Raw genomic sequence first — 57,671 nt, 5'->3', positions numbered from 1 at the left:
CAACAACATCCTGCAAATTCTGGTCTTCTCGATCTTCGCCGGGGTGGCCCTGTCGGCCATTGGCGAGCGCGGGAAAGCGCTGGTCACGGGGGCGGATGCGCTGGCCGAGATGATGCTGCAAGTCACCGGCTATGTGATGCGATATGCGCCGGTCGCGGTCTTCGGCGCGCTCGCCAACGTGGTCGCGGCGAGCGGGCTGGCGATCCTCGGCACCTATCTGACCCTGCTGGTCGAGTTCTATTTCTCGCTGGTGCTCTTGTGGGTGATCCTGCTCGGTGCGGGAGCAGTGTTCCTCGGTCGGCGAATCTGGGCGCTGATCCGCTACATCCGCCAGCCGCTGTTGATCGCTTTTTCGACGGCGTCATCCGAAGCTGCGCTGCCCAAGCTGTTCGAACAGCTCGACCGTTTCGGCGTGCCGCGCCGGATCTCGGGCTTCATGCTGCCACTGGGCTACTCGTTCAATCTCGATGGCTCGATGATGTACATGAGCTTTGCGACGCTGTTCATCGCGCAGGCTTACGGCATCGATCTCAGCATCGGCACGCAGATCATGATCCTGCTGACGCTGATGATCTCGTCCAAGGGCATCGCGGCTGTCCCGCGCGCGTCGCTGGTGGTGATCACCGGCACGCTGGCGATGTTCGGCCTGCCGGTTGAAGGCGTCGCGATTATCCTGGCGATTGACCAGTTCCTCGATATGGGCCGCACCGCCACCAACGTGGTCGGCAACGCGGTCGCGACGGCGGTGATCACCAAGTGGGAAGGAATGCTGGAGGTGGAGGAGCCGGACTACGTCGACCACCCCCACGCGCCCGCCCACACCGCTGCCGATGGCCGCGCAGGGCTGGAACTGGACGAGAGCAATTTTGAAGAGGGCAAACGCTGAAGCGGCGCCCGCGCCCTCAGTCCTTGCTTGTCTTCACATACTCGACCGGCACGAACTCGCCCAGCGAGCACCCCGCGCCGCGTTGCGGCACGCCGCCGATGTTGGTGAGGCTATAGACGATCTGCTGGGTGCACAGCTGATCGACCGAGGTCTCGTAAGTAATCGCGCGGTCCCAGCCGAGGCCGGGGCAGCGGTTCTTCAGGGTGCTGCGATAGACCTTGCCGCCGTTCATCTCGAAATCGATCACCTGATCCGTGCGCACCACGGTGGCGCGCACCTGCGAGCGGTTGATGCAGTTCTGCCCGGCGCCCAGCACCTTCACCGCAGGCGTGCGCGCCGCATCGGCATCGGCGCGGGCAGCAGGATCGGTCGGCGCGCAGGCGGCGAGGATCAGGGGGAGCGGAGCAAGCGCGAGACAGCGTGACAGCATGGCAGATTTCTCCAATGAGCGAGGGCATTGTCGCCCCCGTGCTTGAACCGTGGCTTAATCCGCGCGACTTTATCGAACCCGTGTCTCTCCGTCTCCGCTACACCATCCTCCACGCCATCCGCCCAGATAGTCGCGTGCGCCGCCTTCGGCTTGCATCCAGTCGGCAAGACGGCTCACGCGCTTGTCGGCTTCAATCCGCTTCACGATGCGCAGTTCACGTCCCCAACGATCGGCCGGCTCATCGATCCGCGCCGTCATTTCGAAAGGGCCGCGGTTCAGCCAGGATTGCAAGGCAGCGGTGGACATTTCCGCCTGCTCTGCCTCGGCAGGGCACCCCGCTTCGACCTCTGCCGTATCGATCCCGACCACTCTGATGCTGCGTTTGCCGATGCGGAACGTGTCGCCATCAATCACGCAGTAATATCCTCTGCCCTTGCCGCATCGCGTGAATGTGCCGGAGATCAGCTCGGGTTCCGATTGCAGGAAGGCGGGCGGCTCATAGGCGCCCGGTAACGCAGTGATGTAGGAAATCGTCGCCAGGGCAATAATGAGGAGAAAGGGGCGCGTCTCGTTCAGGGCTCGCCGCCACGACATTGGTGGCTTTGGCTGCCCGGGCCGTCGGGGTGGGCGCTGGTTGGAGCCGCGCGGCTGGGACATCCGACGCGGTCTGCGGAATACCACCAGATTGTCACGCTTATGGCCCATTGGATCAGCCTAGATCATCGCGCATTGCGGTTCCACAATGCCAAGCGTCACCTCTATTTCTTCTCCATCACCTTCTTCTTGAAGCTGCACAGATCGGCGACTTTGCAGCGCCAGCATTCCGGTTGCCGCGCCTTGCAAACATAGCGGCCGTGCAGGATCATCCAATGGTGCGAATCCCGGCGGAAGGGCTGGGGCACGCGCTTTTCGAGCTTCGCTTCGACATGATCGGGGGTCTTGCCCTTGGCCATGCCGGTGCGGTTGCCGAGGCGGAAGATGTGGGTGTCGACCGCGAAGGTCTCCTGCCCGAACCAGCAATTGAGCACCACATTAGCCGTTTTCCGCCCCACGCCGGGGAGCTTCACCAGCGCCTCGCGCGTATCGGGCACCTCGCCGCCATGTTCATCGACGAGGATCTGCGAAAGCGCGATGACGTTCTTGGCCTTGGAGTTGAACAGGCCGATGGTCTTGATGTGCTCCTTCAGCCCGTCCTCGCCCAGATCGAGCATCTGCTGCGGCGTTTCGACCTTGGCGAACAGCGCGCGGGTCGCCTTGTTCACCCCGACATCGGTCGCCTGCGCGCTCAATGCCACGGCGACGAGCAGCTGATAGGCATTGCCATATTCCAGCTCGGTCTGGGGCGAGGGGTTATCCTCGGCCAGACGGCGGAAGAATTCGAAGATCTGGTCTTTGGTCATTCACCGGCCTTGGGATGTGCTGCCTTCCACTCCATCGCCATAAGAGCGCGCTTCTCGACCGAGGGGTGGGTGTAGAACAGCATCTCTTCCAGCGCGCTCGGGCGTGGGTAGCGATATTCGGCGGTCTTCACCAAGGCGGTGGCGAGGGCGTCCGGCTCGTTCACGGTCATCAGCGAATATTGGTCCGACTCGGTCTCGCCCACGCGGGTGAGCGTGTTGGTGAGCGGGGTGACCAGCAGCCCCAGCACCGAACCCACCACCGCAAACACCGGCAGACCGCGCGGTTCGTCCAGCCGGGCGTCACTCCCGAGCCATCGGGCGGCGGGAGCGAACAGGCGGCCCAGCAGGAAGAAGAACGCCATCGCCAGCAGCGGGAAGATCACCGCATAGCGCCACACATGGCCCAGCTTGTAATGCCCGGCCTCGTGCCCGGTCACGGCGCGCACTTCGGCAATCGAGGCCTGTTTGAGCGCAACGTCCGAAATCGCGATCCGGGCCGAGGGGCCGATGCCGGAGACATTGGCGGTGAAGCGATCGGACTGGCGCGAGCCATCATACATGAAGATGCGATCATGCGGGATGCCGACATCATCCGCGATTGCCTCCAGCGCAGTGCGCACCTCGCCCGGCGGCACGGGCTTGTATTCGTTGAACAGCGGCTCGATCAGGGGCGGCCCGGCGAGCAGCGCCAGCAGCGTCACCACGCCCGCGAGCCCGCCGCTCCACAGCCACCAGCGCTGGCCGGTGCGGCGGATCAGGGCATAGACCCCGACAAGGAACAGCCCGCCCAGCACCGTCCCGATCAGTTCCCCGATCGCCATCTGACCGAGGAAGTCGCCGAGCGGCTGGCTGGACAGACCATAGGACCGCTCCCGGTACCAATCGGTGTAGATGGTCCAGGGCAGGGCGATGAGCGTCGAAATCAGTAGGAACGCGGCGCTGACGGTGAAGGTCGAAAGCGACAGGCGCCGCCCCTCCATCCGCGCGGCGATCCGGTCGAGCAGTTTGAGCCGCACCATGATGACAGCGACCAGCAGCGATACGCCGACATTCAGCAGCAGCAGCCAGTGGTTGCCGGTGGTGTAGGCCTGCGCCTGTGCGAGCGCATCGGGCCCAAGGCTATCGACCAGCCGCGCGGCCTGTTGCGCGGGGGTGAGGGTGGTGGACATGAAGTTAATCGCTCCCCTGTGGATCTGCGTGTCTTATTCCGGCAAATCGCCGTGCGCCATGACCGTCAAGGCTCAGAGCCCGAGCACGTCGTTCATGGTGTAGCGCCCCGCGCTCTGCCCGGTGAGCCATGCGCCCGCGCGCACTGCCCCGCGCGCGAAGATCATGCGGTTTTCGGCCGAGTGGGAGAGGGTCAGGCGTTCTTCGCTGCCCGCAAAGATCACCGAATGCTCGCCCGCCACCGTGCCGCCGCGCAAGGTGGCGAAGCCGATTGCGCCCTCGGCCCGCGCGCCCGTCATCCCGTGGCGGCCGCTTTCCATGTTGTCGCTGAGCACGATCCCGCGCCCCGCCGCCGCCGCTTCGCCCAGCAGCTTGGCGGTGCCGGACGGTGCATCGACCTTCATGCGGTGGTGCATCTCCAGCACCTCGATATCCCAGTCCGGCCCGAGTCGCGCAGCTGCCTCCCGCACCAGATGCGCCATCAGCGTCACGCCCAAGGAGAAGTTGCCTGATTGCAGCACCGGCACGGCCTGTGCGGCCTCGGCAAGCATGACGAAATGTTGTTCTTCAAGCCCGGTGGTGCCCACCACAATCGGCTTGCCCGCCACCCGCGCCGCGCCAAGATTCGCCGCCAGCGCCTCGGGCGCAGAGAAATCGACCAGCACGTCGCATTGGCTCGCATAGGGCCCAATGCTGCCCCCTGCATCCACACCCACGCACAGCACGTGGCCCGCGTCGGCAATCGCCGCTTCGAGCGCGTGCCCCATGCGGCCCTTGTGCCCGATCACCCCGAATTGCAGCATCTCTTACCCCTACTTCGTCATGCTGAACTTGTTTCAGCATCCATCCCGCGTCTAGGTGGAAGCTGAGCTCGTTGAGCGATGGACCCTGAAACAAGTTCAGGGTGACGACAAGGGAAAGACATGGCGGCAACCCGCAGCATCGTCATCCTCACCGGCGCAGGGATTTCTGCCGAGAGCGGGATCGACACCTTCCGCTCGGCCGGAGGGCTGTGGGAACAGCACCGGGTCGAAGACGTCGCCACCCCCGAAGGCTTTGCCCGCAACCCCGATCTGGTGCTGAACTTCTACGACATGCGCCGCGCGGCCTTGGCGGTGGTTGAGCCGAACCCGGCGCACGCGGCGCTCGCGCGGCTGGAGCGGGAATTTGCCGGCCAGCTGCTGCTGATCACCCAGAACGTCGATGACTTGCACGAACGTGGCGGTTCGGCGCGGGTGCTGCACATGCACGGAGAATTGAAGAGCGCACTGTGCCAGTCCTGCGAGACCCGCTCGCCGTGGCATGGCACCATGATCGAGCGCCCGCCATGTCCCGTCTGCCGCGCGCCGACCCTGCGCCCCGATGTCGTGTGGTTCGGCGAGATGCCCTATCAGATGGGCCGGATCTATCAGGCGATCGAGACCTGTGATCTGTTCGTGAGCATCGGCACATCAGGCGCGGTCTATCCCGCGGCGGGCTTCGTGCAGGAAGCGCGAGCGGCCGGGGCGCGCACGCTGGAACTCAATCTCGAGCCGAGCGAGGGCTCGCGGATGTTCCACGAAACGCGCCTCGGCCCGGCGAGCGTGGTGGTGCCAGCGTGGGTCGAGGAGGTTTTGCAATGACCGCGCACGAGGGCACATGCCACTGCGGCGCGATCTCTTTGCAGCTGCGCGATCAGCCCACCGATGTGAGCGAATGCAACTGCTCGATCTGTCGCCGGATAGCCGGCCTCTGGCATTATTGCTCGCCTGACGTTGTAACGATCACAGGAGAAGCGATCGGCTATTCCCATGGAGATCGCACGCTCACGACTTGGCATTGCGGTGTCTGTGGATGCACCACACACTGGACTGCAATCGATCCGGAATATCGCAGAATGGGCGTCAATCTAAGGATGTTCGATCCCGCGCTGTGGCAGGGCCTGCCCCGGACGTTGGTCGACGGGGCCAGCTTTTAGCCGCAGCCCTTGCAGGTCGCGTCTTTTGCGATCCGGATTGTGCGCATACCCGGCTCAAGCCCGTCGAGGATGTGCAGCTTGCCCCAGCCCGGGTCGCCCAACCCACTCACGCCCGCCAGCAGCACCTTGACCGCTTGGAGTGCCGCAAAGGTGCCCACCCAGCCTGCCATTGCGCCGAGCATCCCGTCATCCGCGCAGGTGTCGCAATCCTCAGCATCGAAGGCATCGCCGACGAAGCAGCGGTAGCAGGCCGCGCCGGGCAAGTGGCCTGCGAAGGCGGCGACCTGACCCTGAAACCGGCCCACGGCGGCGGACAGCAGGGGGATACCTGCCGCGACGCAGGCGTCCGATACGGCGAGGCGCGTTGCGAAGTTATCGGTGCCATCCAGCACCACATCGGCGCCTGCGATCAGGCTGGCGGCGTTGTCAGCCGTGATCCGCGCGTCGGACACGTCGACGCTTAGCGAATCGTCGAAATTGGCGAGCCAGCGCCGGGCCGAGACTGCCTTGCCGTAACCGACATCGCGGGTGGTGAAGATCGTCTGGCGCTGGAGGTTCGAGACATCTACCACGTCATTGTCGACCAGCGCGAGTCGCCCAATCCCGCTCGCCGCGAGATATTGCAGCGCCGGGCTTCCGATCCCGCCGAGCCCGATCACCGCGACCTGCGCGCCCGCGAGCCGCACCTGTCCCGCACCGCCGACTTCGGGCAGCACGATATGCCGGGCAAAACGGTCAAGCCGGGCGGATGACAGGCTCATGACTTGTCATCCACTGCGCGACGCTCGGCCTTGAATGCGCCAATGCCGTGCCACCACAGAAAGCCAATCACGCCGCCCTTGGTCGGCTGGAGCGTGACAAGCAGCAGGACGATCGCCACCGGCAGAATGATCGCCAAGGTCAGCCATGCGCTCATCCCGAAGGTCCCGATCATCGCGATCACCACCGGCGCGAGCAGGTGGCCGACCACGAAGATGCCGATATAGGCGGGAAAGTCGTCGGCCTGCTGGACGGACCAGTCCTGCCGACAATGCGGACAGCGGTCGACCGGCTTGAGCCATTTGCGGAACAGCGCCGCTTCTCCGCAGCGCGGGCACTTGCCGCGCAGCCCTCGCACCAGTGCGGAAACCCAGCCCTTGGGCAGGTCGATCAGGTCGGGAGAAAGGCGCTGAGACGGCATGGACAGGCTGTTTACAACCTGTGCACCGCCTGTCGACAGGTCTGTGGACAGGCCTGTCGAAAGTGCAGTGCAAAGGCTGGGCAGATTGTGGGCGAACTGACTCTAGTTGCCTCAGCTTTCAAGCTGACGCAGCAGGCTCCTCACATCGCCATCCATATCGGCGTCGCGCTGGCGCAGGTCTTCGATCAGGCGCACCGCGTGGATCACGGTGGAATGATCGCGCCCGCCGAACTTGCGTCCGATTTCGGGGTAGCTGCGCGGGGTGAGCACCTTGGAGAGATACATCGCCACCTGCCGCGGGCGCACCACGGCGCGGGCGCGGCGCTTGCTGCTCATTTCCGAACGGTCAATGCGGTAGAACTGGCAGACGGTGCGCTGGATTTCGTCGATGGTGATCCGGCGGCGGTTGGCGGAAAGGATATCGGTCAACTGCTCTTCGGCGAGCTGCAACGACACATCCTGCCCGGTCAGCTGGGCATAGGCGATCAGCTTGTTGAGGCCGCCGACCAGCTCGCGAATGTTGCGGGTGATGGTGCGGGCGAGAAAATCGACCACATCTTCGGGCACATTCAGCGGGGCAAAGCGGGTCAGCTTGGAGACGAGGATCTTCTTGCGCAGTTCGATATCGGCGGGCTGAATGTCAGCCACCAGCCCCATCGACAGGCGTGAGAGCAGTCGCGGCTCGACCCCGTCCAGCGCCTGCGGAGCGCGGTCGGCGGCGAAGACCAGCCGCTTCCCTTCGGCCAGCAGCGCGTCGATCGTGTAGAGCAGTTCTTCCTGCGCGCTCGCCTTGCCGATGATGAACTGGATGTCGTCGACCAGCAGCAGGTCAAAGCTGCGCAGCCGAGCCTTGAACTCAATCGTCTGGCTGGACTTCAGCGCCTGGACGAATTCGACCATGAACCGCTCGGCTGAGCAATAGAAGATGCGCGCCCGCGGGTGGGTCTGCAAATAGGCGTGGCCGATCGCGTGGAGCAGGTGGGTCTTGCCCTGTCCGGTCGCCGCCTTGAGGTACAGGGGCGAGAATTGCGGCTGCTCCACTGCGGCCATGCGCTGCGCTGCGTTGCAAGCGAGGATATTGGCCTCACCAGTGACGAAGGCGGCGAAGGTCAGTGACGGATCGAGCCCGACCGAAGAGGTGAAGTTCGCATCACCCATCGCGCCCGCGGCCAAGGCAATCGCGCTCGCGCCATCATTGGCGGGGCGGCGGCCATCGTCGAGGCGCAGGTCGGGCAGCTGGCGGCGGCCGGGGTGGACCACAATATTGACCTTGCGCACTTCGCTGCGCGCAATGCTCCAGGCGAGCTGAAGCCGGTCATGGAAGCGGTCCCGCACCCAGTTGGCCGAAAATTCGGTCGGAAGGTAAAGATCGAGCGCGCCGGTCTCGCGGTTCAGTGCGCCAAGCTGGATCGGCTTGATCCACTGGCTGTGCAGCTGATGGCCCAGATCCTTGCGCAAGCCCTGACTGATATCGGACCAATCTGCGGCGAGATTTACAGCTTCGGAGTCTTCCATCAGATGTTCATCGGCCTGGCGGCCACCCGTCCGCGCCTTGTCAGTCCTGTGCACAAGCTCTTCCCCAATTCAAACTTAGCCTGCCGAGCCGTGCGGCTCACAGACCTTTTCTTCCCGATGCGACAGGCTTAACCTTCCCAGCCCCGGAATCGCGGATTCCGGAGTTCCCCCCTGTCGGCCAAGTTGTAAAAGCACCCGGGCTGTCCCGCGCCGGGTGGAACTGATCTAAAGAACTCTGCGGCCTTTTGCGCAAGCGAGGACTTTTAAAAAAAGTGAAATAATCCTGTTGACTCACCGCTGACCCGCAGACTTGCGTTGAAGTGCCTGTTTTTCCTACGAAATCCCGAGCCTCAACCCGCGAATCGTGGTGAATCCTGACATTTCTGTCATCGGGACGGTTGCGTTTGTCGCAAACGAAACGGGCCGCGCTCGTTGAGCGCGGCCCGATCGGTTTGCGAGGCCCCGGCATCCCGTCTTTCATGCCGCAGCATGAAAGGCGAAAGCGCGACGAATCGAATCAGAGAGTGGCGACTCGGCGCGTCAGGCGCGAGAGCTTGCGGGCCACGGTGTTCTTGTGCAGCACGCCGCGAGCAACGCCGCGGGCCATTTCCGGCTGAGCCGCCTTGAGCGCAACCGCAGCTGCTTCCTTGTCACCGGCTTCACAGGCCGATTCGACCTTCTTGATGAAGCTGCGGATGCGGCTGATGCGCGCACCGTTGATTTCGGCGCGGGCGGTGTTGCGACGGATGCGCTTCTTGGCTTGCGGCGTGTTTGCCATAATTCGTGTCTGTCTCGCGTTTGGTTCAGGCCGCTTGAGGCAGCCGAGAAATTGGTGACGGTTTGCTCGAAAACGGGCGAGCGGACGCAGGGCCCAACCGCCGGAAAGCAGCGCGCATAGTCAGAACTGCTCCGAAGGTCAACGATTCTCCCTTACTTCTGGCACACTGGGCAGAACCAGGTGCTGCGTCCGCCCTGCGCAATGCGCGCGATCACTCCGCCATCATCGCGGCGGCATGGCTGGCCGTCGCGCCCATAAACGTCAAAACTGCTGGCGAAATAGCCCAGCTCGCCGCTCGGCGCGGCATAGTCACGCAAGGTCGAGCCGCCGTCGCGGATCGAGGCTTCGAGCACCGCCACGATGGCGGGCACCAGCCGCGCCAACTGGGCCTGCGTCACCTTGCCCGCCTGTTTGGTGGGATGAATGCCGGAGCGCCACAGCGCCTCGCAGACGTAGATATTGCCGAGCCCGGCCACGATCCGCTGATCGAGCAGGCACAGCTTGATCGACTGGGTCTTGCCTTGCAGGGCCGCCTTCAGATGACTGACACTCAGCCCCGGGCCCAGTGGCTCCGGCCCGAGCGCGGCGAATTGCGGCCAGAGGTCGAGCGCGCCGGTCTCCACCAGATCGACCGAGCCGAATCGGCGCGGATCGCACAGGGCGAAACGGTGATGCGCGGTCTCCAGCAGCAGGTGATCATGCGTCTCGGGCGTTTCCGGGTCGATCCGCCACCGCCCGCTCATGCCGAGGTGGAAGATCATCGTCGCCCCGCGATCAAGATGCATCAGCCCGTATTTGGCGCGGCGCGAGAGCGTGCTGACCGTTGCGCCGGTCATCACCTGGACCAGATCTGCGGGGAAGGGGCGGCGCAGATCGGCGCGGTTCAAGACGACGCGGGTGATCCGTTCGCCCTCAAGGAACTTTGCAAGGCCGCGGACGGTTGTTTCGACTTCAGGGAGCTCAGGCATTGGGCCTCCCTCTAACACCCTTTGCGCGGGCGGCAATTGTCTCTAGGGAGCCGGGCATGACACAGAGCACTGACGACACCGTCTCCTTCGGCTACACCCAGGTCACTCCGGAAGAAAAGACCCGCAAGGTCGGCGAGGTCTTCTCCAGCGTCGCGCGCAAATACGACATCATGAATGATGCGATGTCGGGCGGGATGCACCGGCTGTGGAAGGACCGCTTCGTGAAGCGCGTGAAGCCGCAGCCGGGCGAACAGATTCTCGACATGGCGGGCGGCACTGGCGACATCGCTTTCCGCATGGCGGCGCGCGGGGCGCACATCACGGTGGCTGATATCAATCAGGACATGCTCGACGTGGGGGCCGAGCGTGCGCTGGAACGCGGGTTTGACGAAGAGGACGGCAGCCTCGTCTTCACTTGCCAGAACGCCGAACAGGTGAGCTTCGCGTCGAACACCTTCGATGCCTACACCATCGCCTTCGGCATCCGGAACGTGACCCATATCGACCGCGCGCTGGCCGAAGCGCTGCGCGTGCTGCGCCCTGGCGGGCGGTTCTTCTGTCTTGAGTTCTCGACCGTCGAATGGTCGGGGCTGAAGGAGGCCTACGATATCTACTCCGAACATCTGCTGCCGCGCATGGGGCAGGCGATTGCCGGAGACGCGGATTCCTACCGCTATCTCGCCGAATCGATCCGCAAGTTCCCGCCGATGCCCGCGTTCGAACAGATGATCCGCAGCGCGGGCTTTGCGAACACCAAGGTCGAACCGATCATGGGCGGGCTGGTGGCGATCCATTCGGGGTGGAAGATCTAGGGACGTGACCACCTCTGCCGTCCACCTGATCCGCCTCGCCCGCTGGGGCGTGACGCTGGCCCGCCGCCGCGCGCTGGTGGGGATCGAGAATGATCCCAATGCGCCCGTCGCCCTGCGCCAGTTAGTGCGGCTCGCGCGGTTGGCGACGCTGACGGGCAAGAACGGCCCGCGCGATTATGCGGGGGCGTTCCGCGCCATCGGGCCGGCGGCGATCAAGCTGGGGCAATCGCTGGCCACGCGCCCCGATCTGGTGGGTGAGGAAGCGGCGAACAATCTCCTCAGCTTGCAGGACTCCCTGCCGCCGGTGCCGTTTGCGCAGATCAAGGCGGCGATCGAATCGAGCTTCGGACAGCCGATCGAGAAGCTGTTCAGCGAAATCGACCCGGAACCTGTCGGCGCGGCGTCGATTGCGCAGGTCCACAAGGCCGTCACCACCGAGGGCCGGAAGGTCGCGGTCAAGGTGCTGCGCCCGGGCATCCGCGAGAAATTCGCCCGCGACATCACCACCTATGAATGGGCCGCGGCCCATGTCGAGGCGATGGGCGGGGAGTTCTCGCGCCTGCGTCCGCGTCTCACCATCGCCAATTTCAAGCGCTGGACCAATTCCGAACTCGACCTCAGGCGTGAGGCGGCTTCGGCCTCCGAACTCGCCGAGCAGATGGCGGGCGTCTCCGGCTACCGCATCCCCGGCATCGACTGGGATCGCACCAACGGCCGGGTGATGACCATCGAATGGATCGACGGTATCAAAATCAGCCGCGTCGACGAGTTGCGGACGCGCGGGCATGATTTCGCCGCACTGTCGGAAAAGCTGGTGATCAGCTTCCTCACCCAAGCGATCAGCGCCGGGTTCTTCCATGCCGACATGCACCAGGGCAACCTGTTCGTGGAGGATGACGGCACCATCGTCGCCATCGATTTCGGCATCATGGGCCGGATCGACCGGCGCGCGCGGCAGTGGCTGGCGGAGATTCTCTACGGGCTGACCACGGGCAATTACCAGCGCGTCGCCGAAATCCATTTCGAAGCGCAATATGTGCCGAGTTACCACTCGGTCGGCGAATTCGCGACCGCGCTGCGCGCCGTGGGTGAGCCGATGCGCGGCAAGCCGGTGAAGGAGCTGAGCGTCGGGCAGATGCTCGACGGGCTGTTTGCGATCACCCGCGATTTCGACATGCAGACCCAGCCGCACCTGCTGCTGCTGCAAAAGACCATGGTGATGGTCGAAGGCATCGCTACCCAGCTCAATCCCGACATCAATATGTGGGACACCGCCGCGCCCTATGTGCGCAGCTGGATTCGCGACGAGCTCGGCCCGGAAGCCGCGCTGGCGGATCGGCTCAAGACCGATACCGAGACTCTGCTGCGCCTTCCCGGCCTGATCCGGCGGCTGGAGGAGAAGTACCCGCCCAAGGGCGGCGCGCCCGAAGCGCCGCCGCTGCCGCATATCCCGCTCATTACCGACAAGCGTGAGGGCCGTGGCTGGCTTGGCTACGTCCTTTCGGGCCTTGCTGGCGCGGGCGCTCTGTGGGGGGCAATGGCGCTCGGCTGGATCGGATGAGGCTGGACGCCTGCCCATCGCTCACGCAGCGGTGGGACGCGCTTGGCCGTCCGTTCGCGCATCTGCCGCGCTGGGCGGCGGGGCTGGTGTTGGCGCTGCTGGCTGGCGCGATGGGGTGGAGCGTATTGGCGACCGCGCCGGGTGATCAGCCTGAGCGCGCGCCTGTCACCGCCGCGCCTGCCACAAGCCCAAATCCGCTAGACCGGGCCAAGGGTGACATGGCGCTCTACGCCCGCATCGCTGCGCGCGTGACGGCGGGCGAGGGCTATTACGCGGCCGCCATGGATGAACAGCGCGCCAGCAATTACCCGACCCGCCCCTTTGTCGCGGTGCGCCTGCCGACGCTGGCGCTGCTGCAAGCGCTGATTGGGGTGGATGGCGTGCGCTATGCGCAGCTGGCCTTGGTGCTGGCGTGTCTGTGGGCGCTCAATCGCCGGGAGACGCCGCTCGCCGCGTGGCCCGAGCGGCTGGGAGCGAGCGTGCTGCTGGCGCTGGGCGGGGCTGCGGCGCTGAACCCGGTCGCAGGGCTGGACCAAGATTTTTCCGCGGGTCTGTGCCTGACACTGGCGCTGCTGCTCTATCGCCGCGCGCGCTGGTGGCCTGCCTTGCTGGCGGCGGCGCTGGCGTTGGCCGTGCGCGAACTGGCAGCGCCCTTCGTGCTGCTATGGCTGGCCTTCGCGCTGGCGGAGCAACGATGGCGCGAGGCTGGCGCCGTGGCGGCGCTGCTGGCGTTGTTCGCAGGCGGGATGGCGCTGCATTTCGCGGCGGTCGAAGCTGGACGATTGCCGGGTGATCTGGCCTCGCAGGGGTGGAGCGCGCTGGCAGGCTATCGCCTCCCCCTGTCCGCGCTGGCGCACCTCACCGGACTGCGGCTCTTGCCGGTCGCACTTGCGGCACCCCTGGCGATCCTGCCGCTGATCGGCTGGGCGGCCATTCGCGGGCGGATCGGGGTGTTTGCGCTGCTGTGGTTTGCTGGCCTGTTCACCATGATGGCGCTGTTTGCCCGGCCGGAGAATTTCTACTGGGTACAATTGGCGTTACCGGCCTATGGCATCGGTCTCGCTTTTGCCCCGCGCGGGCTATTTGAACTTTTCCAAGGCGCGGCGGGGCGGGCATCAAGGCAAACTTAACCAAGCTTTGCGAAGGGTGTTGCGTGCATTATGGCTGGCACCCTACAGCGAGGCGCGAGAGGCAAGAGGCAAGATGAGCACACAGGAGGCGAAAGCGGGCAAACACCCTCGCATCCTGCTGGTCGTGGGCGGCGGGATCGCGGCCTACAAGGCCTGCGAATTGGTGCGTCTGATCCGCAAGGGCGGCGGCGATGTCACCTGCGTCGTCACCAAGGGCGGGCAGCAATTCGTCACCCCCATGTCGCTCGCCGCATTGTCGGAGAATCAGGTCTATACCAGCCTGTTCGACCTCAAGAACGAGGCCGAGATGGGCCATATCCAGCTTTCGCGGGAGGCCGATCTGGTCGTCGTCTGCCCGGCGACCGCCGATCTGCTCGCCAAGATGGCGACCGGCATCGCTGATGATCTGGCAACCACCCTGATCCTCGCCACCGACAAGCCGGTGATGGCTGTGCCCGCCATGAATGTGCGGATGTGGGAGCACGATGCGACCCAGCGCAACATTGCCTTGCTCAAGGCGGCAGGTGTCAATGTGCTGCACCCCGACGAAGGCCCGATGGCCTGCGGCGAATTCGGCTATGGCCGCCTGCCCGAGCCTGAGGCGATCTGGCGCGCGATTGCTACGCATTTCGGCATAGACGTGCCCGAACCGCAATTGCTCGAACCGCCCGCCCGCCGCCTCGCGCCGCCGACGTTCGAAGTCGAAGCGCTGGAACCTGAGGAAGAGGACGATGGCAGCGCCGCCATGCCCGCAGGCGGGCTCGGCGGGTTCTTCTCGCGCATCATCCCGCGCTCGACGGCGAAGCGCAGCCATGACGAGATCGAAGCCGAATACGAGGACCTGCCAGAGCTTGAGGGAGAAGAACTCCTCCCGCCTGAAGAGGAGCCCACGCCCGAATTCGCGCCGGACTTTGGCGGGCCGCTGCTGGCGCGCAAGGGCAAGGCCAATGCCGCTCCGCCCGTCGATTTCGGGGCGATCAATCATGAAGTCGATGAGCGCAAGGCTCCGCCCGAATCTGAATTCCTGGCGCCTGAAGTGCCCGAAGAGGTCGAAGCCGATCTTGGCGAGGTGGCCGAAGGGGCCGATTTCGGGATAGCCGCATCGCATCGTCCGCTTGTCGGGCGGCATGTGCTGGTCACCGCCGGGCCGACATGGGAAGCGATCGATCCGGTGCGCTATATCGCCAACCGTTCGAGCGGGAAGCAGGGCTTTGCCATTGCCGCCGCCGCCGCTGCGCTGGGCGCGCGGGTGACGTTGGTGGCTGGGCCGGTGGCGCTCAAGACGCCTGCCGGTGTCCGCCGCATCGATGTCGAAAGCGCCCGCGACATGGCCGAAGCGGTCAGGCGGTCGCTGCCTGCGGACGTGGCGGTGATGGTCGCTGCGGTGGCGGACTGGCGGCCCAAGGAATATCGCGGTGAGAAGATCAAGAAGCGCGGCGATGCGCCGCCTGCGCTGATGCTGACGGAAAACCCCGACATCCTCACCAATGTCGCAGGCGGCACTCGGCGCCCTGCGCTGGTGATCGGTTTTGCGGCCGAGACCGAAAACGTGCTCGAAAACGCCAAGGCCAAGCGCAAGCGCAAGAGCGCCGACTGGATCGTCGCCAATGACGTGAGCGGCGATGTGATGGGCGGGGACCGTAACCGCGTCACGATCGTCAGCGGTGACGGGATCGAGGTGCTCGACGAAATGCCCAAGAGTGCCGTGGCGATGGCTCTGGCTGAACGCATCGCGGCGGTGTTCCGGGTGGAAGCGGCCGAATGACATCGCCCATCACGGTTGAAGTGAAGCGCCTGCCGCATGGCGCAGGCCTGCCGCTGCCGGCCTATGCCACCACCGGCGCGGCGGGGATGGATGTGGTCAGCGCCGAGGATGTTACCATCGCTCCGGGCGCGCGCCATGCGGTGGCGACCGGCCTCTCGCTGGCGATCCCCGAAGGCTACGAGATTCAGGTGCGGCCCCGGTCTGGGCTTGCGCTCAAGCACGGCATCACCGTCCCCAACACCCCCGGCACGATCGACAGCGATTATCGCGGCGAGCTGAAGGTGATCCTGATCAACCTCGGACCTGAGCCTTTCGCTATCGCCCGCGGTGACCGGGTGGCGCAACTGGTGCTCGCGCCGGTGGTGCAGGCGGCGTGGAGCGAGGTTGCGGAACTCGACGCGACCGATCGGGGCGAGGGCGGCTTCGGCTCGACCGGCGGCCACGCCGCGCTCTGAGACTTGACGCTGCGCGCCGCGCGCAGCACACTGTGCGCCTTCCTTCCTGTTGGAACCACCATGTCCGAGAATGTGATCCGCTGACGAGCCATTGCGCGGTCTGACCCGCGCAACCGGCTGATCGTGTCGCCGCCGCGAGCAAGGCTCGCCCCGGCGCGTGTCAGCATTTCTTCTCAGGACACTTCCATTGAACATCTCGAAACACGAGCAGCGCGTGCTGCACGTGCTCGCGCAGGGCGGCATGATCCGGTACCTGCGCGATGCACATGGCAAGGTGATCGAAGTCGACTGCTACAACCGTGATGGCTTTCGCCTGACCGATTGCAGCCTGTCGATCTTCAACCGGTTGCGCCGCCGGGGGTTGATCCGGAGCATGGCCGGACAGCCTTATCGCATCACCCGTGAAGGGCTGGCAGCGGTCCGGGCGCAGTTGGACAATCGCTAGGCCAGCAGGCCTAGGCCAAACGTGGGCGGCATCATGCCCGTGGTGCCGCCCTGGCGTTTCAGACCGTCTTGGCGCGGCCATAAGGATCGTCGGGAAAATCCCACCATTCGCCGCCAGCCACTTGTCAATCGAATTGGTTGAGTTATTTTGGTCAGCGTCGGACCATACCAATGGACGGTCGTTTACGCCCCCCTTCACAGGAGCAGAAAATGGCCCATCAACTTGAACTCGACGCTGACCGGCTGCGTGATGATCCGCTGATCCTCATTATTCCGGGCCTCAACAACAGCAATGAACATCACTGGCAGTCCCGGTGGGAAGCAACCATTCCCGATTGCGAGCGGGTGGACCTCGGCATGTGGGACGATCCACATCGCAACACCTGGGTCAACAAGATCAACCTCGCGGTTCACCGGGCGCAGCGGCCGGTGATTCTGGTGGCGCACAGCCTCGGCTGCCTCGCGGTGGCGTGGTGGGCGGAGTATGAGCAGCCGTCGCACGGCAATCCGGTGGTCGGCGCGTTGCTGGTCGCGCCGCCCGATGTGGAGCGCGAGGGTGTCGATCCGCGCCTCGCCCGCTTCTCCCCGGCGCCGCGCCGGGCGCTGCCGTTCCCCGCTTTCCTCGCTGCCAGCGAGAATGATCACTACTGCCAGCTGCGCGTGGCGCGCGGGCTGGCCGCCGATTGGGGCGCGTGCTTTGCCTATGCGGGGTCGGTCGGCCACATCAATGCCGAAAGCCAGATCGGCGAATGGGAATTCGGCCAGCTTCTGCTTGCCCAGCTGATCCGGGAGCATCGCAACCGGACGCAAGGCAACGCGGCCATCGGCACAGGCCGGGAGCGGCGGGTCAGCCCGCGCTTTACCCGCCTGCCCTGGGTGCACACCGGGATCGGCCAGCCGCAGACCACTGAGTGGTAGAGCGCCGAAAGCAGGCACAAAAAAAGGCGGCGCGATCCCCTGCGCCGCCTTCTCTTTTCCCGTCCAAGGGTCTCTTGCGCGTAGCCTTACACCATCAATCCGTAGGGCGCACGGTCTTTTCGTCATCGCGGATGGTGATCCGCAGGGTTTCACCCGAATTGCCGGGGAAACCGGTGAAGATCGCGTCCACCAGATTGGGCACGAGGCGCGGCAGGCGGTTTGAACGCGACACCGCTTCGGCCTTGCCTTCGAACAGGCGCTGGCCATCAGCGGCGCGATCAATCTTCAGATCAATGCCGCTGGTGTAGATGGTGTAGCTGCGTACGTCCGGGCCGCCGAAGAACGGATCGTTGAAGCCGAGGCCCCAGCCGCCGCCGCCCCAGCCGCCCCACCGGCCCCACGGACCAAAGCCAGCGGCGCCGACGCCGTTGAAATCGGTGCGCACCCGTTCACGCCCGCCATCGACGCGGTAGTCGAAGCGCACCAGCAGGTCCGCGCTTTCAGGCGTGGCGGCGCGGGTGTAGCCCAGCTCCTGCATTTCGGCCGCAACCGAGTTGGCATAGGTGGCAAATTCGAGCCCGCCCGCCAGCTTGGGGTCTTCCGGCACAACCGCGAAGGTCTGGCCCTGCGGTGCAGGCAGCGGCGCGGCGAAGCGCGACACGTCAGCCTTGAACGGGGTGGCACAGGCCGACAGTCCGATCGCAAGAGCGACCGGAAGGGCGAAGCGGGTCAGAGATTTGATCGAAGACATAGGAGACAACATGACACAACCCTTGTCTGGTTTCCATTGCAATGAGAGCAATGGTGTTAGCGTGTGATATCATATTGCATGGGCATGAACGGTGATTGAACATTCGCCGTGACTGCGCCTCGGCTCATCGCAAATCACCCGTAAAATCAGTGCCGCACCAGCCCCAGCGCACGGTAGGCCGCATCGAGTGTCGGCTTGCCGCGTTCGCGCGCCTTGGCAGCGCCGCGTGCGAGGATCGCGTCGAGCGCTTCGCTGTCGTCCTTCAGCTCGACGAAGCGGTCACGGATCGGGCCGAGCTTGGCGACCAGCAGGTCAGCCAGCGCCGGCTTGAACGCGCCGAACCCCTGCCCGCCAAACTGCGCCAGCACCTCAGCTGCCGATTGACCCGCGAGCGCGCCATAGATGCCGACAAGGTTCTTCGCCTCGGGCCGGTTAGCCAACCCGGCTTCCTCTGACGGCAGCGGTTCGGGATCGGTCTTCGCCTTCTTGACCTTCTGCGCCATCATGTCGGCATCGTCCGAGAGGTTGATGCGGCTCATGTCGCTGGGATCGGACTTCGACATCTTGGCCGAACCGTCGCGCAGGGACATGATCCGCGCCGCTTCTTTCGGGATGATCGGATCGGGCAGGGTGAAGATCGGCGCGTCTTCGGTGCCGAAGTCGTTGTTGAACTTCTGCGCGATGTCGCGGGCCAGCTCCAGATGCTGCTTCTGATCCTCGCCCACGGGCACATGGGTCGCCTGATAGAGCAGCACGTCGGCGGCTTGCAGCACCGGGTAGGTGAACAGCGCGACCGATTGGCCTTCGCGGTTCTTGCCCGCCTTATCCTTCCACTGCGTCATGCGGTTCAGCCAGCCCATCCGGGCGGTGCCGTTGAGTAGCCATTGCATCTCGGGATGCAGCGGAACCTGCGCCTGGTTGAACAGGATCGCCTTGTCGGGATCGAGCCCGCAGGCCACCAGCGTCGCCACCAGCTCAAGGGTCGAGGACCGCAGTTCGGCCGGATCATGCGCCATCGATAGCGCATGGAGATCGGCGATGAAGATCAGGCATTCGCCGCCCGCAGCATGGGCATCATCCTGCAAGGCTACGTAGTTGCGGATCGCCCCCAGATAATTGCCGAGATGGGGCTTGCCCGTGGGCTGGATGCCGGAAACGACGCGCATGTCACTCAACCTCTAGTATCTTGTCATCGGCCTTGGTGCGGGCCGGTTTCCTGCGCCGTAGCTGCGCGAGCAGGTCCTTGTCGAGCGCGCCGAACACAAACGCAGCGGCAAAGAACACCGCACCGCCTGCGGCCACCAGCACACCCAGCGACCAGACGCGCTCGATCAGGCTGGCGCCATAACGTTCCGCCATCAGCGGCATCAGGTACCACAACACCGCGGTCATCGCGCCCGTCGCCAGCAATTGCCGCGCCACCCGGCTGACCAGCTTGGGGGTGAAGTGGAACCACCCGCGGCGGTGGAGGATGATGTAAAGCAGCACGCAATTGAGGCTGGCCGAGGCGGCGGTTGCCGCTGCCAGCCCCACGATCCCGAAGCGGTTCACCACATACAAATTGATCGCGACATTGAAGATCAGCGAAACGAGTGCCGTCCACACCGGGGTGCGGGTATCCTCACGGGCGAAGAAGCCGGGGTTCAGCACCTTGACGATGACATACGCGGGAAGGCCCGCAACCAGCGCGACCACGATCTGCGCCATCAATGCGCCGTCGGTGGCGGTGAACTTGCCGCCGACAAAGAAGGCCGTGCAGAACGCCGGTGCGCACACTGCCAAGGCGGCTGCGGCGGGCAGGGTCAGCAGGGTCGCGATTTCAAAGGCATTGCCCTGCAACCGCTGCGCCTCGGCCTTGTCACCGGTGTGAATGTGGCGGCTCAGCATCGGCAGGATCGCCGTGCCCAGCGCGATCCCGACGATCCCGAGCGGCATCTGGTTCAGGCGGTCGGCCAGCTTCAGCAAGGTCAGCGAACCCTGCGGCAGGGACGTCGCAAAGAAGGTGTCGACCAGCTGGCTGATCTGGTAAATTCCCGCGCCGAACGTCGCCGGCAGGATCAGCAGGCCGAGCCGCTTCACCTCGGGCGTGAAGCGCGGCAGCTGCACTTTCAGCTTTACGCCCGCGCGGCGGGTCTCCCACGCCAGATAGAGCAGCTGCGCAAAGCCGGATAAGGAGACGGTGGCGGCCAACACTTGAACCACCACCACATCATCGCCGCTCGTTCCGCGCCAATGGTCGCCGAGCAGGATGCCGGTGATCAGGAAGATGTTGAGCAGCACCGGCGCCACCGCTCCGGGGCCAAAGCGTGACCGCGCGTTGAGCAGGCCCGACAGCATGGCGACCAAGCTGATGAAGAACAGATACGGGAAGGTCACCCGGCTGAGGAAGACCGAAAGCTCGAACTTGCCCGGAACGTCGCCATATTCGCTAGCCAGCGCCCAGACGATCGCAGGCATGAACACCATGCAGATCCCGCTGAAGGCGAGCAGCACCCACACGAATACGCTCAGCACATCATCGGCGAACTTGGTCGCTGCCTCCTCGCTGCCCGGCTCGCCATCGCGGCCATGCAGCGCGCGGCTGTAGAGCGGGACGAAAGCGACGCTGAACGCGCCCTCCGCGAACAGTCGGCGGAAGGTGTTGGGCAGGGTGAAAGCCAGCTGGAATGCGTCAGCCGCCATCCCCGCGCCCAGCACGCGGGCGAGAAGAATGTCGCGGGCAAAGCCGAACACCCGGCTTACCGCAGTCAGCCCGCCAATCGTGCCGACGTTTCTAAGCAGGCTCATGGCTGGCCGCGACCGCTGTGATCAGAGGATCAGGCGTTGCCCGTCACCGGGGAAATCGGCTTGCCCCCGGCGGCCTCTTCAGCCCGGCGCGCGGCCAGCTGCTGCGCGTAGAGCCCGTTGAAGTCGACCGGATCGACCATCAGCGGCGGGAAACCGGCATCGCGCACGGCATCGGCAACGACGCGGCGGGCGAAGGGGAACAGCAGGCGCGGCGCTTCGGCATAGAGGAAGGCGTGACCCTGCTCCTCGGGCACATTGCGCATACCGACGAGGCCCGAATAGGCGAGATCGACGATGTACATCGTCCCGCGCTGCGAGGCGGCGGTCAGTGTCAGCTTCAGCGTCACTTCATGCACGTCGGTGCCGATCAGCTCGGCGCCGATGTTGAACTGCACGTCGATCTGCGGCGGTTCGGCCCACTGGAACACATCCGGCGCGCTGGGGTTTTCGACCGAGAGGTCCTTCACATATTGCGTGATGATCCCGACCGCGGGCAGCGTGTCTTCGCCATTGGGCTGCGGCCCACCGGCGTTCATGGTGTCGAGATTGGTGAGGACGCCTTCTTCGTCGGACATGGTGTCACTGGTCTTTCAAAATGGGTAACAGGACGTGCGCCTGACGCACGCATGGCATGCGAAGGTCGCTTGGGCGTGCGCCTAGCAGGGGCGCGGCTTGCCCGCAACCGCAGGCACGCGCGGTGGGCCAGGGCGAAAGATTCAACCCGGACAGCAACCGATTGGGCGTTGGCGAATTGTAATCGATACCCATTTAAGGCAGTGTAGGCGTCCTTGGGGCAAGCTGCGCCGTAGCTGAGCTATCGCCCTGTACGAAGATCGGAATTGTTGCTGTGCTCGAAATCGTTCTCCTCGCCATGGTCGCCGCGTTTCTCGGCCTGCGCCTCTATTCGGTGCTCGGACGCCGGGCAGAGCAGGAAGAAGAGCCTGCGGTGCAGCGCTTCGAATCGGATGACAAGCCCGCCGGGATCCGTCCTGCAGCGATGCCGACGGCCGTGGCCCCGCCGCGCCCGGTGGAGCTTGAAGGCGTGATGCCGGCGGTTGAGCGCGGGCTGCGCGAGATCGCGGCGGCTGACAGCAAGTTTAACCTCGCCCAGTTCCTCGAAGGCGCACGCGGTGCCTATCGCATGACGCTCGAAGCCTTCTGGAAGGGTGACCGGGAAACCCTGCGCGAATTGTGCGACGATGACGTCTATGCCGGTTTCGTCGCAGCTATCGATGCGCGCGAGGCGGCGGGCGAAACGATGGACAACACGCTGATCCGGGTTGAGGAAGTGCGCATCCATTCGGCCTCGCTCGATGGCAAGATGGCACGGATCGCGCTGCTCTTCGTCGCCGATATCGCGGCCGTCACCCGCGACAAGGATGGCAATGTCATCGCCGGGTCGCTGGATGATGCGGTCGAAAGCCGCGACGTCTGGACCTTCTCGCGCAATATCACGGCGCGCGATCCCAACTGGCTGCTCGACGAAACCGACGAAGGCTGACCCCGGGGGCCTGATGCCCCGTCGCGAGGAATCTGAAATGCGGCTGCTGCTTGGCCTTGCGATGCTGTTGGCACTGGCGGGGTGTGGGCGGGTTATCCCGCAAGGCAGCGTGCCGCCCCCTGTGGTCAGCGCGCCGGCCGCTCCCGTCGCCTCTGCGGCTGCCAATGCGGTGCTGGCGGGCGTGGCGCTCGGGCCCGCTCTGGCAGCGCTGTCGGTCAATGATGCCGATGCACGGGGTGCGTTGACGAGCTTCATCGAATCCTGCCCGCGTCTGCTCACCCGCGAGGATGCGAGTGGCCTGACCCGGCGCGATGATTGGCGCGGGGTCTGCGATGCAGCGCGCGGGATCGCGCCTGAACGGGCGCGCAGCTTCTTCGCCGAACAGTTCACCGCCGTGCAGATCGGCGATGGCAAGGCCTTTGCCACCGGCTATTTCGAGCCCGAGATTGCCGGCAGCCGCACCCGGCGCGCAGGCTTTGAAGTCCCCGTCTACGCCATGCCGTCCGATCTGGTGCGTGGCTGGCCCGACGATGTGCCTGCCTCCGAACGCACCGGTCGCCCGCCCCTGGGCCGCTATGACGAACAGGGCCGCTTCGTGCTCTATCATGACCGCGCGGCGATCGAGGACGGGGCCTTGGCGGGCAAGGCGCCGATCATCGCCTGGGCGGCCGATCCGGTCGAGTTCTTCTTCCTCCAGATTCAGGGTTCGGGCCGCCTGCGCACGCCTGAGGGTGAGGTCATTCGCATCGGCTATGCCGGGCAGAACGGGCGCGAATATGTCGGCATCGGCGGCGTGATGCGGGAACGCGGGTTACTGGGCGAAGGGCCGGGCAAGTACTCCGGATCGATGCAGGGGATCATGGCCTATATCCGCCAGAACCCGCGCGAGGGGCGTGATCTGATGCGGCTCAACAAGAGCTGGATCTTCTTTGCCGAATTGAAGGGCGATGGCCCCATGGGCGCTTTGGGCGTGCCGGTGCGACGCGAATCTTCGGTGGCGGCGGACCCGGCCTACGTCCCGCTCGGCGCGCCGGTGTGGCTGGGGCTCGACCGGGCCGAGGCGAACGGCTTGTGGATCGCGCAGGACACCGGCGGGGCCATCAAGGGGGCGAACCGCTTCGACACCTTCTGGGGCGCGGGCGAGGATGCGCGCCGCATTGCCGGCGGGATGAGCGGGCGCGGGCGCGCCTACGTGCTGCTGCCGCGCGCGGCGGCGGCGCGGCTTGGCGCGCGATGAGAGCGCCGCGGGGGCTGACCACCGGCGAGCAGGCAGCATGGGCGCATCTGGCTTCGAGCGTGAAGCCCCTGCCGGGAAAAAAGCGACCTGATCCCCCCGCACTGCCCAAGGCGGCGACACCGATCCCGGCCAAGATTGCCTCACCAATCAAACCGGTCAAACCACTGCCCAAGCCGCGCGCACCCCTCCGCCAGCCCCTGGCTGCGCCGCCGCCCCGGTCTGCGGGAGAGAACCCGACGGGACTCGATTCGCACTGGGACCGGCGGATGAAGGCGGGGCGGCTCGACCCTGACCTGACGCTCGACCTCCACGGCTACACGCTCGACACCGCCTATGACCGGATCATGGGCGGCATCGATCAGGCGCGGCTGATGGGCGCGCGGGTGGTGCTGGTGGTGGCGGGGCGCGAGCGTCCGGTCGATCCGGCGGATCGCATGGCCAAACGCGGGGCAATCCGCGCCAAGCTGCTCGACTGGCTCGCTGCGAGCCGCCATGCCGACACGATCACCGCCGTGCGCCGCGCCCATATCCGCCACGGCGGCGAGGGTGCGCTCTACCTGATCCTCAAGCGCCGCTGAGCGCCTGCTGGACGATGCCGGGATTTGCTCTTAATCCGGCCGCGACAGGATCGGGCGTGAGGGAACGGGTGTGACCAAACCGGACAATGATGCAAGCGCACGCCTGACACGCCGCGCGCTGATTGCAGGCGCAGGCGGGGCGGCGCTGGCCGCGCCGCTGCTGGCGCAGGAGTTGGGGCCGATGATCGATCTCGGCCTGCCCGGCGGGCCGAGCTCGCGGCCACTTGCGCCGACCTTCCCCGGCAAGGGCGAGATGATCGTCCAGCGCATCCGGCCGCCTTTGCTCGAAACGCCGATGGCGGCTTTCAGCGAAGGGACGATCACGCCCAATGACCGGATGTTCGTGCGCTGGAACTGGGACATGCCCACGTCGATCAACGCTACCGCGCACCGGGTGGCAGTGGGCGGGGCGGTCAAGGCTCCGGTGTCGCTCACCCTCGACGACATCACCAACGCGGGCGAGCATGTCGAGGTTGTCGCGATCAACCAATGCGCGGGCAACGGCCGCGGGCTGTCGGAGCCGCGCGTCACCGGCACCCAGTGGGGCAATGGCGCGATGGGCTGCGCGAAGTGGACCGGCGTCAGGCTGAAGGACGTGCTCGCCAAAGCAGGCGTGGCCGCCGGGGCGACCCGCGTGCGCTTTGCCGGCCTCGACGTGCCGCTGACCGATGGCGCGCCGCAATTCATCAAGTCGATCCCGCTGGATATCGCGATGCGCGACGACGTGCTGGTCGCCTGGGGCATGAACGGTGAGCCGCTGCCGCTGCTTCACGGCTATCCTTTGCGGATCGTGGTGCCCGGGTGGTTCTCGACCTATTGGGTCAAGATGCTGAGCACGATCGAAGTGCTGACCGGGGAGGATGACAGCTACTATGTCGCCAAGTCCTACCGGATGCCCGCGCAGCCGATTACGCCCGACGACAAGGATTTCCCGACGGTGTCCATCACCACCATGCCGCCGCGCGCCTTCATCACCAGCCATGCCGATGGCGCGGCGGTGACACGGGGCAAGCCGCTGACGCTCGAAGGCATTGCGATGGGCGGGGATGCCGCCTTGGCGCGGGTCGATCTGGTCGGGCCGGGGCTGAAACTGCCGTGCGCGCTCGGCCCGGATGAAGGCCCCTATGCCTTCCGCCGCTGGTCGGTGACGCTGCCTTCGGTCACACAAGACCTCGCCGGGATTGGCGTGCGGGCTGCCAATGCCAATGGCATGGTGCAGCCCGATACCCTCGTCTGGAACCCCTCCGGCTATGCCCGCAATGTGATCGAACGCATCACCCTGAGGGCGCAATGAGAGGTCTGGCGATCATCGCCGCCGCGCTGGCGCTGGCAGGCTGCGAGAGCGAGCCCGAGGTGACCTTCACCGACGTTGCGATCACGCTGCCGGACGATCCGCTCGCTCTGCCTGAAGGCCCCGGACGCGAGGCTGTGCTGGAAAACTGCACCGCCTGCCATTCGCCGTCGACCATGCTGCAACAACCCAAGGTCAGCGCCGAAAAGTGGCAATCAATCGCCAAGAAGATGATCGAGGTCTACAAGGCGCCGGTCGATCCCAAGGCGATCCCGCAGATCGCCGCTTACATGGTCGCCGTCCAAGCTGCCGGGGCCGAACAGCAAGGTGCCACGCCAGCGCCCTGAACGTGGGCCTGTATCTGGGGCTGTCGCAACCGACCTGACCGAACGGTGCCACCATCCTCGAAGGCCATGTCCGCAAACAACCGGGCGAAGTCTGGTTGACGAGGACCCAGCTGCGCCGGAACCGCCTTGGCAGAGAATACGATCCTGGCCCCAATATTTGTGCGCCCCTGCCTTGCATGCCGGTTCGGCTCTCAGGTGCTGTCTTTCATCATCAGAAATTGCTCAAATCGACCTTGATCGTGCGCCGCACCTCGGCCGAAGCTGGTCCGAGGGCGGCGGGTTGGCGGACGCCCGGAAGAATGGCGACATCATAGAGCTCGGTCACGATCCCTTCGAAATTGATCGTGTGCATGACGGCGCCGGTGGTCAGGTCGATGAAGTAGAGCCCTGCGCGCGGGTTCATCTTGCGCTGTTCGAGTGCCTCATCGAGCGCCAGACCGCTGAAGGTCTTGTTGTCACGTGGCAGCGACATGCCAACCACCGCGACATTGTCCATGAACGCCAGCCCGCGAAGGTAGCCCGGACAGAAGGTAATCGGCTCAAACGCGCCCGTCGCAAAGTCGACATAGCCAAATTCGCCGGTGCCGCTGTTGTGCACGTAGAGCTTGCCCTCGTGCCAGCGCGGCGAATGGGGCATCGAGAGGCCTGAGCAGATGATCTCGTTGGTCGAGACGTCCATGACGAGCCCCTGATCGCGGCGACCATCGCGCCAGCCATCGAAGGTATCAGACCGGCTCACCATCGTGACATAGGCAGGCTTGCCGTCACGCATGGCCAGCCCGTTCAAATGGCACCGGTCCTCAGGCACCAGCCGCGAGATGAACGGCGGCTTCCAGACTGGCTGAAAGCTGTGGTCGGGGTCCGGCCGGGCAAGGCAATTGAACAGCGTGTTGACGAAAATTGGCGCGCCCTCGTGGTCCACCGCCAGATCATGGATATCCAGATCGCCAGTAAAGTAGCTGATGCGGGGCGCATACAGCGCGTCGGCTTGCCGAGGCCCAACGCCGCCGGGATCGAGGACATCGCTCATACGGTAGAGCTGGACGTCGCTTGAGACCCATAGATCCCGGGCCCGTCCGGTCGGCGGGTCGAGCCGCACGCCGAGCCCGAGGCAGCGGCCGATATTGCGGTTGTAGCTCCAGAACTTGCCGCTGCCATCTAGGCCAAAGAAGATCAGCTTGCCGACCTGATAGGTCGTGACGGCAAGGCTGGCATTCTGTCCGGCCAGCCAGGCTTCAAACCCGCGCGACAGGTTGACCGAGAATTGCGGGCTTTGGGGTGCCTTGCTGCTGGCAGAAGGTGGCGCCGCGTCAGTCATACTCTGGTCGCTCTCATGGTCGTGGTGGCTGCCATCGCGGCTGAAAGTTTGGGACCAGAATAGAAGGAGTGGGCCGGCACTGTAGTGTTGGCCGGCGCGACGAGTCTGGCCGGCATTGCTTCAAACGAAATGGGGATGCTCTTACGACCGCGGAGGAAACACGCCCTGGAGCGCGATGATGAAATACATCGTCAGATAAGGCATCATGTTATTGTGGGGCATATCGCCGCCTGCGGGAGCGAGGGCCTCCGGCGCCATGACCGCCGCGGGGCCGCCGGTTGGCGCATGGGCCGCGCCGCCAACGCTGCGTGCTATCGCTGCGCCGGCGCTGGCAAGCGAGGCGTTTGCCGGAAAACTCGTGGCCTGCATCGTATGCGCGTGTCCGGGCATCTCGATCGGGAGCAGTGTCACTGTTTGAGAGCCGCCCTGTTCGCCGAGAAAGCGATCGCTGAGCCCCGGACCTTGGCCAGGCCCCATGACTGCCGACGCCTGCAGGTTCGGAAGGGCAAAGTTCGATTCGCCATTACCGCCGTAAGTCGTTCCGAGCAGCGAAAACAGCGCGGTGTTCTGCGACAGCGGCAAGATTTGTCCGTCGCACCACGCCCAACCCCTCGGCGCAAAATTGAAGGGGACGACCCGAATTTCGGCGACAAATGGATCAGCCATTGCAAGCGGTCCTTATCAGGTGGGGGACGGGAAGATCCCGAAGAGTGAGATGATGTAGTTGACGCAGACGTATGGCTGCATGTTTTCATGCGGCTGACTGCCACCGATCGGCCCAATCGTCTGCGGTGCGAGCGCTGCAGTTGGTGCGCCGGTACGATAGATCGAAATGCTCGAACCCGAGGCCAGGACATTGCCCGTAGCCCCGTTCTGCGTTCCGGTCAGGGTGGATGCAAGCATGGGATGCGTATGCGCCGGGATCTGTTGTGTCGTGAGCGTCACCGATTCCACGCCGCCGGTCTGACCGAGGACGTAGCCATTGCCCTGATGCATCGGGAGCCGCCCGCGCAGGTCAGGCACCGCATAGGTTGACTCACCATCACCGCCATAGGTCGTGCCGATCAGCTGGAACAGTGTTTCATACTCGGAGATCGGCAGCAGCGTCCCGTCGCAGAAGGCCCACCCCGCCGGAGCGAAGTTGCCTGCAAAGATCCTGATTTCGCCGACATAGGGCTGGGCCATCGATGCTTCCTCAGGTTGCCGAAGGAAAAATGCCCTGAAGGGCGATGATATAGCTTACGACGAGAAAGGGTGACCTGTTCTCGTGCGCTTGGCCGCCGCCGACATTGGTAACCGTCGCCGGCGCGAGCGCCACGAGGTTGGAAGGCGCACCGTAAGCATTGTTGAAAGAGCCGAGCTGGTTACCAGTCGGGACCACCACATTCCCATCCGTAGCTGTCATTGTGACAGGATGATTGTGTCCTGGCAGTTCCGCCACCGTCAGGGTGTGCGCCTCCGCACCGCCTCGCTCACCGAGAGTGAACCCGCTACCCACGTGGATCGGCACCCGCCCGCGCATATCGGGCAGGGCAAAGTTCACGCGCCCATCGCCGCCAAATGTCGTTCCCAGCAGCGAAAACAGCGCCTGGTTCTGATTGATCGGAAGCAATTGGCCATTGCACAGGGCCCAGCCTTTCGGCGGGAACACGAAGCTAGCGAGCCGGACTTCGGCAAGAAACGGTTCAGCCATGCAATCCCCCCTTTTGCTGAATAATAGGCGACAAGATTGCAGGCTTCCAGCAAAATCGCGGGCGCTACGTTGCCCTGATGCGAGCACGCCGAATCTTGAGGCGTCGCACACAAAAATGCTGGAAGGTCTTGCGGGAATGCGCGAGATATGCGCTTCCTTTGCATGGGCCGCAGTAATTGGGGGGAGACAGCGAACATGTCGGTTTCGCGTAGAACGATTGTTGTCGGCCTTGGCGGTGCGGCAGTTGCCACGGGCAGCGTGACGACCTCGATCTTTTCCTTCTTGAGCGTTGGGGACATCCGCAACAAGCTCAACCCCACGGTGCGAGGACGCCGGAATGTGGCGCTCGGCCGCGCGCTGTTTGAGGACTGGTCGATCCAGAAGGGCAGCTTCTTCACGCTGGATTCGGGTCAGGTGGTCGAGCTGGTCGATGTGAAGCTTTTCCCCAACAAAGAAGGCCGCACCTCCGACCTGCGCCCCGCCGCTTTTGTGACGACATTTGAGGTCCGGCGCGGCGCTCCGCTGGCCGAAGAGCGGATCTATGCACTCGCCCACAGTGAAGGCGGCGAGTTTCCGCTCCTGCTCAACATCGACAAGGGCGGCGCGGGCAAGCGGATCTCGGCCGTCCTCGGCTGACTCCATGCATTTCGCGCTCGAGGCCGCAGCGCTCTCTGGGATTACGTTGCGTCCCGCGACGGACGATGACCTGCCGTTCCTCGAGGCGCTCTATGCCTCGACCCGCGCGGAAGAATTGGCCGGGGTAGGTTGGTCGCCCGAAATGCAGCAGGCCTTTCTGCGACAGCAGCACACCGCGCAGCACGCGCATTACAGGACACACTTTCCTCACGCGTCCTGGTGCATCGTCGAACGCGACGGTGAGGCGATCGGGCGGCTCTACTTGCGCGAGACCGAAGCGGACCTCCACATCATCGATATCTCGCTGGTTCCCCGCAGTCGCGGCACCGGGCTTGGTGAAGCCTTGCTGCGCGACATGGCTGCGCACGCGGCGCAGGACGGGCGCGGGCTGACGATCTTCGTTGAAAAGAACAACCCGGCCCGCTCGCTTTATCAGCGGCTCGGGTTCGAGCCGGTCGAGGACCACGGTGTATACGACTTCATGCGCCGTCCGCCGCAACCCGCTCTCAGTTAAAGATCGCCTCGTAAACCGTGCCCGCATCCTCCTGCGCGATGGGGACGAGGAAAATCTCTACCGCCAGTTCCGAGCTTTCAAGCAGATAGGTGCCTTGCGGATAGAGCGGTTCGCGCGGGCCGCGAAACACCAGCCGGAACGAGCTACCAGGCCGCGCTGACAGCCTGAGCGGTTCGACCTTTTCAAGCACCAACTCGAGGCCCCCGCCTTCCAGCTGCATGGAAAAGCGGGCCCCCTGAAAATCGGCAAAGTCGGCGAGCGTCAAAGCCGCGGGTGTCTCCATCGTCATGAGCTCCGCCGGGTGCGGTTACGATCAGAGCACAGGGACATCGACGACCAGCTGGATCTGAATCTGATCGATCGGGTGCAGCATACCGAGGTCAGCCCAAGTTGAGCTCGAAACCCTCTCGGCCACCGAGGTTGCCGCATCGCTAGCCGCGCCGACCCCTTGGAGGAGCCTATCGATATCGAAGCCGCCGATCACGAGTTGTTCGGCATAGGAGCCGGTGTAGCCCGCCAGCATCCCCTCACCGCCGCCGCTACTGCCGCCGCCAACCGCCAGCTCAGTGATCGCTTCGGGCAGGTTGCGTTCGCCAAGGGCGAGGAAGCCGTCCATCACGCCTTCGGCCTTGCCGTAGAGATCATCCAGACCCGCGACGTGACCAAGCTCGTGCGCGATGGCGGTGAGCAGGTCGATGCCCTGCGCCGCTTCGCTTCCGGCCAGCGCGGTCAGGCCACCGGCGCTCAGGCTGAACTCCTCGTTCGCCAGCGGGGTTGCATCAATGAACCACCCGTAACCGGCCGCATCGCTATCGATGACGATCCCGTCTGCCGTGGTCTGGCCGAGGAATCCGCCGTAAAGGTCCGCCACGCGCAGCTTGACCGCGCGCATCGCCGCGATCTGCGCCTCGCTCGCACCTGCATCGAACCATAGTTGCACCGCCGCGTCGCGAAGCGCCTCGACCGCCGAGAGCGTCGCTTCGACGCCATTGCCTCCAGGCGACAAGCCGGCCTCAACCATCAGCGGTACAGGCAGCACAAAATTGATACCCAACACCGATGGCCCAGCAGTGGCCGGGGCGAAGCCGACGGTTTCGACCGGTGAGGGCACGATGATCGTGTTGTTTTGGGGGGCGGCGGTAAGAAAAGTTGCCAACTCCGCCTCTGTGAAAGTCCCCGTATAGCCTGGAAGATAGAACTGCGCGGCGCTCGCGGCCTCGTCGTCGAAGACGAAGGCTGCGAAAGCGGTCGATGCGCCGGTCATGTTGACAGTGTTGCCTCTTACATTCAGCCCAAGCAGGCCATCGCTCCCGGGAGCGCCCCCCAATTGAGCAAAGATGCCAGAAAATGCATTCGGTCCCAGTTCAGCGATCGTGTTGTTAACGACAGTTGCTTCGAGCCTGGCAGTGCCTGAGGCGTCGTCTGCACCGTTGCTGCGCAGGAAAATGGCCGCGGTGCCATCGACATCGCTTATGGTGTTCCCCTCGATCCGGACCGCATGGGTTAGATCGCTCGGGCCAGACGATTTTTCCACCCGCGCTTCGATGCCGTTGCCGAAACCGTTAGTACCAGTGGTTGCCTGCGCGCTGTTGTAGCCTCCGCCTGGTGTTCCGATCACGTTGTTGAGGATCGTGCCTGACATCGTGCCTACCGGCCCCAATGCCTGCGTCAGGATTACCGTGCCCTCTGCACCGGTGAAGGTGTTGCCCTCGATGTTGTAGGTCACGCCGGGACCCGCGCCGGTCCCGCCCGAGAGGCCGACGGTCACACCGCCACCGCCCGAAACGATGTCGGGGTGCAGATTGGCGAAGGTGTTGTTGCGGATCGTGATGTTCTGGGTCGCGCTGCCGTTCGCCTCGGTCTGGATCAGGTCGCCGCGGCTACCGGTGAACTGCACCCCGTCAACCAGCACGGTGATGTTGGAGGTGCCTGAACCGTTGACGATGATCCCGTCATTGCCGCTTGTTGTGCCGTTGCGGCCAATCACGGCCTGATCAGAGGTGCTGTCGCGGACAGTCAGATTGAGGGTGCCCGAGCTATTGTCGATCCGCAGCACATCCTCGTGTCCGTCGGAGATATTGTTGCCCTCGAACAGCGCGGTGCCGGTAAGGCCGGTGAAACGGATCACGCCTTCATCGTCGGCTGAACTGTTCCCGAACCCGCCATCATCACTGTCAGCAGCGTTGAAGGTCGAATCCCGCAGCGTGAAATTGTTCACGGTGACGCCGCGGATGCCGAAATCGCCGAAATCGCCGGTGAAGCTGAGGTTCGAAAGCGAGATGTTGCTGGTGTTCTCGATGTAGATCCCGACGCCGTCTTCCACCGTGCTGTTGGTGCCACCGTCAATCGAGTTGATCGTGCCGCCTGATCCAGCAGTGCTGGCGGTACCCGTGATGGTGAAGCCGCCGGTGCCCGCGTTGCGCAGGAAGATGCCGGTGGTCGCGATGCCGTCGGTGATCGTGACCGACTGGAAATTGACCCCGCCAGTGCCGATCGTCACGCCATCAATCTCGACCGCGCGGCCCGAGGTGGTGGTCACGGTGTTGCCGGTGCCCGAGAGGGTCACCGTGCCGCCACCGCCATCGACGATGAAGCCGTTGCCGGTGGTCGTTGTGATGTCGAGCCCGGTGCCGGTCGGTGTGAAGGCCATCGTAGCGCTATTGTTGGTCAGTGAGATCGCGGTGGACGCACCGCTGCTGATCGTGATTTGGCCGCCGAAATTGATCGTGCCGGCGTTGCCATCGGCGACGATCCCTGGGCCGCCATTATCACTGATATTGCCCGAGAAGGTCACGACACCACCGGTGCGGTCTTGGATTTCGATCCCCGCCGTGGTGCCAGTGCCGTTATTGATAAAGCTGCCGCCGTAAGTGATCGTTGCATTGCCGCCCGAACTCGCCGTTCCGCCGCCGGCTGCGCCGATCAGGAAGCCCTGATTGGTCGCCGACTGGATTGTCCCGGTGGTTGCCACGAAGCTGCCGGTTACGCCTTGCAGGTGGACGCCCTCGGAACTCGAGCTGGCTGAACTGAGGCTATCAAGGCTGACGGCAAGATTGCCGCCCTGATCAATGTCGATGGCTTTGCCCGATCCGCCAATCGAAACACCGGCGATCGTCAGATTGCCGACCGTGTTGTCTCCGTCCTGAATGCCGACGGCGCTGTTTGCTGTGCCGTTGATCGTGAGACCGCGGACCTCATTATTGGTGCTGAGGGTGATCCCGGAGGTGCTGTGATTGATCGTCGAATTGGTGGTGACGCCCCCGCCAATCTGGATTCCGTTGACGGTAAACTCGTGCCCGTCCCCAAACAGCTTCTGCCCTTCTTCCAGCGTGATGCCGCCGGTGTAGGCGGTACCGGTGTTGGCAAGGAAGATGGTCTGGCCGGTGCCGTCGACGTCGTCGTCCGTGGTACCGTCACCGGTGACACCATTGAGCGCGGTCAACTGCGTGAAGGGACGAAGGTAAGATCCGTCCGCGGTGCCATTGGCACCGGCGTAACTGTTGTCGACATACCACACGAGGCCGTCGACGGTGATGTTGACCGTCCCCGTCGCCGTCGCGCCGTCGGCATCCTGGATTGTGTAGGTGAAGCTCGCCGGGCCGGTGTAGCCGGTGTTGGGCGTGAAGGTGATCGAGCCGGCATCAAGGGATACGGTGCCATTGGTCGCGCCGCCTACCCCCGTGAGGGTGATGGCGGTGGTGGGCGTTCCGTCAGGGTCGCTGTCATTGGTGAGCAGGCTCGCCGCGGTGATCGTGATCGGGGTGTTGCCGGTCATCGAGAGGGTATCATTCCCTGCGATGGGCACCTCGTTGCGCCCGGCGATGGTGACCGAGATCGTCGCGGTGTCGGTCAGCGATCCGTCGCTGACCGTGAAGGTGAAGCTATCATTGCCGTTCTCTCCCGGCCGCAGCGCCTCGAACTGGCCGTTGGGGTTGTAGACATAGGCTCCGCTGCTCTGCACCGTCAGCAGCGCACCCGATGCGAGCGTGATCGGCGTGCCGAAGGTGAATGCCTGGCCGTCGATCTGGGTGACCGCCAGCGAAGGCCCGTCGGGGTCAGCGACCCCCGTAAGCAACCCGCTGCCTACAAGAACCGTGACCGCCGTGTCCTCGTCGGTCGAGGCTGAGCCGTTGGGCGCATCAGGCCCATCGTTGACAGGCGTTATGGTCAAACTGAACACGTCGTTCGCCGAGAGCGCGCCATCGCTCGCGATCACCCGGATATCGAACACACCGTTGACGTTGAGCGGCGGCGTGCCGGAGAATGCGCGGGTCGCCGGATTGAAACTCAGCCACGATGGCAGGGCCGCACCGCTCGACAGCTCTGCGCTGTAGGTGAGGGTGGCATTGTCGACATCGGCGAAGGCATTGGCCGGAACCGTGAAGCTCACCGCCGTGTCCTCGTCAAACGCCTGATTGGCGATCGGATTTGCCACCGTCGGGGCATCGTTGACGCCGTTGATGGTGATTGAGACCGTCGCTGTGTCGCTCAGGCTGCCATCGGAGATGGTATAGGTGAAGCTATCGGAGGCGGTCGCACCGGAAGCCAGATTTTCGAACTGGCCATTGGGATTGTAGGTGTAAGAACCGTTGGCGTTGACCGTCAGCAATGCGCCCGACGTAAGCGTGATCTGCGTCCCGACGCTGGCGGCAACGCCGTTGACTGCGGTGATCAACAGCGGATCGGTGTCAAGATCAGTGTCATTCGTCAGCAGCCCTGAAGCGCCAATGGTGGTCGACAAGGCAGTCACAACCAGCGCGCTATTTTCACTGGCGGTTCCGCTGTCATCATTGGCAACCGGCCGGTTGTTGACGCCGGTTACAGTCACGCCTTGCGCGACCAGCAGGTTGGCGTTGCCCTTCTCGAACAGGTTGTAGGTGACGCCGCCGACGATCTGCGTGCCACTGACAATGAAGTCCTGCGCATCGACGCTGTCGCCAGCGTTGCCGTTGACGATCAGCGTGGCCTCGCCGCCTGAGCGCTCTTCGGTGATGCGGTAGATCGCCAGCTCACTGACCTTGAGGCTATTGTTGCCGGTGCCGGTGAGATCGATCACCTCGATCGAGTCCAGCCTTGGCCGCGGTGTGGTAGTGAGATCAAGGCTCAGGCCGGTCCCGGCCAGCGCCAGCGTATCGGTGCCGAGCCCGCCACGGATGTCGGCAAAGGTGGTGGCGGTGATGGCAATGCTGTCATCCCCCGCCCCGCCGCGCACGACATCGTTTGCGGCGATCCCGGTGAAGGTGTCATCGCCCGCATTGCCGGTGAAGTTGTCGACCGCTGCGGTGCCGCTGCGGTTGACCGGGGTGGTGTCCTCGGTGCCGGTGGCGCCGCCGAAGATGACATAGGCCTCGCCCGCAGCGTTGCCGCCATCATCGCCGCCACCTGCTCCGACGATGAGGTCATCAAACCCGTCACCATTGACATCGCCCGCCGCAGACACCGAGATGCCTGTCAAGTCAATCGCCGTATCGCCCTGGATGATGAACCCCTGTGCCGCGCTGAGGCTGGTCAGGTCGATCACCTGTCGCCCACTTGCATCGGCAACTCCGAAGCCGCTCGCGCTACCGAACACCACATAGGCCTCGCCTGCAGCGTTGCCGCCATCATCGCCGCTACGTGCCCCGACAATCAGGTCAGCGAACCCGTCGCCATTGACGTCGCCTGCCACCGATACCGAGAAGCCTGCTTGGTCACCAGTGACATCGCCCTGGATGATGAAACCTTGCACCGCTGTCAGCGTGGTCAGATCGATCACCCGGCGACCTGCTCCATCGGCGTTGCCAAACCCGCTCGCTGATCCAAACACCACATAGGCCTCGCCGGCGGAATAGCCGCCATCATCGCCACCGGCAGCCCCGACGATCAGGTCATCAAACCCGTCGCCATTGATATCACCCGCGCTCGACACGGAACGCCCGGCTCCGTCATCAGCCGTATCGCCCTGAATGATGAATCCTTGGGCGGCCGTAAGGCTGGCGAGGTCAATGACCTGGCGTCCTGCACCATCGGCCGTGCCAAACCCATTCGACCCGCCGAACACCACATAGGCCTCGCCCGCAAGGCTGCCGCCATCACCGCCGAAGGGCGCGCCAACAATCAGATCGTCAAACCCGTCGCCATTGACATCGCCCGCCGCCGATACGGAGCGGCCTGCCGAGTCATACGCCGCATCGCCCTGGATGATGAAGCCCTGCGCCGCGCTCAGGCTGGTTAGGTCGATCACCCGGCGTCCTGCACCATCGGCCGTGCCAAACCCATTCGACCCGCCGAACACCACATAGGCCTCGCCCGCAAGGCTGCCGCCATCACTGCCGAAGGGCGCGCCTACGATCAGATCGTCAAACCCGTCGCCATTGACATCGCCCGCCGCCGATACGGAGCGGCCTGCCGAGTCAAATGCCGCATCGCCCTGGATGATGAAGCCCTGCACCGCGCTGAGGCTGGTGAGATCTATTACCTGGCGCCCGCCGACAGCGGTGCCAAAGCCGCTCGCTTTGCCAAACACCACATAGGCCTCGCCGGCGTTGCTGCCGCCATCATCGCCATCAAATGCCCCGACGATCAGGTCAGCGAACCCATCGCCATTAACATCGCCCGCCGAGGACACCGAGTATCCGACTCGGTCAAACGCTGCATCGCCCTGGACGACAAAACCCTCCGTCGCGGTGAGCGTGGCCAGGTCGATCACCTGGCGGGTTACGCCATCAATGGTCACCGGACTGCCAAACCCGCTGGCCTTGCCGAACACCACATAGGCCTCGCCAGCTGAGGTTCCGCCTACGCCGCCAATAGCCCCGACAATTAGGTCCGCAAACCCGTCGCCATTGACATCGCCCGCCGAGGACACCGAGTATGCGGCTCGGCCAATAGCTATATCGCCCTGAATGATGAAGCCCTGCGCTACTGTGAGCGTGGTCAGGTCGATAATTAGCTGTTCCTGCACATCGGCGACGGTGACGGTGACCGCCTGATCGTCGAACAGCGCCGGGTTGCCATTGTCGGTTGCCCGAACGGTGATGTCGTACTGGTTGTTGGCGCCAGCATCGGCCGGTGCCTCGAAGTTGGGCGCAACCTTGAACGTCACCACGCCGGTGGCGCTGTCGATGTTGAACAGTTCGCGATCGGTGCCCGACAGGCTGTAGGTCAGCGTCGTGCTTGCGTCGGGGTCCGTCGCAGTGGTGGTGTAGGCGGCGGTCTGGTTCTCATCGACCGTGGCCGTCGCAGCCGAGGTCACGGTCGGCGCCTCGTTCACATCGGTGACCGTGAGCGTGTAGCTGGCCGTGACCGGTGTGGAGCCAGGAATCGTCGTATCCGCCACGTTGACCGTAACACTGTAGGTGGACTTCGCTTCGAAGTTCAGCGCGGTCCCGGCCTTCAGCCGCAGCTCTGTCCCGACCACCTCGAAGAAGCCCGCATCCGCGCCGGTCAGCGTTACCGTTTCGGTCCCCAGCGCATCATCGGTGATCGCGATGTCCGCAACCTTGACTGCCGCCACTGACGGGCTGTTCTCCGCTCGCGTCGTGACCTGATTGTTCAACGCTACCGCCGTGGGGGCTTCGTTCACATCGGTGACCGTGAGCGTGTAGTTTGTAGCGACTGCAGGCGCACCGAGGCTATTGTCCGCGACGTTGACCGTCACGTTGTAACTCGACTTCGCCTCGAAGTTCAGGGCGACGCCGGCCTTCAGCCGCAACTCTGTCCCGACCACCTCGAACGACGCCGCATCTGCGCCGGTCAGAGTGATCGTGTTGGTCCCCAGCGCATCGTCGGTGATTGCGATGTCCGCAACCTTCACCGCCGCCACTGACGGACTGTTCTCCGCCCGCGTCGTGACCTGGTTGTTCAAGGCAACCGCCGTGGGGGCCTCGTTGACGTTTGCAACCGTGATCGCAACCGCCTGGTCGTCGCTCAGGCCGCCCACATCAGTGGCCGTGACGATGAAGTTGTACTGGTTGTTGGCCCCCGCATCAGCCGGCGCCTCGAAGTTGGGCGCAGCCTTGAACGTCACAACGCCGGCTGCGCTAATCTCGAACAGCGCCGCATCCGCACCCAACAGGCTGTAGGTGAGTGTCGTGCCTGCATCGGGATCCGTGGCGGTTGCAGTATAAGCAGCGGTCTGGTTCTCGTTGACGGTCGCGGTCGCACCCGAGGTCACTGTCGGTGCCTCGTTCACATTGGCGACGCTGATGGTGACCGCTTGGACTGAGCTGTCCTCGCCGTCGGTGGCGGTCACGACGATCTGGTACTGGTTGTCGCCATTGCTATCAGTCGGCGCTTCAAAGTTGGGCGCCGTCTTGAACGAGACGACACCTGTGGCGCTGTCGAGGTTGAACAGCGCTGCATCGGTGCCCGACAGGCTGAAGGTGACGGCGTCGCCTTCGGGATCTGTGGCCACTGCGACGTAAGCGGATGTCTGGTTCTCAAGGGCCGTTGCAGTCGCACCCGACACGATCACAGGCGGGTTGTTGACCGTTACCGCAACGCCGACCTCGGCCAGAAGCCGGGCATTGCCTTGCTCGAACACATTATAGGCGACACCATCAATGACCTCACTGCCCGCGAGTACGAAGTCGATGGCGTCGATCTCGTCCCCTTCAGTGCCCATGACGATGAGGGTCGTCTTGCCATCGCTGCGTGCATCGCTGAGCCGGGCAATGCTCTGCGCGTCCACGATCAGACGGTTATTGCCGGTGCCGGTCAGATCAATCGCTTCGATCGAGTCCAGCTTGGGGCCAGGCCTGGTTGTGAGATCAAGCGTCAGGCCAGCGCCGTCGAGGCCGAGCGTATCGAAGCCATGGCCGCCGCGGATATCGGCAAAGCTGGTTGCCTTGACACCGATCCGGTCATCGCCTGCTCCGCCGCGCACCACATCGCCTGCGCCGATTTTGGTGAAACTGTCGCTCCCGGCCTTGCCTGTGAAAAGATCGGTGCCGACAGTGCCAGCCTTGCGAACCGAGGCCGTAACTTCGGTTCCGGTATTGCCGCCGAAGATCACATAGCTCTGTCCGGCATCCGCGGTGCTTCCGACATCGGCGAACGGCGCACCGATGATCAGATCATCGAACCCGTCGCCGTCGAGGTCGCCTGCGGAGGCGACATCAAAGCCCGCCTGATCACGCAGAGCAATGCCATCGATCCGGAACCCATTGCTGCCGTCAAGCCCGGCAAGGTCAAGGTTCGTGCCGAACCCACCAGCCTTGCCGAGCACCACATAGGCCTCGCCTGCATTGGTGACGGCAGGATCGCCATAGCGCGCGCCGACGACCAGATCGTCAAACCCGTCGCCATTCAGGTCCCCGGCGGAGGAGACCGCAAAACCGGCCTGGTCGCCGGTATCAACGCCGCCAATCCGGAAACCATTGGTGCCATTGAGGCTGGCCAGATCAATGCTCGGCGCAAATCCGGCGCCTGAACCGAACACCACATAGCTTGCGCCAGCAGTGCCATCGGCAAAGATCGCGCCGACGACGAGATCATCGAAGCCGTCGCCATTGAGATCGCCCACCGAAGAGACGGCAAAGCCGGCATTATCGCCTGCAGCGATCCCGGTGAGGGCAAAGCCATTGGTGCCATTGAGGCTGGCAAGGTCGATGCTGGAACCAAACCCAGTGGTCAGGCCGAACAGAACATAGGCAGCGCCTGCGCCGCTGCTCGCCTCTGGCGCACCGATGACGAGGTCATCAAGGCCATCGCCGTTGACATCGCCCGCCGCCGATACCGAAAATCCGCTCTGATCGCCTGCATTGATCCCGTCGACCCGGAATCCGTTGGCGCCATTGAGGTTGGCAAGATCAAGGCTTGCTCCAAAGCCGCTCGCCTTACCGAAGACGACATAGCTCTCGCCCGCGACAAGCTTGCCATCGGCATCCGCGCGGTAGGCGCCGATCAGGAGATCATCAAACCCATCGCCATTGACATCACCCGCCGCAGAGACGGCAAAGCCGCTCTCATCGCCGTTGCCTGTCCCTTCGATCCGGAACCCGGTAGCGCCATTGAGGCTGGCAAGATCAAGACTTGCCCCAAAGCCGCCAGTTCGGCCGAAAACCACATAGCTCTCGCCAGAGGCCGAGCCACTGGGATCACCGCCGGGTGCACCAATGATCAGATCAGCCAAGCCATCGCCATTGAGGTCGCCGGCTGATGCTACAGAGAAGCCGCTATTGTCGAACGCATCGATCCCGGGAAGCGCAAAGCCATTGCTGCCATCCAGGCTGGCAAGGTCAAAGCGCGTGCCAAAGCCGCCAGCCTTGCCGAACACGACATAGCTGGTGCCCGCAAAGCTCTTGCCGTCAGGGTCAGCGCCGTAGGCGCCGATAATCAGGTCATCGAACCCATCGCCGTTGATATCGCCGCCCGAGGACACGGAGCGGCCAGCAAGGTCGTCCGCCTCGAGCCCGGGGATGACAAAGCCATTGCTGCCATCCAGATCGGCCAGGTCGATGACCGGGTTGGTGTCAGACGCGCCCAACTGCTGGGGCGTGTTGGTGATTACAAAGTCACCAAGCACGATCTGGCCCGTATCGGTATCGAGGCGGAGCAGGCGTTGGTCGCTACCGAACAGCAGGTTCACGCCGCCCGGGCTGATCGGGATGCTGACGCGGGTATCACCGCCTTCGATGATGACAATGCTGCCGACCCGGACCGCCGTGTAGGCACTCGCCGGCTGATCGAACCCGATGGTGTCATTGCCGCCGGTAAAGCCGCCGCGGATCGCAACGTCCCCGCCTTTAATGGTAAGGGTCTCGGCATCGAAGCTGGTGCCGAACACATCGACGTTGCCATCGACGATGACCGGCGAGCCTTCGGCGACGATCAGCCGCCCGCGCGCATCGGTATCCGCAAGGTCAGGCAACGGTCCCGCTTCGGCCGGGGCCGTGATCGCCGCGGCAGTGTTGGTCGCCACTTGACCGCCGATCCGCACCTCGTTGCCTGCGATTACGAGCGTGCGCGGCCCATCGGCAAACACGACGTTGATGCCGGTGGGGCTCACCGGAATGCTGACCCGCGTATCTCCATCGGCAATCTCGACGCGCGAGCCGACACGGGTGATGGTGTAGCCGCTCGCCTCGCCTGCAAAGCGGATGATATCATCCCCGCCCGGCGCGCCGCTCAGCGTAACTGTGCCCGGCGCATCGATGATCGTGATGTCCTGAAAACCCGAGGTCAGGAACACCGCGGTGGTCCCGCCAACCCCGCCCGCAAAGCCATCGGGCGCAATCAGTCTGGCTGCAACGCCGCGGTCAGCCACGCTCACGTTCAGGGTCTGGCTATCGGTGAAGCTGCCATCGCTGGCGCTGACGATCACCTCGTAGAGATTATCACCATCACTGTCGTCTGGCGTCTCGAAGTCCGGAGCCGCCACGAAGCTCAGCTGACCGGTCACAGGGTTGATCGCGAATCGGCCTGCATCAGCTCCGCCGGTGATCGCATAGGTGATGGTGACGCCGGGGGTGCCGCTCGCCGCCACTTGCGTGACCAACGATTGGCCTTCGGAAATGCTCACCGCGCCAAAAGCGCCCCCGCCATTCGATGTGATCATATTCCCCCCAAAAAACCTATCGTAGCCGCTGCCTTCGCCAAGCACTCAGAACCACTCGTCGACAATGAGTCAGCCAAACGCATTCCTACCGACGTTTCCAGCAAAATCTAAGGTTTTATTACTCAATGAGGCACGTTCAGCCTTGAGATGCGATCGCGCGATGTCGATGGTTTGAATCATGCGCGATGTCCTTGTCTGGCTTGCTCCGCTACGTGGGCGTCAGCATCATCCGCGCGCGTCTGCGGCATGCGAACATGGCATGGCTCAGAACCGCCAAGTGGCCTCCGCGGCAAGCATGAGAATGGTGTCTCCCCGCCCGGTGTCCCGCAGGAACCGTCCGGCTGTGAAAGTGCCGAGCGACGCGCCGAGTGACACGCCGGAACCAAGCTCATAGGCAAGGCTGGCCTCGATCAGATTGCCGATGTGCCGTGCTCCGCTTGTCCCGCCACGGCGCAACGCGCGCCCGGCCAGATCATAGATCCCGTCAACTCGCGATTCGCGCCAGAAGGCGGCAAAATTGATCTCCGCCTGCATTCCGGGCGCAGGGCTGAGGACGATGCCGGGATTGACGTTGATGATGTTGCGCGGGCCAAGCGGAGTGAGTTCGCCAAAGTAGCGGCCCCTCGGGAACAAGGCGTTGAAGGACTCCAGCCGCTCGCCTGTTCCGGCGCGGTCACCGCTGGCGATATTGGCGCGAAGCCGCAGCTGCGGCGCCAAGGCCGCATCAGGAAAGGCAACCAGGGTCTCGGTCGCCTGTGACCATGCGCGGATGCTGCGGCCAGCCAAGTGGCCGCGCTGGAGCATTGTCTCCCAGTTCCACGACACCCGCCCGCGCGCACCGAACAAGCGCAGGCCGAAGGTATCGCGGGCCTCCGCCCCAAACCCCTCGACCAACCTCGCGGCAGGGTCATGAAAGCCGATCCAGTAGAGATCGAAGCCGATCTCCTGCGCCGCCTCAGCAGTGAAATACACGCTGCGCAGGCGGCGTTCCCCGCCTGCGCGATCGTCGAAATTGCCTGGCCCGATGGCGACCGCACGCGCGTCGACCAAGTCAACGCGCGCTGCGCCGCGCGTCGCGTGCAGTGTGACGCCGTCAAAGGGTTGCGGGATGTTGGGGCCGTAACGGGTGCTGACCAGCCGCTGCGATCCCAGGGCGAGCAGCATGCGTCCAGCGCGCGCCGCAATGCGAGTGTCCCGGTCCAGCGCGTGGCTGAACTCGGCATAGCCTTGCAGCAGGTCGATCCCGGTGCGATCAACCGGGCCGGGGCCGCCAGCCACCCCAACGGCATAGCCGAGGATCGGCTGAATGACGACTTGCGCCGCCTCGCTCTCAAACTTGGCCAAGGGCATCAGCCGTAGCCAGAGATAGCCATCATCGGGCGCCTCGCCCCACTCGGTGCCTGTATAGCCCTCATACCGCACCCGCGCCTCACCTCTGACACTTGCCGATGGGGCAGCGCGGGGCTGCGCAGAGAGAGGTTCGCTTATCTGCGCCGCGGCGGGCCCCAGCGGCCAGCCCAGAGCCAGAACTGCACCAAGCCAACCGGTCGGCCGCGCGCGCAGCCGGCGCGGTCTCATCCCTTTTCGAGCTCGGCCATCTGCGGGTGCCGGGCAAAGACCAGCGTGGCCATGAGCACGATCGCTCCGGAAAGAAGCAGTGCCGGGCCGAGACCGCACACAAGAACAAGTGCCGCGCCTACGGCAGCGCCTGCGAAGATCATCCCTACTGCCGCGACCCGGGTGCGTTGATTCGTCCCGTCTCCCCCGGCAAGGCGCGAATCCGATGCGAGCCCGGTGATCGTCAGCGTCAGCACCGTGGTAGTGAGGTCGGGCACCTTCAACTGTCGTACCACGGCATTGCGAAAGCCCATCGCGCCCGCCGTCAGCGCGATCAGCAAAGTCAGGCCCGCTGTCGTGACGCCCCCGGCGCGGTCGAACAGAATCGCAAGGCTCCCCGCGATCACCAGCATTGTGCTCTCGACCGTGGCCGCGATCACCAGCCAGCGGCTGAGCCGTCCCGTCCCGCTCAAGCGCCAGATGCGACCGGCGATCAGCGCACCGGACATGAACGCCCCGAGGGCAGCGATGTAATAGGTCGCATGAAAGCCCTCGGCTCCGACGGCGGCGAAAGCGGCGAACACGACATTGCCGGTCATGTTGGCGGTAAACACCTTCTCCATGCCGAGGATGCTGGCCGCATCGACCATCCCGGTTGTGGCCGAGAGCACCAGCAGGAGCCGGACGAGAGGGGTCGGCGTCTTGAGCGGCATGTCAGGCATCGCTCAGACCGCCCAGCACCCGCACCCGAGCGCGCCCCAGAAGCCCTGCACATCGCCCGCCGGGATGTCCGCACCAAGCGCCGCAGCGTGATCGTGGCCATGCACGCCGCAAGCCGAGGCGCAGCCACAGGCAGTGGCGAGAGCAGCGGCATGGGACTGCTCACGGTAATGACCGCCGAACACCCGGACAGGAGACCAATCCGGCATCGCCGGGGGCAGATCGGGTGCGAGCGGCGCGAAGTCACCCTCGCCATGCACCACCGCCCCTCCCAGCAGCGTCAGGACCGAACGGATCTGCGCGATCTCAGCCTCGGGAACCGTAAAAAAGTCGTCGGACAGCAGCGCGCAATCCGCCAACTGCCCGGTCCTGATCTGGCCCTTTTTGCCGACCTCGCTCGAAAACCATGTGTTTTCGTGCGTCCACATCCTGAGGGCCTTCTCCCGGCTGACGCGATTGCTCCCGGGATAAAGCGACAGGCCGCCGACGGTCTGGCCGGTCACCAGCCACGCCAGCGAAACCCAGGGGTTGTAACTCGCCACCCGCGTCGCATCGGTGCCAGCGCCCACCGGCAGGCCCGCTGCAATCATCCGCGCAATCGGGGGGGTGCGCTCAGCGGCGCGGGCGCCGTAACGTTCGACGAAATATTCACCCTGAAAGGCCATGCGGTGCTGCACCGCGATCCCGCCGCCGAGAGCAGCGATACGATCAATGTTGCGGTCGCTGATGGTCTCGGCGTGGTCGAAGAACCAGTTGATGCCGCTGAGCGGAATGTCGCGGTCGACCGTCTCGAACACGTCGAGCGCACGGGTGATCGTCTCGTCATAGGTCGCGTGCATCCGCCACGGCCAGCGGTGTTCGGCGAGCAGGCGGATCACTGGTTCCAGATCGCCCTCCATGCTTGGTGGCATATCGGGCCGCGCGACGCGGAAATCCTCGAAATCGGCGGCGGAGTAGACCAACATTTCGCCCGCACCATTGTGGCGGTAGGTGTCGTCTCCCTGCCCGGGAGTGACCTGCCTGGCCCATCCGGCAAAGTCGGCCAGCTCCTCTTTCGGCTTCTGGGTGAACAGGTTGTAGCTGATGCGGACGGTAAGCTGGCCGTCGCTGTGCAGCTTTTCGATCACTCGGTAATCGTCGGGATAGTTCTGGAAACCCCCGCCTGCATCGATCACGCTGGTGACCCCAAGCGCGTTCACTTCGCGCATGAAGTGGCAGGTGGAGTTGATCTGGTACTCTTCGGGCAGTTTGGGCCCCTTGGCGAGGGTGGAATAGAGGATCGTCGCGTTGGGATGGGCGAGCAGCAGCCCGGTGGGGTTGCCTGCACCGTCGCGCATGATCTGGCCGCCGGGCGGATCGGGCGTGTCCTTGCCATAGCCCACCACCCGCAACGCTGCCGCGTTGAGCAGCGCGCGGTCATAAAGGTGGAGGATGAAAACCGGCGTGTCAGGCGCAATCGCGTTGATCTCGGCGAGGGTCGGGAGGCGCTTTTCTGCAAACTGGTGCTCGGTAAATCCGCCGACCACGCGCACCCATTGCGGGGCCGGAGTGCGGTCCACCTGGCGCTTCAGCATCGCCATGGCATCGGCGAGCGTCGGGACCCCGTCCCAGCGCAGTTCCATGTTGAAGTTCAAGCCGCCACGGATGATGTGCATGTGACTGTCGATGAGGCCGGGGATCAGGCGGCGCCCGCCAGCATCGATCACAGTCGCCTCGGGTGCGGCTGCGCGCACCTCCGCTTCGGAGCCGACCGCGAGGAAGCAGCCATCGCGGATCGCTACTGCCTCTGCCACCGGGTTCTCCCGGTCGAGCGTGGTAATGCGCGCATTCACGATGATGATGTCGCAGTGCATGGGTAGGCCTGCCTTGGTTCGGGCCAGCAACGCGCCGGGGAGCAGCGAAGCCGCCGATGCGCCGAGAGCGGCGGCGATTGCTTCGCGGCGCGAGGCGGTCATGGCGTATCGTCTTCGGGACGGGGCAATCCCGTGACCCGCTCGGCGCATTCGGTCTTCCAGAACAAAGCGACCTCCTGCCCACGCAGCACCCGCTTCGCCAGCGGAACGGCCTGTTCGCCCAGCAACATGCCGAGCAGTCCCAGCAGTGCGATCGCGGGGGGAGCTGGCGATCGTGTGCCGAGCAGGCTGTAGATGGCGCCGACCATGAGACCGATGGCCATCGCGAAGAGATAGGGCTTCATGGGCAGGAGGCTCCAGGACGGGGCTGGGGATTGGGGCGATCAGTGCCCCGCCGGATGCGGTGCCTCATGCGCAAAACCGCCGCGTTGTGGGGCCTTGTGGACCATGGTGTAGGCGTAATCGACGCCCATGCCGTAAGCCCCGCAGTGCTCGCGCACGATGTCCATGAGGCCATCGTAGGTCGCGCGGTTCGCCCAGTCGCGTTGCAGTTCGAGGATTGCGGTGATCATGGTCAGCGATTGCCCGCCGGCCTGTTCCATGCGCCGGATCGCCGCTTCGTGCGCTTCGAGCGAAGTGCCGCCCGACGCATCGGTCACCATGTAGACCTCGAACCCTTCTTCCAGCGCGCTCAGCGCCGGGAACAGCAGGCAGGCCTCGGTCCAGAGCGCGGCGATGACGAGCTTTTTGCGACCGCTGGCCTTAACAGCTGTGACCAGCTCGGCCGAATCCCACGAATTCATCGACGTCCGTTCGATCGGCTTCTGCTGCACAACATCGAGCAATTCGGGCCAAATGTAGCCCGAGAAGGACTCAGTTTCGACCGCGGTGAGGATGATCGGCACGCCAAACAGCTTGGCCGCCTTGGCGAGCGCGACGGTGTTGTTCTTCAGCGTCTGGCGATCAATGCTGGTCACCCCGAAGGCCATTTGCGGCTGGTGATCAATGAAGATGAACAGCGTATCGTCGGGATTGATCAGCTTTGCGGCACGGAAGGTCATCGAGTTGCTCCTGTGGGGTAAGGTCAGTGAACCTGAAGGTGCGCTTCGAGCAGCCAGAGCTGCTTGTCGGTCTCGCGCGAAACTTGGGTGAACAGGTCGGCGGTGTCGGCGTCGCCAATGGCGTTGGCCGCATCAATCGCTGCGCGCGCGGCCTTGCCGAACACCGCCAGACTGCCCGCCAGAGCCTTCAAATGCGCTTCGCCGCCTGCCGCTTCGAGCGGATAGCCATAGAGCGTCGTCGCCTGAGCGGTGGTGCTCACGCGCCCGTCGGCGATGTGGCCGAGCGTGGTGATGCGTTCGGCCAGCAGGTCGACAAACTGCTCGACCGTATCATGCACAGCGTCGAACAATTGGTGCAGTTGCAGGAAATGCGGCCCCTTGACGTTCCAATGCGCCTGCTTGGCCTGCGCCTCCAGGTCGAGCGCGTCTGACAGGCGCGCTTGCAGCAGGACGCTGGCGTGCTTGCGGACATGCTCGGACAGGTCGATGCGGCTGGTGAAGGTCATCGCCTCAGCTCCGGATGAAGGCGAGGATATCGGGGTTGATGATCTCGGGATGGGTCGAGGCCATGCCGTGCGGCAGGCCGGGATAGACCTTGAGCGTGCCCTTGCTTAAAAGCTTGATTGCAAGCTCGGCGGCGTGGGCAATCGGCACGATCTGGTCATCGTCGCCATGCTGGATCAACACGGGCACGGTGATCGCCCTCAGATCCTCGGTGAAGTCGGTCTCGGAAAAGGCCTTGATGCAGTCGTAATGCGCCTTGGTTCCGCCCATCATCCCCTGTCGGAACCAGTTGTCGATCAACCCCTGGCTGACCTTCGCGCCGGGGCGGTTGAAGCCGTAAAACGGGCCTTCGGGAATGTCGCGGAAGAACTGCGCTCGGTTCGCGACATGCGCCGCGCGGAAGCCGTCGAAGACCTCCATCGGCAGGCCGCCGGGATAGGTCGGGGTGTTTAGCATGATCGGCGGCACGGCGCCGATCAGCACCGCTTTGCTGACGCGCCCCGGCTTGGCGCGCGCGACATAGCGCGTCACCTCGCCCCCGCCGGTCGAATGGCCGATATGGACCGCGCCTTTCAGGTCGAGGTGATCGGTCAGTGCGGCAACATCGGCGGCATAGGTGTCCATCTCGTTGCCGGTATCGGTCTGGCTGGACCGGCCATGCCCGCGGCGGTCGTGGGCGATCACCCGGAAGCCTTCCATCAGGAAGAACATCATCTGGTTGTCCCAGTCGTCGGCGCTGAGCGGCCAGCCATGGTGGAAGACGATCGGCTGCGCGTCCTTGGGTCCCCAGTCCTTGAAGAAGATTACGGTGCCGTCCTTGGTGGTGATCGTACCCATCCTGCGTTCTCCTGATGCCGAGTTTGGTGGTGCGGCGGCGAGCGGTGGTATCGCTGCGAAAGCGACTGCAGATGTCCCCGCAGCAATGAACTGGCGGCGATCAAGACCATCCGTTTCAGCGTTCATGCTCGCGTCCTCCTTGCGTCATGAGAATGGCGCTCGAAGTCGCGGGGGGATACACCCGGACGGGGGGACGCCCGCGCCCGCTTTCGGGTATCTCGCATCCCCCGCAAACGTGATATCCGATCCGTATGGCGGCGTAATTCCAAGGAAGGGAGCTCAAACCTGATGTCTGGCACCTCTCCCGGCCCGATCCGGGTTCTGATCGTCGACGATCACCCCATCCTGCGCGAAGGGGTCGCGGCGATCATTGCGCTTCAGACCGACATGGCCATCGCTGGCGAAGCTACGGGCGGACGTGAGGCGATCGCTCAGTTTGGCGCGCTGCGTCCCGATGTCGTGCTGATGGATTTGCAGATGCCGGACATGGGCGGGGTCGAGGCGACCGAGGCGATCCGCGCCGATTATCCCGATGCGCGAATTCTCGTGCTCACGACTTATTCGGGCGATGCCAAGGCGCTTGCGGCGTTACGCGCCGGGGCGGCGGGTTTCCTGCTCAAAAGCAGTTTGCGCCGCGAACTGCTTGGCGCGATCCGGGCCGTCTATCGCGGGCAGCGCCACCTGCATCCCAACATCGCGCAGGAGATCGCGCTTCACGCTATTCAGGATCCGCTATCCCCGCGCGAGATCGAAGTGCTGCAACTCATCGCCGGCGGCCATCCCAACAAGCAGATCGCGTGGAAGCTCGGGGTGGGCGAAGAGACCGTGAAATCGAACATCAAGAGTATCTTCGCCAAACTTCAGGTCAATGACCGCACCCTCGCAGTGACGACCGCGGCCAAGCGGGGCATCATTGAGCTTTAGGAGGGTCCTGCGCCGTGTCGCGCGCGCAGCCTGTGCGGGACTGCTGCTGGGGCTAGTCGCCCTGCCATCGGGCGCTGCACCGGGCACATCCCAGAGCGACGCGATCATGCCGATCGAAGGCTACAAGCTGCACCACTGGTCGCTTGAGGAAGGTTCGCCCAGCCGCATCAACGCGATCACACAGACCCGCGACGGGTTCCTGTGGGTGGGCGGGGTGGACGGGCTACATCGCTTCGACGGACTGACCTTCGAGCGGATCGGGCCGCGACCGACCGATCCCGCGCGGATCGTGGTCGCCCGGTTGCTTGCCGCACGCGATGGCACGCTGTGGATCGGTCTTGCCCGCCGCAAAGGCATGCTGGTCTGGCGCGGGGGAAAGCTGTCCTCGGCGGGCATGCCGGGCTCCTCGCGCGAGGTGAATGACATTACCGAAGGGCCCGACGGAGCTATCTGGGTGACACGTGGCGGGCGCAGCAGTCGCTCACTTGCGCGCTGGTACAAGGGGCGCTGGACCGAGTTCGACACGATCTCCGGCCTCCCCGAAAAGCAGGCATGGCACCCCCTGTTTGCGCGCGACGGGACGTTCTGGCTGACGGTGGATGATGCGGTCTATCGCAAAGCGCCGGGTACGGATCGCTTCACGCCGACCGGGATCGCGACTGAGCCGCGCGCCACCCTGGCCGAAGCACTCGATGGCACGATCTGGCTGACTGAAAAGGAGCGGACCCGCGCCATCGCACGGCATGGTCGGGTGATCGCGAACGGCCCTGCCTTTCCCATACCCTTTGGCATCCGGACCCTGTTCGACCGTCATGGTGACCTGTGGATAGCCACCTGGAGCGACGGCGTGTTCCGCATCAATACGCCCGCCGGTGCGCGTCGCACCATGGCCCACTTGACCAGCCGCAACGGTCTCCTCTCCGATCCGGTGCGCGCAGTATTCGAGGATCGCGAGGGCAATATCTGGATCGGTGGCGAGATGGGGCTCAACATGGTCCGCCGCGTGCCGATCCGTGCCGCACGCGGCGTGCCGGCGGGCCCTGCGACCAACCACATGCTGGCAGTCGATCAGGCCGGAACCGTCTATATCGCTAACGACAAGACCGTCTTCGCCGTCAGCCCGCGCGCAGACCCGCAGCCGATCCTTGCTTCGCCCGTGCTGATCGAGGCGATCTGCAAGGCCCAAGGCGGGGGCATCTGGATCGTGCTGCGCGGCAAGGCGCTGCGCTGGCAGGGCGGCCGGGTGGCTGCGACCTTCCCCCTGCCGACAAGCTTTGCAGCCAATTCCTGCGGCGAGGATGCGCAGGGCCGGCTGTGGCTCCCCGCGCTGCAAAATGGGTTGTTCGTGCTTGAAGCCGGACAGGTTCGCGCATGGCCGGGCATCGCTGGCAAAGTGAATATTCCCGGCAATGTCGCGATCATGGCTGACGGGCGAGCCGCGATCCATTTGCGCGGGACGGCGCTGGACGGCAACGTTGCTACGCCCTTCGTGGTGCTGACCGACAACGGCGTGGCAAGCGACGGCGTCGAAGGGCTGCTTCCCGGCGCGCGCACGCTTTACACAAGTGGTGCGGCCGGCCTTGCCGCCCCGCTTCTGCCGGGCAGCCCGACACTGACCTCAGGCCGCTACCCTTGGGCGAGTTCGATCAATGGCCTCGTTCAAACGCCAACCGGAGAGAGCTGGACGATTGGCGATCTTGGTGTGGTGCGGCTGAAGACCGCTGATCTCGAACGCGCGCTGGCACACCCCGGCTCGGATGTGCCCTACCGCCTGTTCGACTTCCGCGATGGCCTCACCAGCTTCGCCCAGAAATCGTCGGGCACCCAAATCGTCGCCGGTAAAGATGGCCGCCTCTGGTTCGCCACGCGGGACACGGTCGAATATATCGATCCCGCCGGGCTGACAGTGGACACCCGTCCGCCCGATCAGATCATCCGGGCCATTGCCTTTGGGCAGGAGCGCGTCGCCGCGCGGCCCGGACTCGCCTTGGCGGCGCATGTAACGGCATTCACGATCGAATACACCGCCACCAGTCTCGCCGTTCCTGATCGGGTCCGGTTCCGCTACCGCCTGATCGGTCACACCAATGACTGGGTCGACGCCGGGCACCGCCGCTCTGCCAGTTTTTCGGGCCTCGATCCGGGCGATTATCGCTTCGAACTGCTGGCTGTGAACGAGGACGGGGTCGTCAGCCGCAAACCGGCCGTGCTCGCCTTCACCATCGCCTATGCCTTTTATCAGACGTGGTGGTTCCGCTGCCTCACGGTGCTCGCGGTGTGCGGACTGCTGTATCTTATATATGCGATCCGTTTGCAGCAGGTCAGCAGCCAGATGCGGGTTCGTATGCTGGTGCGCACGGGCGAACGTGAGCGGATCGCGCGCGAGCTGCACGACACCATGATACAGGGTGTACAGGGCCTGATCCTGCGCTTTCAGGCGGTCGCCGATCGGTTTGGCGATGATGCCGAAGCCCAGGCGATTCTCCAGCCCGCCCTTGAGCGAGCGGAGGAGGTGCTGGTTGAAGGCCGCGAGCGGGTCACCGGTCTGCGCCGCCAGCGCGCCCATGATTTCACCGAGGAGCTCACGCGGCTGGTGGGCAACGAGATCTTCCCGCAAGATAGGATCGCGCCGATCGCGCTCGCCCGCACACCGCGGCCGATCGCGTCCGCAGTTATCGACGATCTGCTGGCAGTGCTGGGGGAGGCTCTGAGCAATGCGGTCGCCCATTCGCAGGCCAGCCGGATCGAGGTGGGGCTCCGCTTTGGTCGCTGGACCTTTGTCGCCTATGTCCGCGACAATGGAATCGGCATGCACCAGAAGATTATCGCTGAAGGCGGAACACCCGGCCATTTTGGCCTGCTCGGGATGAAGGAGCGGATCGAGGCGATCGGCGGCAAGCTGGTGGTGGAGAGCGCCAGCGGCTTTGGCACCGTGGTCGAGCTGCATATCCCCGCGCGGATCGCCTATGCGAAATGGCACGGATCGGATCGCCCACGATATTGATTGGCGGAGCGCCGGAGGTTTTGGAGCTTTTCCCGCGTAATCTGGCCAAGCATTCTGCTTCAAGCGTGAGGATTTCAAGGGCGGACGCATGTCCAATATGGCCAAGTCTATGCTGCTCCGCCGGATGAAGTCAGACGCCAGGATTTCGGTCCACGGGCTCCGAAGCTCATTTCGCGGGTAGGTTGCCGAGCGCAGGAACTTCGCTTGGGAAAGCTGCGAAACGGCTCTCTCTCACGTGACTGGCACCAAAACCGAGGTCGCCTACTTCCGCACCCGATTTGTTTGAGAAACGGCGGAGGATGATGGCTGCGTGGGCGAACCTCTGCGGCCAACTTGCCAAATTGAGCGACACCGTCCGGCCCATCTTTGCGCGCGGCGCGCTCCTATTGCCGTGGGCTTGTGGGACTTTGCGGTCGTTCCCAAACCGCATGGCGAATGACCGGCATTCCCTGAAGCTGCCTCTACGATGGTGGTTTCCCGATGCTCGCAAATCAGAAAGCGCCCTCCGAGACGATTCATGCCGTTCGCGGGCGAACCTGATTGGACACTCCGCTTACCCTTTTCGTGCCGTGCTCCCATCGAGCGGCGCTAGGCCAAAGGCCAGCTATCAAGCGAAGTGAGATTTTCTTGCGTCGGATCACCTCCGAACACGGTTGACGCCTTATCTCAACTGAATTAGTTGATATAGCGCTGGAGGGTGTCCCCCAGTAAGTCTGGCCCACTTAAGGGCCCGCGGCATTTGATCAGGAAGCAGCTTGCTCCGCGTCACCAAAAGCTAAAGCGCGCGATGCTGGGGCGGCAGCGCCAGGCTTCGTGTTCCTCCATTCTTTGATGAGGTAATACGATGCGAACCACCCCCTGTAGACTCTGACAGCTACGACTGGATGCGCGCCCCGCGATGCGGCGGCGTGTGATCTGATCTGACATCACGTTGCTGCCGTGCCTTCGCCAGGGCGCGCGTAGTCCGGTCTTGCCTGTCTTTCATCCGCGACAATTCCTTCGCCCGCGCTGGGCCCCTTCCGCTGCGCCATCATGGCCTGAGGCGTGGGAGACCTGTGCCTGCTGCGGGCCCGCCAAGGCTGATTTTCGACCCATGACACATTTCCCCTTCCGCTCACGCAAGGCGTTGCTTCTCACCTCGGCCGCTGCGGGGCTGGCCTTCACGTCGGCCGCGCATGCTACCGAGACCACACCTTCCGACGCATCCTTTGATGTTGGCGCTGACACCGCCGTCGAGGCAGCCGAGGCCGAGGCCGGCAACGCCATCGTCGTCACCGGCGTGCGCCGCCGTGACGAGGACGTGCAGACCATTCCGGTCGCCATCTCTGTCATCGACGCGAGCACTATCGAAGACGCGAACATCAGCCAGCTCGGCGATTTCCAGCAGCTCGTCCCCAGCCTCAAGGTGGTAAGCTTCAATCCGCGCAACACCAACATCAACATCCGCGGGCTGGGCGCGAATATCGCGCTGACCAATGACGGGCTCGATCCCGGTGTCGGCTTCTACATCGACGACGTATTCTATGCACGCCCGGGGCAGGCGCAGTTCGACCTGATCGACATCGAACAAATCGAGGTGCTGCGCGGGCCGCAGGGCACGCTGTTCGGGCGTAACACCACGGCGGGCGCGATCAACATCCGTACCCGCCGCCCGACTTACGATCCGAGCTTTGTCGGCGACGTCACTTTCGGCGACTATGGCTACCACCAGGTGCGAGGCTCCGTCAGCGGCGCGCTGGTCGAGGATCTGGCCGCTTTCCGCCTGAGCTTTGCGCAGAGCAATCGCGACGGCTTCCTCATCAACCGCTTCAACGGCGAGGAGGCGCAGGATCTCGAAAACGTCACGGTGCGCGGGCAATTGCTGGTGGAGCCCGCCTCCAACCTCTCGCTGCTGCTGATCGGCGATTATGCCAAGCAGCGGCAGGACTTCGTGCTCAACGTGGTCGCCGATGTCTTCACCACCTTCGACAATGGCGCGGCGATCCCCAACAATATCATTGACCGCACCACGCGCGCAGGCCGCCCGCTGTCGGTGGTCGATCCCTTTGCGAGGCTGGGGGACTCCGATTCCCCCTACCAGTCGGACATGGAAAGCTACGGCGTTCAGGGCACCCTCACATGGGACCTCGGCAGCGCCAAATTGACCTCCATCTCGGCCTACCGCTGGTGGGACTGGGACCCGGCCAATGATGGCGACAGCACCAGCCTGCCGGTGATCACCCGCGCGCAGGTGGTCAACCGGTTGCGCCAGTTCAGTCAGGAGCTGCGCCTCGCCTCGCAGGATGATCGCCCGCTCAGTTATTCGCTGGGGGCCTACTACTACTGGCAGACCAACCGAGGGACGACCAACTTCGACTTTGGCAGCGCCGCGCCCAAATGGTTCGTGCCCGCCGTGCCCGCCGCTGTGTCCACCGCCGCGCTCAACGGCTTTGCCTATGAAGGCATCTCGGCGCCGGAGACCAAGAGCTTTGCGCTGTTCGGCCAGAGCGTGTGGAAGGTGACCGACGCGCTGCAAGTCACCGCGGGCCTGCGTTACACCAACGAGCGCAAGGAAGGCAGCTACGACCAGCGCCAGACCGGCGGCGTTCCGATCGCCAGTCTGCCGACAGCCTTGCAGACCCCGGTGCGCAACATCCGCAACAATTTCGGCCCCGAGATAAGCTACGCGACGAAGTTCACCGACAACAACCTGTCGGGTCTGCTGGCGGTGTCCTACAACGTTGCCGACGATGTGCTGGCCTATGGCTCGTTCAGCTGGGGGCGCAAGTCGCCGGGCCTCAATTTGACCGCGCTGCCCAACGGGGTCGATCCCGAGGTGCGCCCTGAAGATGTGACCTCCTACGAAGTCGGTCTTAAGGCGAGCCTGCTCGACCGGCGATTGACGGCGAACCTCGCGGGCTTCTGGACCGACATCACGGACTACCAGACCGCGATTACCGATCAGGACCCGCTCAATCCCACGGTGTTCCGCCAGTACATCGCCAACGCGCCCAAGGTGCGTTCGCGCGGGATCGAGGCGGACGTGATCGCCGCGCCGACCGACAGCCTGAAGCTGACCGCTTCGGCGGCTTACACCGATGCCTATTACGTCAGCTTCCCCAACGCCCCGCAGGCACCCGAGCGGGCCAACACCGGGCAGATCCAGGATCTGACGGGCGAGGTGCTCGCTGGCGTGCCGAAGTTCACATACTCGCTGGCGGCCGATTATGCCGCGCCGCTCGGCGAATGGGGCGGCGCGCCGGTCGAGCTCTACACCCGCGCGGATTACTCGCACCGTTCGGCGATCTTCACCGCTGTCACCAATTCGCGCTTCTCCGAGGTGCCGGGCTACGGGCTGGTCAATGCGCGTATCGGCCTACGGCGCGAGGACGGACGGTGGGACCTGTCATTCTGGGCGCGCAACCTTATCGGCACCGACTATTACGAGACGCTCGGCCCGGGCGCTTTCGGCCTCGTTACCGCGATCCTCGGAGCGCCGCGCACTGTCGGCGCAACCTTGCGCACCAGTCTGTGAGGGGGCGCGCCATGAACCAGCCCGTCTTCCTCCAGGATCACCACCTCACCGGCGGCGCGCCGAGTGCAGCGCTGACCCCGTGGCGGCTTACCCGTTTCTCCGCGATGGCCCTGCCGCTGGCAGGCGCGGGGCTGCCGATCGCGGTCTACCTGCCGCCGATCTTCGCGCGCGATTTCGGCCTGTCGCTCACCACCATCGGCCTGATCTTCCTGCTCGGGCGGCTATGGGATGCGATCAACGACCCGATCATCGGCGCGCTCTCGGACCGCACCCGCACGCGATTCGGCCGCCGCCGCCCGTGGATTGCCATCAGTGGGGTGATCTTCGCCATCGCCACAGTGTTCCTATTCTTCCCGCCCGCCAGCGTCAGCCCTGCCTATCTCGCGGTCACGCTATTCGTCTTCTACATCGGTTGGACGGGGGTGCAGATCCCGTTCCTCGCGTGGTCGGGCGAGGTCTCAGGCCAGTATCACCAGCGCACCCGCATCGCGACCTATCAGACGGTCATCACCGCCATCGCGCTACTCACCGTGCTGATCCTGCCCGCCATCGCCGACCAACTGCGCCCGGGCGATGGCCGCTTGCAGATGAGCCTGATGGGCGGGCTGATCCTCGCAACGATTCTGCCCGGCCTGATCCTCACCCTCACTGCTTTTCCCGAAGACCAGCCCATTGAGGCCCCCGAACGCTTCGATTTGCGCGACACACTCAGCGCGATCTTCGACAATGCGCTGCTGCTACGAGTGCTGGCCTCGGACTTTGCGGTTAGCCTTGCGCAAGCGATCCGCAGCTCGCTGATCGTCTTCTTCGTCACCTTTTATATGGGTCGGCCTGACTGGGCGGCGGGGCTGTTCCTGTTTCAGTTCGTGTTCGGCGTGCTGGCGGGGCCGATCTGGCTGCGCATCGGCTTGAAGCTCGGCAAGCACCGCACTGCGGTGGCGGGCGAGCTGGTGCAGGTCGCGGTCAACCTCGGCCTGTTGCTGGTGACGCCCGACACCTTCGGTCTGCTGCTGGCATTGACCCTACTGCAGGGCCTTGCGCAAGGCTCAGGCAACCTGATGCTCCGCGCCATCGTCGCCGACGTCGCCGACAAGCAGAAGCTGGAGACCGGCGAGGAGCGCACCGGGCTCTACTATTCGGTCTTCAGCCTTTCGGGGAAAGCTGCGGGCGCCTTCGCGGTCGGCATCACCCTGCCGCTGCTCGCCTGGCTCGGGTTCGATCCCAAGGCGGCCAATAGCCCTGTGGCGCTCGGCTACCTCCACCTCATCTTCGCGCTCGGCCCGGCCTTCGCCCACGCGGTTTCCGCCGCGCTGATCCACGGCTTCCCGCTCGACGAGCGCGCCCACACCGAAATTCGCAGCCGGCTCAGCGAGCGGTTCACCGCACCTGCGCCTGCCGAATAACCCCGCCTGCCCAATACACATTCACAGGAGAACCATCATGGCTACCATCGTTCCCACCTATCCCAACGCTGCCGACCCATCCTCGTTGCTCAACATCACGCCCATTGCCGGCCGCATCGGGGCGGTAATCGAGGATGTGCTGCTTTCGGGTGACCTCGACCCCGCCATCGTCCAGGCGATTGACGCCGCTGTCGTGAAGCACAAGGTCGTGTTCTTCCGCGGCCAGCATCACCTCACAAACGAGGATCAGGAAGAGTTCGGCGCGCTGTTCGGCGATCCGGTCGCGCACCCCACGGTGCCGGTGGCGCAGGATTCGCGCTATCTGCTCGAACTCGACAGCAAGGACGGCCATGCCGCTTCGAGCTGGCACACCGATGTGACCTTCGTGGATGCCTATCCCAAGGGTTCGATCTTGCGCGCGATCACCATCCCCGAAGCGGGCGGCGATACGCTGTGGGCCAACACCGAATTGGCCTACGAGACCCTGCCCGAACCGCTGCGCCAGCTCGCCAACAATCTGCGCGCGGTCCACTCCAATGACTACGATTACGCCGCCGTCTTCAGCGGCAGCGAGGACAAGGACAAGGACCGGATCGAGCAATACAAGAACGTCTTCACCTCGACCGTCTATGAAACTGAGCATCCGCTCGTGCGCGTCCACCCGGTCTCGGGCCAGCGCAGCTTGGTTCTGGGGCACTTCTTCAAGCGCTTCGTTGGGCTCAATCAGCCGGACTCG

General features: G+C 64.4%; 49 protein-coding genes (2 of these 49 only partly in view). 22 read left to right on the top strand and 27 right to left on the bottom strand.

The annotated features are described in order from the left end of the window. On the top strand, nt 1-886 hold the 3' portion of the coding sequence (locus tag GVM20_RS05305; protein WP_166546235.1) for a dicarboxylate/amino acid:cation symporter. Its footprint begins 446 nt before the window's first position; 886 of the gene's 1,332 nt are visible here — the last part of the coding sequence; its start codon lies beyond the left edge, outside the window; its stop codon occupies nt 884-886. Nucleotides 887-902: 16 nt separating this feature from the next. Here the strand turns inward: GVM20_RS05305 and GVM20_RS05300 are convergent, their stop codons facing one another. The 5 genes from GVM20_RS05300 to dapB form a co-directional block, all read right to left on the bottom strand. After that, the gene (locus GVM20_RS05300; RefSeq protein ID WP_166546234.1) at nt 903-1,316 is read right to left on the bottom strand and encodes a hypothetical protein; all 414 of its coding nucleotides are present in this window, start codon (nt 1,314-1,316) and stop codon (nt 903-905) included. A gap of 69 nt (nt 1,317-1,385) precedes the next feature. Then, a complete protein-coding gene (locus tag GVM20_RS05295; RefSeq protein ID WP_166546233.1) occupies nt 1,386-1,973 on the bottom strand; it encodes a thermonuclease family protein in 588 nt (195 codons plus the stop codon). A 101-nt stretch (nt 1,974-2,074) separates the two neighbouring features. Then, nucleotides 2,075-2,716 (bottom strand): endonuclease III, encoded by a 642-nt coding sequence (gene nth / locus GVM20_RS05290; protein ID WP_166546232.1) that lies wholly within the window; start codon nt 2,714-2,716, stop codon nt 2,075-2,077. Further along, a complete protein-coding gene (locus GVM20_RS05285; protein WP_166546231.1) occupies nt 2,713-3,885 on the bottom strand; it encodes a M48 family metallopeptidase in 1,173 nt (390 codons plus the stop codon). The genes nth and GVM20_RS05285 overlap by 4 nt, the downstream gene beginning before the upstream one ends. 72 nt (nt 3,886-3,957) lie before the next feature. Beyond that, nucleotides 3,958-4,686: a 4-hydroxy-tetrahydrodipicolinate reductase gene (dapB, locus tag GVM20_RS05280; protein ID WP_166546230.1), complete on the bottom strand. Its 729-nt coding sequence runs from the start codon at nt 4,684-4,686 to the stop codon at nt 3,958-3,960. Between the two features lie 120 nt (nt 4,687-4,806). Here dapB and GVM20_RS05275 point away from each other — a divergent pair, with 120 nt between their 5' ends. After that, nucleotides 4,807-5,505 (top strand): NAD-dependent deacylase, encoded by a 699-nt coding sequence (locus tag GVM20_RS05275; RefSeq protein WP_166546229.1) that lies wholly within the window; start codon nt 4,807-4,809, stop codon nt 5,503-5,505. Further along, nucleotides 5,502-5,840: a GFA family protein gene (locus GVM20_RS05270; RefSeq protein WP_166546228.1), complete on the top strand. Its 339-nt coding sequence runs from the start codon at nt 5,502-5,504 to the stop codon at nt 5,838-5,840. Before GVM20_RS05275 ends, GVM20_RS05270 begins: the two co-directional genes overlap by 4 nt. Here the strand turns inward: GVM20_RS05270 and GVM20_RS05265 are convergent. The 5 genes from GVM20_RS05265 to mutM form a co-directional block, all read right to left on the bottom strand. Further along, entirely contained in the window at nt 5,837-6,601 is a 765-nt protein-coding gene (locus GVM20_RS05265) for a HesA/MoeB/ThiF family protein (protein WP_166546227.1), read from the bottom strand. The genes GVM20_RS05270 and GVM20_RS05265 overlap by 4 nt on opposite strands. Beyond that, nucleotides 6,598-7,020 carry a DUF983 domain-containing protein gene (locus GVM20_RS05260; RefSeq protein ID WP_166546226.1) on the bottom strand — a complete coding sequence of 141 codons (423 nt, stop codon included), beginning with the start codon at nt 7,018-7,020 and terminating at the stop codon, nt 6,598-6,600. The genes GVM20_RS05265 and GVM20_RS05260 overlap by 4 nt, the downstream gene beginning before the upstream one ends. A 111-nt stretch (nt 7,021-7,131) precedes the next feature. Beyond that, nucleotides 7,132-8,535 (bottom strand): chromosomal replication initiator protein DnaA, encoded by a 1,404-nt coding sequence (gene dnaA, locus GVM20_RS05255; RefSeq protein WP_166546271.1) that lies wholly within the window; start codon nt 8,533-8,535, stop codon nt 7,132-7,134. 517 nt (nt 8,536-9,052) lie between these two features. Next, a complete protein-coding gene (gene rpsT, locus GVM20_RS05250) occupies nt 9,053-9,313 on the bottom strand; it encodes a 30S ribosomal protein S20 (protein WP_160759329.1) in 261 nt (86 codons plus the stop codon). A gap of 152 nt (nt 9,314-9,465) precedes the next feature. Next, on the bottom strand, nt 9,466-10,281 hold the full coding sequence (gene mutM, locus GVM20_RS05245) for a bifunctional DNA-formamidopyrimidine glycosylase/DNA-(apurinic or apyrimidinic site) lyase (RefSeq protein WP_166546225.1): 816 nt from the start codon (nt 10,279-10,281) through the stop codon (nt 9,466-9,468). A 56-nt stretch (nt 10,282-10,337) separates the two neighbouring features. Between mutM and GVM20_RS05240 the strand changes: the two genes are divergently transcribed. The 7 genes from GVM20_RS05240 to GVM20_RS05210 all read left to right on the top strand — a co-directional run bounded on the left by GVM20_RS05240 (nt 10,338) and on the right by GVM20_RS05210 (nt 17,366). Continuing rightward, nucleotides 10,338-11,093: a class I SAM-dependent methyltransferase gene (locus GVM20_RS05240; protein ID WP_166546224.1), complete on the top strand. Its 756-nt coding sequence runs from the start codon at nt 10,338-10,340 to the stop codon at nt 11,091-11,093. A gap of 4 nt (nt 11,094-11,097) precedes the next feature. Continuing rightward, complete coding sequence (gene ubiB / locus GVM20_RS05235; RefSeq protein ID WP_166546223.1) at nt 11,098-12,654, top strand: 2-polyprenylphenol 6-hydroxylase; 1,557 nt, start codon at nt 11,098-11,100, stop codon at nt 12,652-12,654. Further along, complete coding sequence (locus tag GVM20_RS05230; RefSeq protein WP_166546222.1) at nt 12,651-13,784, top strand: hypothetical protein; 1,134 nt, start codon at nt 12,651-12,653, stop codon at nt 13,782-13,784. The genes ubiB and GVM20_RS05230 overlap by 4 nt, the downstream gene beginning before the upstream one ends. 73 nt (nt 13,785-13,857) lie before the next feature. Beyond that, complete coding sequence (locus tag GVM20_RS05225; RefSeq protein ID WP_166546221.1) at nt 13,858-15,549, top strand: bifunctional phosphopantothenoylcysteine decarboxylase/phosphopantothenate synthase; 1,692 nt, start codon at nt 13,858-13,860, stop codon at nt 15,547-15,549. Then, on the top strand, nt 15,546-16,004 hold the full coding sequence (gene dut / locus GVM20_RS05220; RefSeq protein ID WP_166546220.1) for a dUTP diphosphatase: 459 nt from the start codon (nt 15,546-15,548) through the stop codon (nt 16,002-16,004). The genes GVM20_RS05225 and dut overlap by 4 nt, the downstream gene beginning before the upstream one ends. Before the next feature lie 187 nt (nt 16,005-16,191). After that, nucleotides 16,192-16,449, top strand: coding sequence for a YjhX family toxin (locus GVM20_RS05215; protein WP_160759322.1), 258 nt, complete (start codon nt 16,192-16,194; stop codon nt 16,447-16,449). A 209-nt stretch (nt 16,450-16,658) separates the two neighbouring features. Beyond that, nucleotides 16,659-17,366 (top strand): RBBP9/YdeN family alpha/beta hydrolase, encoded by a 708-nt coding sequence (locus GVM20_RS05210; protein ID WP_166546219.1) that lies wholly within the window; start codon nt 16,659-16,661, stop codon nt 17,364-17,366. A 94-nt stretch (nt 17,367-17,460) separates the two neighbouring features. Here the strand turns inward: GVM20_RS05210 and GVM20_RS05205 are convergent, their stop codons facing one another. The 4 genes from GVM20_RS05205 to secB form a co-directional block, all read right to left on the bottom strand. Then, nucleotides 17,461-18,117, bottom strand: a complete 657-nt coding sequence (locus tag GVM20_RS05205) for a DUF4136 domain-containing protein (RefSeq protein WP_234031860.1) — start codon at nt 18,115-18,117, stop codon at nt 17,461-17,463. 146 nt (nt 18,118-18,263) lie between these two features. Beyond that, nucleotides 18,264-19,283, bottom strand: coding sequence for a tryptophan--tRNA ligase (gene trpS, locus GVM20_RS05200; RefSeq protein ID WP_166546217.1), 1,020 nt, complete (start codon nt 19,281-19,283; stop codon nt 18,264-18,266). A 1-nt stretch (nt 19,284) separates the two neighbouring features. Then, a complete protein-coding gene (gene murJ / locus GVM20_RS05195; RefSeq protein WP_166546216.1) occupies nt 19,285-20,904 on the bottom strand; it encodes a murein biosynthesis integral membrane protein MurJ in 1,620 nt (539 codons plus the stop codon). Between the two features lie 29 nt (nt 20,905-20,933). Further along, nucleotides 20,934-21,479 (bottom strand): protein-export chaperone SecB, encoded by a 546-nt coding sequence (gene secB / locus GVM20_RS05190; RefSeq protein WP_166546215.1) that lies wholly within the window; start codon nt 21,477-21,479, stop codon nt 20,934-20,936. A gap of 296 nt (nt 21,480-21,775) precedes the next feature. Here secB and GVM20_RS05185 point away from each other — a divergent pair, with 296 nt between their 5' ends. The 5 genes from GVM20_RS05185 to GVM20_RS05165 all read left to right on the top strand — a co-directional run bounded on the left by GVM20_RS05185 (nt 21,776) and on the right by GVM20_RS05165 (nt 25,858). Further along, nucleotides 21,776-22,405: a Tim44/TimA family putative adaptor protein gene (locus tag GVM20_RS05185; RefSeq protein WP_166546270.1), complete on the top strand. Its 630-nt coding sequence runs from the start codon at nt 21,776-21,778 to the stop codon at nt 22,403-22,405. A gap of 37 nt (nt 22,406-22,442) precedes the next feature. Further along, nucleotides 22,443-23,642: a murein transglycosylase A gene (gene mltA / locus GVM20_RS05180; protein WP_166546214.1), complete on the top strand. Its 1,200-nt coding sequence runs from the start codon at nt 22,443-22,445 to the stop codon at nt 23,640-23,642. Then, nucleotides 23,639-24,220 carry a Smr/MutS family protein gene (locus tag GVM20_RS05175; protein ID WP_166546213.1) on the top strand — a complete coding sequence of 194 codons (582 nt, stop codon included), beginning with the start codon at nt 23,639-23,641 and terminating at the stop codon, nt 24,218-24,220. The genes mltA and GVM20_RS05175 overlap by 4 nt, the downstream gene beginning before the upstream one ends. 70 nt (nt 24,221-24,290) lie before the next feature. Beyond that, the gene (locus GVM20_RS05170; protein WP_353653107.1) at nt 24,291-25,514 is read left to right on the top strand and encodes a molybdopterin-dependent oxidoreductase; all 1,224 of its coding nucleotides are present in this window, start codon (nt 24,291-24,293) and stop codon (nt 25,512-25,514) included. Continuing rightward, nucleotides 25,511-25,858, top strand: a complete 348-nt coding sequence (locus GVM20_RS05165) for a cytochrome c (protein ID WP_166546212.1) — start codon at nt 25,511-25,513, stop codon at nt 25,856-25,858. The genes GVM20_RS05170 and GVM20_RS05165 overlap by 4 nt, the downstream gene beginning before the upstream one ends. Before the next feature lie 211 nt (nt 25,859-26,069). On the opposite strand, the gene GVM20_RS05160 is transcribed toward GVM20_RS05165, so the two are convergent. The 4 genes from GVM20_RS05160 to GVM20_RS05145 form a co-directional block, all read right to left on the bottom strand. Further along, nucleotides 26,070-27,176, bottom strand: coding sequence for a TIGR03032 family protein (locus GVM20_RS05160; protein WP_166546211.1), 1,107 nt, complete (start codon nt 27,174-27,176; stop codon nt 26,070-26,072). A gap of 141 nt (nt 27,177-27,317) precedes the next feature. Next, nucleotides 27,318-27,842 (bottom strand): phage tail protein, encoded by a 525-nt coding sequence (locus GVM20_RS05155; protein WP_166546210.1) that lies wholly within the window; start codon nt 27,840-27,842, stop codon nt 27,318-27,320. Nucleotides 27,843-27,857: 15 nt separating this feature from the next. Next, nucleotides 27,858-28,361, bottom strand: a complete 504-nt coding sequence (locus tag GVM20_RS05150) for a phage tail protein (RefSeq protein ID WP_166546209.1) — start codon at nt 28,359-28,361, stop codon at nt 27,858-27,860. A gap of 10 nt (nt 28,362-28,371) precedes the next feature. After that, complete coding sequence (locus tag GVM20_RS05145) at nt 28,372-28,869, bottom strand: phage tail protein (RefSeq protein WP_166546208.1); 498 nt, start codon at nt 28,867-28,869, stop codon at nt 28,372-28,374. 258 nt (nt 28,870-29,127) lie between these two features. Here GVM20_RS05145 and GVM20_RS05140 point away from each other — a divergent pair, with 258 nt between their 5' ends. Continuing rightward, the gene (locus GVM20_RS05140; protein WP_166546207.1) at nt 29,128-29,505 is read left to right on the top strand and encodes a hypothetical protein; all 378 of its coding nucleotides are present in this window, start codon (nt 29,128-29,130) and stop codon (nt 29,503-29,505) included. A gap of 4 nt (nt 29,506-29,509) precedes the next feature. Continuing rightward, entirely contained in the window at nt 29,510-30,019 is a 510-nt protein-coding gene (locus tag GVM20_RS05135) for a GNAT family N-acetyltransferase (RefSeq protein WP_166546206.1), read from the top strand. Here the strand turns inward: GVM20_RS05135 and GVM20_RS05130 are convergent. From GVM20_RS05130 to GVM20_RS05075, 9 genes are all read right to left on the bottom strand, one after another. After that, nucleotides 30,012-30,302, bottom strand: coding sequence for a DUF6916 family protein (locus tag GVM20_RS05130; protein ID WP_166546205.1), 291 nt, complete (start codon nt 30,300-30,302; stop codon nt 30,012-30,014). The two genes, GVM20_RS05135 and GVM20_RS05130, sit on opposite strands and share 8 nt — an antisense overlap. A 30-nt stretch (nt 30,303-30,332) precedes the next feature. After that, the gene (locus tag GVM20_RS16205; protein ID WP_199799468.1) at nt 30,333-41,558 is read right to left on the bottom strand and encodes a cadherin-like domain-containing protein; all 11,226 of its coding nucleotides are present in this window, start codon (nt 41,556-41,558) and stop codon (nt 30,333-30,335) included. A gap of 264 nt (nt 41,559-41,822) precedes the next feature. Continuing rightward, entirely contained in the window at nt 41,823-42,980 is a 1,158-nt protein-coding gene (locus tag GVM20_RS05105; RefSeq protein WP_353653106.1) for an alginate export family protein, read from the bottom strand. 152 nt (nt 42,981-43,132) lie between these two features. Beyond that, nucleotides 43,133-43,837 carry a YoaK family protein gene (locus GVM20_RS05100; RefSeq protein ID WP_502706187.1) on the bottom strand — a complete coding sequence of 235 codons (705 nt, stop codon included), beginning with the start codon at nt 43,835-43,837 and terminating at the stop codon, nt 43,133-43,135. A 3-nt stretch (nt 43,838-43,840) separates the two neighbouring features. Then, complete coding sequence (locus GVM20_RS05095; RefSeq protein ID WP_166546266.1) at nt 43,841-45,688, bottom strand: amidohydrolase; 1,848 nt, start codon at nt 45,686-45,688, stop codon at nt 43,841-43,843. 98 nt (nt 45,689-45,786) lie between these two features. Next, the gene (locus tag GVM20_RS05090) at nt 45,787-46,032 is read right to left on the bottom strand and encodes a DUF1427 family protein (RefSeq protein ID WP_166546203.1); all 246 of its coding nucleotides are present in this window, start codon (nt 46,030-46,032) and stop codon (nt 45,787-45,789) included. A gap of 39 nt (nt 46,033-46,071) precedes the next feature. Beyond that, the gene (locus tag GVM20_RS05085; protein WP_166546202.1) at nt 46,072-46,749 is read right to left on the bottom strand and encodes a hydrolase; all 678 of its coding nucleotides are present in this window, start codon (nt 46,747-46,749) and stop codon (nt 46,072-46,074) included. A gap of 23 nt (nt 46,750-46,772) precedes the next feature. Beyond that, nucleotides 46,773-47,255, bottom strand: coding sequence for a DNA starvation/stationary phase protection protein Dps (gene dps / locus GVM20_RS05080; protein WP_166546201.1), 483 nt, complete (start codon nt 47,253-47,255; stop codon nt 46,773-46,775). A gap of 4 nt (nt 47,256-47,259) precedes the next feature. Continuing rightward, complete coding sequence (locus tag GVM20_RS05075; protein ID WP_199799478.1) at nt 47,260-48,090, bottom strand: alpha/beta fold hydrolase; 831 nt, start codon at nt 48,088-48,090, stop codon at nt 47,260-47,262. Nucleotides 48,091-48,378: 288 nt separating this feature from the next. Between GVM20_RS05075 and GVM20_RS05070 the strand changes: the two genes are divergently transcribed. The 5 genes from GVM20_RS05070 to GVM20_RS05050 all read left to right on the top strand — a co-directional run. Continuing rightward, nucleotides 48,379-49,014, top strand: coding sequence for a response regulator transcription factor (locus GVM20_RS05070; RefSeq protein WP_166546199.1), 636 nt, complete (start codon nt 48,379-48,381; stop codon nt 49,012-49,014). Then, on the top strand, nt 49,004-52,018 hold the full coding sequence (locus tag GVM20_RS05065) for a sensor histidine kinase (RefSeq protein WP_166546198.1): 3,015 nt from the start codon (nt 49,004-49,006) through the stop codon (nt 52,016-52,018). The genes GVM20_RS05070 and GVM20_RS05065 overlap by 11 nt, the downstream gene beginning before the upstream one ends. 1,093 nt (nt 52,019-53,111) lie before the next feature. Continuing rightward, nucleotides 53,112-55,532: a TonB-dependent receptor gene (locus GVM20_RS05060; RefSeq protein WP_166546197.1), complete on the top strand. Its 2,421-nt coding sequence runs from the start codon at nt 53,112-53,114 to the stop codon at nt 55,530-55,532. An 11-nt stretch (nt 55,533-55,543) separates the two neighbouring features. After that, complete coding sequence (locus GVM20_RS05055; RefSeq protein ID WP_166546196.1) at nt 55,544-56,935, top strand: MFS transporter; 1,392 nt, start codon at nt 55,544-55,546, stop codon at nt 56,933-56,935. A 37-nt stretch (nt 56,936-56,972) separates the two neighbouring features. Further along, nucleotides 56,973-57,671: the 5' portion of a TauD/TfdA dioxygenase family protein gene (locus GVM20_RS05050; protein WP_166546195.1), read on the top strand. Its footprint extends 249 nt past the window's final position; the window shows 699 of its 948 coding nt (coding positions 1-699); the start codon lies at nt 56,973-56,975; its stop codon lies beyond the right edge, outside the window.

It is taken from the genome of Porphyrobacter sp. SLTP, assembly GCF_009905735.1.
GTDB lineage: Bacteria > Pseudomonadota > Alphaproteobacteria > Sphingomonadales > Sphingomonadaceae > Erythrobacter.
This window is presented reverse-complemented; position numbering and strand designations above follow the sequence as displayed.

Coding starts and splice junctions, on each gene's coding strand:
- GVM20_RS05300 (WP_166546234.1), bottom strand. CDS start 1,316: ATGCTGTCACGCTGTCTCGCGCTTGCTCCGCTCCCCCTGATCCTCGCC.
- GVM20_RS05295 (WP_166546233.1), bottom strand. CDS start 1,973: ATGTCCCAGCCGCGCGGCTCCAACCAGCGCCCACCCCGACGGCCCGGG.
- nth (WP_166546232.1), bottom strand. CDS start 2,716: ATGACCAAAGACCAGATCTTCGAATTCTTCCGCCGTCTGGCCGAGGAT.
- GVM20_RS05285 (WP_166546231.1), bottom strand. CDS start 3,885: ATGTCCACCACCCTCACCCCCGCGCAACAGGCCGCGCGGCTGGTCGAT.
- dapB (WP_166546230.1), bottom strand. CDS start 4,686: ATGCTGCAATTCGGGGTGATCGGGCACAAGGGCCGCATGGGGCACGCG.
- GVM20_RS05275 (WP_166546229.1), top strand. CDS start 4,807: ATGGCGGCAACCCGCAGCATCGTCATCCTCACCGGCGCAGGGATTTCT.
- GVM20_RS05270 (WP_166546228.1), top strand. CDS start 5,502: ATGACCGCGCACGAGGGCACATGCCACTGCGGCGCGATCTCTTTGCAG.
- GVM20_RS05265 (WP_166546227.1), bottom strand. CDS start 6,601: ATGAGCCTGTCATCCGCCCGGCTTGACCGTTTTGCCCGGCATATCGTG.
- GVM20_RS05260 (WP_166546226.1), bottom strand. CDS start 7,020: ATGCCGTCTCAGCGCCTTTCTCCCGACCTGATCGACCTGCCCAAGGGC.
- dnaA (WP_166546271.1), bottom strand. CDS start 8,535: ATGGAAGACTCCGAAGCTGTAAATCTCGCCGCAGATTGGTCCGATATC.
- rpsT (WP_160759329.1), bottom strand. CDS start 9,313: ATGGCAAACACGCCGCAAGCCAAGAAGCGCATCCGTCGCAACACCGCC.
- mutM (WP_166546225.1), bottom strand. CDS start 10,281: ATGCCTGAGCTCCCTGAAGTCGAAACAACCGTCCGCGGCCTTGCAAAG.
- GVM20_RS05240 (WP_166546224.1), top strand. CDS start 10,338: ATGACACAGAGCACTGACGACACCGTCTCCTTCGGCTACACCCAGGTC.
- GVM20_RS05230 (WP_166546222.1), top strand. CDS start 12,651: ATGAGGCTGGACGCCTGCCCATCGCTCACGCAGCGGTGGGACGCGCTT.
- GVM20_RS05225 (WP_166546221.1), top strand. CDS start 13,858: ATGAGCACACAGGAGGCGAAAGCGGGCAAACACCCTCGCATCCTGCTG.
- dut (WP_166546220.1), top strand. CDS start 15,546: ATGACATCGCCCATCACGGTTGAAGTGAAGCGCCTGCCGCATGGCGCA.
- GVM20_RS05210 (WP_166546219.1), top strand. CDS start 16,659: ATGGCCCATCAACTTGAACTCGACGCTGACCGGCTGCGTGATGATCCG.
- GVM20_RS05205 (WP_234031860.1), bottom strand. CDS start 18,117: ATGTCTTCGATCAAATCTCTGACCCGCTTCGCCCTTCCGGTCGCTCTT.
- trpS (WP_166546217.1), bottom strand. CDS start 19,283: ATGCGCGTCGTTTCCGGCATCCAGCCCACGGGCAAGCCCCATCTCGGC.
- murJ (WP_166546216.1), bottom strand. CDS start 20,904: ATGAGCCTGCTTAGAAACGTCGGCACGATTGGCGGGCTGACTGCGGTA.
- secB (WP_166546215.1), bottom strand. CDS start 21,479: ATGTCCGACGAAGAAGGCGTCCTCACCAATCTCGACACCATGAACGCC.
- GVM20_RS05185 (WP_166546270.1), top strand. CDS start 21,776: ATGGTCGCCGCGTTTCTCGGCCTGCGCCTCTATTCGGTGCTCGGACGC.
- mltA (WP_166546214.1), top strand. CDS start 22,443: ATGCGGCTGCTGCTTGGCCTTGCGATGCTGTTGGCACTGGCGGGGTGT.
- GVM20_RS05175 (WP_166546213.1), top strand. CDS start 23,639: ATGAGAGCGCCGCGGGGGCTGACCACCGGCGAGCAGGCAGCATGGGCG.
- GVM20_RS05165 (WP_166546212.1), top strand. CDS start 25,511: ATGAGAGGTCTGGCGATCATCGCCGCCGCGCTGGCGCTGGCAGGCTGC.
- GVM20_RS05160 (WP_166546211.1), bottom strand. CDS start 27,176: ATGACTGACGCGGCGCCACCTTCTGCCAGCAGCAAGGCACCCCAAAGC.
- GVM20_RS05155 (WP_166546210.1), bottom strand. CDS start 27,842: ATGGCTGATCCATTTGTCGCCGAAATTCGGGTCGTCCCCTTCAATTTT.
- GVM20_RS05150 (WP_166546209.1), bottom strand. CDS start 28,361: ATGGCCCAGCCCTATGTCGGCGAAATCAGGATCTTTGCAGGCAACTTC.
- GVM20_RS05145 (WP_166546208.1), bottom strand. CDS start 28,869: ATGGCTGAACCGTTTCTTGCCGAAGTCCGGCTCGCTAGCTTCGTGTTC.
- GVM20_RS05135 (WP_166546206.1), top strand. CDS start 29,510: ATGCATTTCGCGCTCGAGGCCGCAGCGCTCTCTGGGATTACGTTGCGT.
- GVM20_RS05130 (WP_166546205.1), bottom strand. CDS start 30,302: ATGGAGACACCCGCGGCTTTGACGCTCGCCGACTTTGCCGATTTTCAG.
- GVM20_RS16205 (WP_199799468.1), bottom strand. CDS start 41,558: ATGATCACATCGAATGGCGGGGGCGCTTTTGGCGCGGTGAGCATTTCC.
- GVM20_RS05100 (WP_502706187.1), bottom strand. CDS start 43,837: ATGCCTGACATGCCGCTCAAGACGCCGACCCCTCTCGTCCGGCTCCTG.
- GVM20_RS05095 (WP_166546266.1), bottom strand. CDS start 45,688: ATGCACTGCGACATCATCATCGTGAATGCGCGCATTACCACGCTCGAC.
- GVM20_RS05090 (WP_166546203.1), bottom strand. CDS start 46,032: ATGAAGCCCTATCTCTTCGCGATGGCCATCGGTCTCATGGTCGGCGCC.
- GVM20_RS05085 (WP_166546202.1), bottom strand. CDS start 46,749: ATGACCTTCCGTGCCGCAAAGCTGATCAATCCCGACGATACGCTGTTC.
- dps (WP_166546201.1), bottom strand. CDS start 47,255: ATGACCTTCACCAGCCGCATCGACCTGTCCGAGCATGTCCGCAAGCAC.
- GVM20_RS05075 (WP_199799478.1), bottom strand. CDS start 48,090: ATGGGTACGATCACCACCAAGGACGGCACCGTAATCTTCTTCAAGGAC.
- GVM20_RS05070 (WP_166546199.1), top strand. CDS start 48,379: ATGTCTGGCACCTCTCCCGGCCCGATCCGGGTTCTGATCGTCGACGAT.
- GVM20_RS05060 (WP_166546197.1), top strand. CDS start 53,112: ATGACACATTTCCCCTTCCGCTCACGCAAGGCGTTGCTTCTCACCTCG.
- GVM20_RS05055 (WP_166546196.1), top strand. CDS start 55,544: ATGAACCAGCCCGTCTTCCTCCAGGATCACCACCTCACCGGCGGCGCG.